This window comes from Cryptosporangium japonicum, from assembly GCF_039524755.1.
Classification (GTDB): Bacteria; Actinomycetota; Actinomycetes; order Mycobacteriales; family Cryptosporangiaceae; genus Cryptosporangium; species Cryptosporangium japonicum.
Genome location: NZ_BAAAGX010000008.1, coordinates 109782 through 163383, shown reverse-complemented (window position 1 = coordinate 163383; position 53602 = coordinate 109782). Strand labels below are relative to the sequence as shown.

Annotated in this window: 44 protein-coding genes and 3 pseudogenes; 27 read left to right on the top strand and 20 right to left on the bottom strand. The window is 71.7% G+C overall.

From position 1 onward, the window contains the following. Window positions 1–305: pseudogene (locus ABD437_RS11070) on the top strand (hypothetical protein); the annotation flags it as partial. On the opposite strand, the gene ABD437_RS11065 reads toward ABD437_RS11070, so the two are convergent. Together ABD437_RS11065 and ABD437_RS11060 are read right to left on the bottom strand one after the other, a co-directional pair. Next, the gene (locus tag ABD437_RS11065; RefSeq protein ID WP_344648699.1) at window positions 302–3097 is read right to left on the bottom strand and encodes a toll/interleukin-1 receptor domain-containing protein; all 2796 of its coding nucleotides are present in this window, start codon (window positions 3095–3097) and stop codon (window positions 302–304) included. The pseudogene ABD437_RS11070 and the gene ABD437_RS11065 overlap by 4 nt on opposite strands. Window positions 3098–3101: 4 nt before the next feature. Further along, window positions 3102–4073 (bottom strand): right-handed parallel beta-helix repeat-containing protein, encoded by a 972-nt coding sequence (locus ABD437_RS11060; RefSeq protein WP_344648698.1) that lies wholly within the window; start codon window positions 4071–4073, stop codon window positions 3102–3104. 103 nt (window positions 4074–4176) lie between these two features. On the opposite strand from ABD437_RS11060, the gene ABD437_RS11055 reads away from it, so the two are divergent. The 6 genes from ABD437_RS11055 to ABD437_RS11030 all read left to right on the top strand — a co-directional run bounded on the left by ABD437_RS11055 (window position 4177) and on the right by ABD437_RS11030 (window position 12718). Next, window positions 4177–4494, top strand: a complete 318-nt coding sequence (locus tag ABD437_RS11055) for a hypothetical protein (RefSeq protein WP_344648697.1) — start codon at window positions 4177–4179, stop codon at window positions 4492–4494. 218 nt (window positions 4495–4712) lie between these two features. Continuing rightward, window positions 4713–5351, top strand: coding sequence for a hypothetical protein (locus ABD437_RS11050; RefSeq protein WP_344648696.1), 639 nt, complete (start codon window positions 4713–4715; stop codon window positions 5349–5351). Between the two features lie 332 nt (window positions 5352–5683). Further along, window positions 5684–6673, top strand: coding sequence for an AAA family ATPase (locus ABD437_RS11045; protein ID WP_344648704.1), 990 nt, complete (start codon window positions 5684–5686; stop codon window positions 6671–6673). A 26-nt stretch (window positions 6674–6699) separates the two neighbouring features. Further along, the gene (locus tag ABD437_RS11040; RefSeq protein ID WP_344648695.1) at window positions 6700–7863 is read left to right on the top strand and encodes a DUF58 domain-containing protein; all 1164 of its coding nucleotides are present in this window, start codon (window positions 6700–6702) and stop codon (window positions 7861–7863) included. Further along, a complete protein-coding gene (locus ABD437_RS11035) occupies window positions 7860–9986 on the top strand; it encodes a transglutaminaseTgpA domain-containing protein (protein WP_344648694.1) in 2127 nt (708 codons plus the stop codon). Before ABD437_RS11040 ends, ABD437_RS11035 begins: the two co-directional genes overlap by 4 nt. After that, entirely contained in the window at window positions 9983–12718 is a 2736-nt protein-coding gene (locus ABD437_RS11030) for a WD40 domain-containing protein (protein ID WP_344648693.1), read from the top strand. Before ABD437_RS11035 ends, ABD437_RS11030 begins: the two co-directional genes overlap by 4 nt. Before the next feature lie 47 nt (window positions 12719–12765). Here the strand turns inward: ABD437_RS11030 and ABD437_RS11025 are convergent, their stop codons facing one another. The 4 genes from ABD437_RS11025 to ABD437_RS11010 form a co-directional block, all read right to left on the bottom strand. Then, the gene (locus tag ABD437_RS11025; protein WP_344648692.1) at window positions 12766–13077 is read right to left on the bottom strand and encodes a DUF3349 domain-containing protein; all 312 of its coding nucleotides are present in this window, start codon (window positions 13075–13077) and stop codon (window positions 12766–12768) included. A gap of 2 nt (window positions 13078–13079) precedes the next feature. After that, window positions 13080–13382, bottom strand: a complete 303-nt coding sequence (locus ABD437_RS11020) for a hypothetical protein (RefSeq protein ID WP_344648691.1) — start codon at window positions 13380–13382, stop codon at window positions 13080–13082. A gap of 8 nt (window positions 13383–13390) precedes the next feature. Then, a complete protein-coding gene (locus ABD437_RS11015; RefSeq protein ID WP_344648690.1) occupies window positions 13391–14611 on the bottom strand; it encodes an inorganic phosphate transporter in 1221 nt (406 codons plus the stop codon). Between the two features lie 129 nt (window positions 14612–14740). Further along, window positions 14741–16378 carry an MDR family MFS transporter gene (locus ABD437_RS11010; protein WP_344648689.1) on the bottom strand — a complete coding sequence of 546 codons (1638 nt, stop codon included), beginning with the start codon at window positions 16376–16378 and terminating at the stop codon, window positions 14741–14743. 103 nt (window positions 16379–16481) lie between these two features. Here ABD437_RS11010 and ABD437_RS11005 point away from each other — a divergent pair, with 103 nt between their 5' ends. Beyond that, the gene (locus ABD437_RS11005; protein ID WP_344648688.1) at window positions 16482–17069 is read left to right on the top strand and encodes a TetR/AcrR family transcriptional regulator; all 588 of its coding nucleotides are present in this window, start codon (window positions 16482–16484) and stop codon (window positions 17067–17069) included. Between the two features lie 120 nt (window positions 17070–17189). Here the strand turns inward: ABD437_RS11005 and ABD437_RS11000 are convergent, their stop codons facing one another. The 8 genes from ABD437_RS11000 to ABD437_RS10960 are packed head-to-tail and all read right to left on the bottom strand — an operon-like array spanning window position 17190 to window position 25715. Beyond that, on the bottom strand, window positions 17190–19058 hold the full coding sequence (locus tag ABD437_RS11000) for an RNA polymerase sigma factor (protein ID WP_425558133.1): 1869 nt from the start codon (window positions 19056–19058) through the stop codon (window positions 17190–17192). Window positions 19059–19095: 37 nt separating this feature from the next. Further along, window positions 19096–19944, bottom strand: coding sequence for a hypothetical protein (locus ABD437_RS10990; RefSeq protein WP_344648686.1), 849 nt, complete (start codon window positions 19942–19944; stop codon window positions 19096–19098). After that, a complete protein-coding gene (locus ABD437_RS10985; RefSeq protein ID WP_344648685.1) occupies window positions 19941–20495 on the bottom strand; it encodes an RNA polymerase sigma factor in 555 nt (184 codons plus the stop codon). Before ABD437_RS10985 ends, ABD437_RS10990 begins: the two co-directional genes overlap by 4 nt. Window positions 20496–20536: 41 nt before the next feature. Beyond that, window positions 20537–22051, bottom strand: a complete 1515-nt coding sequence (locus tag ABD437_RS10980; RefSeq protein ID WP_344648684.1) for a hypothetical protein — start codon at window positions 22049–22051, stop codon at window positions 20537–20539. Window positions 22052–22089: 38 nt separating this feature from the next. Next, window positions 22090–23253, bottom strand: a complete 1164-nt coding sequence (locus ABD437_RS10975) for a sulfotransferase family protein (RefSeq protein ID WP_344648703.1) — start codon at window positions 23251–23253, stop codon at window positions 22090–22092. Continuing rightward, complete coding sequence (locus ABD437_RS10970; protein ID WP_344648683.1) at window positions 23250–24032, bottom strand: SDR family oxidoreductase; 783 nt, start codon at window positions 24030–24032, stop codon at window positions 23250–23252. Before ABD437_RS10970 ends, ABD437_RS10975 begins: the two co-directional genes overlap by 4 nt. Then, the gene (locus tag ABD437_RS10965; RefSeq protein WP_344648682.1) at window positions 24029–25192 is read right to left on the bottom strand and encodes a hypothetical protein; all 1164 of its coding nucleotides are present in this window, start codon (window positions 25190–25192) and stop codon (window positions 24029–24031) included. Before ABD437_RS10965 ends, ABD437_RS10970 begins: the two co-directional genes overlap by 4 nt. Window positions 25193–25217: 25 nt before the next feature. Further along, complete coding sequence (locus ABD437_RS10960) at window positions 25218–25715, bottom strand: nuclear transport factor 2 family protein (protein ID WP_344648681.1); 498 nt, start codon at window positions 25713–25715, stop codon at window positions 25218–25220. 57 nt (window positions 25716–25772) lie between these two features. Between ABD437_RS10960 and cysD the strand changes: the two genes are divergently transcribed. The 13 genes from cysD to ABD437_RS10895 all read left to right on the top strand — a co-directional run bounded on the left by cysD (window position 25773) and on the right by ABD437_RS10895 (window position 42714). Then, window positions 25773–26684: a sulfate adenylyltransferase subunit CysD gene (gene cysD / locus ABD437_RS10955; protein WP_344648680.1), complete on the top strand. Its 912-nt coding sequence runs from the start codon at window positions 25773–25775 to the stop codon at window positions 26682–26684. Continuing rightward, window positions 26685–28487 (top strand): adenylyl-sulfate kinase, encoded by a 1803-nt coding sequence (gene cysC, locus ABD437_RS10950; RefSeq protein ID WP_344648679.1) that lies wholly within the window; start codon window positions 26685–26687, stop codon window positions 28485–28487. A 326-nt stretch (window positions 28488–28813) separates the two neighbouring features. Next, window positions 28814–29149, top strand: coding sequence for a hypothetical protein (locus ABD437_RS10945; protein ID WP_344648678.1), 336 nt, complete (start codon window positions 28814–28816; stop codon window positions 29147–29149). 380 nt (window positions 29150–29529) lie between these two features. Further along, window positions 29530–30807, top strand: a complete 1278-nt coding sequence (locus ABD437_RS10940; RefSeq protein WP_344648677.1) for an MFS transporter — start codon at window positions 29530–29532, stop codon at window positions 30805–30807. 126 nt (window positions 30808–30933) lie between these two features. Beyond that, entirely contained in the window at window positions 30934–32160 is a 1227-nt protein-coding gene (frc, locus tag ABD437_RS10935; protein ID WP_344648676.1) for a formyl-CoA transferase, read from the top strand. Between the two features lie 11 nt (window positions 32161–32171). Continuing rightward, window positions 32172–34295, top strand: a complete 2124-nt coding sequence (locus ABD437_RS10930; RefSeq protein ID WP_344648675.1) for an acetate--CoA ligase family protein — start codon at window positions 32172–32174, stop codon at window positions 34293–34295. A gap of 73 nt (window positions 34296–34368) precedes the next feature. Then, complete coding sequence (locus ABD437_RS10925; protein WP_344648702.1) at window positions 34369–35745, top strand: OFA family MFS transporter; 1377 nt, start codon at window positions 34369–34371, stop codon at window positions 35743–35745. 64 nt (window positions 35746–35809) lie between these two features. Beyond that, window positions 35810–36799 carry a 2-dehydropantoate 2-reductase gene (locus ABD437_RS10920; protein ID WP_344648674.1) on the top strand — a complete coding sequence of 330 codons (990 nt, stop codon included), beginning with the start codon at window positions 35810–35812 and terminating at the stop codon, window positions 36797–36799. Window positions 36800–36828: 29 nt separating this feature from the next. Then, a complete protein-coding gene (locus ABD437_RS10915; RefSeq protein ID WP_344648673.1) occupies window positions 36829–37326 on the top strand; it encodes an NAD(P)H-dependent oxidoreductase subunit E in 498 nt (165 codons plus the stop codon). Continuing rightward, complete coding sequence (locus ABD437_RS10910; RefSeq protein WP_344648672.1) at window positions 37323–38894, top strand: formate dehydrogenase beta subunit; 1572 nt, start codon at window positions 37323–37325, stop codon at window positions 38892–38894. The genes ABD437_RS10915 and ABD437_RS10910 overlap by 4 nt, the downstream gene beginning before the upstream one ends. Further along, window positions 38891–41668, top strand: a complete 2778-nt coding sequence (fdhF, locus tag ABD437_RS10905) for a formate dehydrogenase subunit alpha (RefSeq protein ID WP_344648671.1) — start codon at window positions 38891–38893, stop codon at window positions 41666–41668. The genes ABD437_RS10910 and fdhF overlap by 4 nt, the downstream gene beginning before the upstream one ends. After that, complete coding sequence (locus tag ABD437_RS10900) at window positions 41668–41862, top strand: formate dehydrogenase subunit delta (RefSeq protein WP_344648670.1); 195 nt, start codon at window positions 41668–41670, stop codon at window positions 41860–41862. The genes fdhF and ABD437_RS10900 overlap by 1 nt, the downstream gene beginning before the upstream one ends. A gap of 105 nt (window positions 41863–41967) precedes the next feature. Then, window positions 41968–42714, top strand: coding sequence for a GntR family transcriptional regulator (locus ABD437_RS10895; RefSeq protein WP_344648669.1), 747 nt, complete (start codon window positions 41968–41970; stop codon window positions 42712–42714). A 108-nt stretch (window positions 42715–42822) separates the two neighbouring features. Here ABD437_RS10895 and ABD437_RS10890 read toward each other — a convergent pair whose 3' ends face one another. Then, window positions 42823–44556 (bottom strand): thiamine pyrophosphate-binding protein, encoded by a 1734-nt coding sequence (locus ABD437_RS10890; protein ID WP_344648668.1) that lies wholly within the window; start codon window positions 44554–44556, stop codon window positions 42823–42825. 171 nt (window positions 44557–44727) lie between these two features. On the opposite strand from ABD437_RS10890, the gene sucC reads away from it, so the two are divergent. From sucC to gcl, 6 genes and pseudogenes are all read left to right on the top strand, one after another. Beyond that, complete coding sequence (sucC, locus tag ABD437_RS10885; RefSeq protein ID WP_344648701.1) at window positions 44728–45879, top strand: ADP-forming succinate--CoA ligase subunit beta; 1152 nt, start codon at window positions 44728–44730, stop codon at window positions 45877–45879. Between the two features lies 1 nt (window position 45880). Then, entirely contained in the window at window positions 45881–46759 is an 879-nt protein-coding gene (gene sucD / locus ABD437_RS10880; protein WP_344648667.1) for a succinate--CoA ligase subunit alpha, read from the top strand. Between the two features lie 42 nt (window positions 46760–46801). Next, a pseudogene (locus ABD437_RS10875) lies at window positions 46802–47014 on the top strand (helix-turn-helix domain-containing protein); the annotation flags it as partial. A 62-nt stretch (window positions 47015–47076) separates the two neighbouring features. Next, on the top strand, window positions 47077–47874 hold the full coding sequence (locus ABD437_RS10870; RefSeq protein WP_344648666.1) for a hydroxypyruvate isomerase family protein: 798 nt from the start codon (window positions 47077–47079) through the stop codon (window positions 47872–47874). After that, window positions 47871–48740 carry an NAD(P)-dependent oxidoreductase gene (locus ABD437_RS10865; protein WP_344648665.1) on the top strand — a complete coding sequence of 290 codons (870 nt, stop codon included), beginning with the start codon at window positions 47871–47873 and terminating at the stop codon, window positions 48738–48740. Before ABD437_RS10870 ends, ABD437_RS10865 begins: the two co-directional genes overlap by 4 nt. Continuing rightward, on the top strand, window positions 48740–50434 hold the full coding sequence (gene gcl / locus ABD437_RS10860; protein ID WP_344648664.1) for a glyoxylate carboligase: 1695 nt from the start codon (window positions 48740–48742) through the stop codon (window positions 50432–50434). Before ABD437_RS10865 ends, gcl begins: the two co-directional genes overlap by 1 nt. Here the strand turns inward: gcl and ABD437_RS10855 are convergent. The 5 genes and pseudogenes from ABD437_RS10855 to ABD437_RS10835 form a co-directional block, all read right to left on the bottom strand. After that, the gene (locus ABD437_RS10855; RefSeq protein ID WP_344648663.1) at window positions 50431–50859 is read right to left on the bottom strand and encodes a hypothetical protein; all 429 of its coding nucleotides are present in this window, start codon (window positions 50857–50859) and stop codon (window positions 50431–50433) included. The two genes, gcl and ABD437_RS10855, sit on opposite strands and share 4 nt — an antisense overlap. Then, window positions 50856–52115 carry a molybdopterin-dependent oxidoreductase gene (locus tag ABD437_RS10850; protein ID WP_344648662.1) on the bottom strand — a complete coding sequence of 420 codons (1260 nt, stop codon included), beginning with the start codon at window positions 52113–52115 and terminating at the stop codon, window positions 50856–50858. The genes ABD437_RS10855 and ABD437_RS10850 overlap by 4 nt, the downstream gene beginning before the upstream one ends. Beyond that, window positions 52112–52753, bottom strand: coding sequence for a methyltransferase domain-containing protein (locus tag ABD437_RS10845; RefSeq protein WP_344648661.1), 642 nt, complete (start codon window positions 52751–52753; stop codon window positions 52112–52114). Before ABD437_RS10845 ends, ABD437_RS10850 begins: the two co-directional genes overlap by 4 nt. After that, a complete protein-coding gene (locus ABD437_RS10840; protein WP_344648660.1) occupies window positions 52750–53406 on the bottom strand; it encodes a TIGR04282 family arsenosugar biosynthesis glycosyltransferase in 657 nt (218 codons plus the stop codon). The genes ABD437_RS10845 and ABD437_RS10840 overlap by 4 nt, the downstream gene beginning before the upstream one ends. Continuing rightward, window positions 53403–53602: pseudogene (locus ABD437_RS10835) on the bottom strand (glycosyltransferase); the annotation flags it as partial. The pseudogene ABD437_RS10835 and the gene ABD437_RS10840, both read right to left, overlap by 4 nt.

Genomic DNA, 53602 nt, shown 5'->3' with positions numbered 1-53602 from the left:
CGCGGGCCGCCGCCCGGCTGGTGCGCCGCCCGGTCGCCGAGATCAGCGCGCCGCCGCGCCGGGCCGCGCTGCCGGCCCCGCGTCAGCCCGAGGACGGTCTGCCCGGCCTGGCCGCGCTGCCGGCCCTGCGCCCGTCCCCGGCGGTGCCCGACCAGCGCCGCGCGCCGGCGCACGCGGCCGCCCACCGGGACCCGTCCCAGCCCTACGAGCGCGCAGCCCTGGCCTGGACCCGCTTCGGCTGGTTCCTGGTCCTACTGGCGATCCTGGCCGTCCTGGCCGTCGCTGGTTTCGTTCTGGTGCTCTAGCGGTTCGGGTCGCATCGTCGGTCCGGTGGTGGTGCCGCCTCCAACGTGGTGGGCCAATCCCCGTCGGACAGATCCCGGGACGCCATGTCGCACAGCGCGCTGACCCGGTGCTTCTCGTCGAGGTCGAGGCTCAGCAGGTGGTTGCCGAAAGGAACCAGCAACAGCCGGGCGGAGTGGGGGACGAATCGTCCCCGGATCGCCGTCGACGTCGGATCGAATGAACGCGGGAACGGCAGCGGTAGCGTCCCGACGGACACGCCCGTCCGGGTGTCGGTCACCTCCAGCGCCGCGCCGCTCTCGGCTTCCCGCACCCGGACGTAGACCGATTCGTCGGTCGTCACGGCCTGACCGCCGGACGGGTACCGCCGTGCGTCACCGGGCGCGACGAGCTGCTGTCTTCCGTCGCCGAACCGTCGGAGCGACCCGTCCTCGAACGCGGCGAGCAGCACGCGGTCCGGGTAAGCGAGTGTTCGGGGAGTACCGACCGCCGGACTCGTCGTCACGCCGGTGCGGGTGTCCACCACCAGCACCCTCCCGAGCAGCGTGAACGCCACCGCACCGCCGTCCGGCCGGAACGCGACGGCGCGGGCCTCGGCCGAGCTGCTCCGCTCCGGTCCGCGGAGCTGCCGTACCAGCGTCCAGTCGGACGTGCGTCGAAGAGTTACCGCACCGCTGGCGGCGACCACGACGACCTCCCCGGGCGCCGGCCCGGTGCCGACCCCGGCAACGTCCTCCGCGAGGTCGGAGCTGATGTCCTCGAGCCGTGCGTCGGCACGCCAGCGAACCCAGCGGCGGCCGGCGGTACCGATCACCTCCCGCCCGTCGGCGCTGATCCAGAGGGGAGCGAAGACGTCGCTCGAGGCTCGGAGGGACGACTCCGGGAGCTCTCCCACGGTGGCCATCGTCGCCGTGTCCACCAGGTACGCGCGGGTAGGTCCCTCGCTTTCGACGACGGCCCGCCTGCCGTCGGCCGAGATCAGCAGCCGAGGCGGCGACCGCACGGGTACCCGGTGGGGAAAACCGTCGTCGAACGCCATCGCGGCGGCCCAGCGGGCGGTGCGGCCCGCCCGCGTCAGATCCCACAGCACGACCGCGGGGCCGTTGGCTGAGATCACGTGATCGCCGCCACCGAGGAACTCGATGCTCGCGGTGGCCGGCACACCGGTCAACACAGCGCTCACCGAGTTGCCCGGCAGCGCGGATCCGGAGCCGTTCTGGGTGCTCACCTCCGCGATCTGGATTGCGCCAGCGGTCGCGACCGCGGCCCGTTTCCCGTCCGTGCTCACGGTCATCACATCGGCGGCGTCGATCGCGACTTTGCCCCCGGCCTCCTCCGCCTCCCGACCGGGCACGCTCGGGGTGACGGTCAGCGACCCACGGATGTTGAGCATGCTGAAGGCGCAGTTCGTCGGGAAAGCCACTTTGCCCACCGTGGGCCAGTAGTTGGCCAACCGTGGGTAGGTGCGCTCACCTCTCTGAGCCAGCGGGTGTCCGCTGAAGGTCGTCACCTGGCCGCGCCAGGCGCACAGCCGGACGGTGTCGTCGTCCGACATTGTCAACCGCTGAACCGACAGGGTGTCGCTGGTGATCCGGTTCACCACGGCGCCGTCGCTGCTTCGGTGCACGGTGATCTCGTGGTCGTCGTAATCCCTGCTGCGGACGACCCCGACGCGTTGCCCGGACGGTGAGAGGGTGACAGCTGCCAACGGCACGGCACCGCGGAGCGCGACCGCCCGGTCGGCCGGTGCACCGCTACGCCACACCACCGCGGTCGTGCCGATCCCGGCCACCACGGTGGAGCCGTCCCGGCTGAGCGCCAGACGAGTGACCGGGGCCTCGCCCAGTCGTGCGGTGGCCACGCGATCTCCGCGCGAGCTCCACAGCGTCACGTGGCCGTCCGCGGTACCCGCCGCGAACACGCGCCCGTCCGCGCTCGGAAAGAGCGAGGTCACCCGGGCCTCGGCGCGGAGAAATCGCGTCAGCTGCGGGCTGCTCGCGCTGATCGTGAGCAGCGCGCTCCGAACGCGGTCGTCCGCGGGACGACGACGGTAAGCCTCGGCGATGAGCACCGCGGCTCGGTCCAGCGACGTCGGCGCCGCGGCCAGCGCGGCCGAGGCCAGGGCACGGGCTACGGCTGTCTCCCGCGCTTCGGCTTCGCGTTCGCCGCGCTGGTCGGCGAGGAACCCGGCATAGGCCGTACTCGCGGTCAGCACCACGGCCAGGACGGCGGCGAGGAGAAGAGTGAGCCGAGTGCGGCGCCGCTGCCGTCGGTGCTCGGCCAGCACCGTGTCTTTTCCGACGCCTAGTACCGGCGCGGCGAAGTTGGCGATGCCATCCGGATCGGCGACGTAGGTATCGCCGCGCAGGTCGATCCAGAGTGGTTCCTCGGAGAACCGGCCGGCGCAGCGGGGATGCAGGGCCGTCGTCCGGTGCCAGTCGAAATCGTCACCGTTCCACTGGATGTCGCCGTCGGTCAGTGCGAGGAGGAGCCGGTGGGTCGCGTCGGACTTGTGCCGGAGCCACCAGTCGAGTTCCCTGGCGACGCCGGTCGAGGCCGCTGAACTCGGCGACGCGACGAGGATCAGCCAGTCCGAGTGCTCGAGTGCGTGTTCGATCGTCGACCACAGCGGGCCGGCGGCGAGGTCGGTGTGGTCGCGGAACACCCGGAGAGCCCGGACCCGGTACCAGGGCCGGGCGAAGCGCTGGAGCCCGTGCTGGAGTTGCCGCGCCACCTCGATGTCTCGGTCGGTGTCGCGCGCGTAGGAGATGAACGCGTGGTAGCCGGTGGTCACGGGGTCAGCCGCACGCGATGTTCAGGCAAGGGGTGGCGTCGTTCTGCGAAACGTTTCCGCCGCCGTCCTGAGCTCCGCCGGGACTGATCCAGATCCCGTAGCCTCGGCTCCCGCTCGTGTGATTACCGGAGAGGACGATCGGGCTTCCCGCGGGAGCCTCGACATGTATCCCGTCCGACTCGGATCCGACGACAGTATTGTTCCTGAACTCGAACTGAACCGGAACTCGGCGTTCGGTACGGAAGTCGATTCTCGTGCCGTCCGTGAAACGGTTTCCGGATATCGCCGAGGCGACGGTCGCCTTCTCGTAGTAATTCTCCAGGACGATGCCGAGCCCGACGATCGTCGAGTCGAGAACGGTGGGCGGCTCGTATCCGGTGATCAGATAATCAATGGTGGACTTCTCGATGCGAAGGTGGGAACCCACGGAGGTGTTGCAGCCCGAACAGTAAATCGTGCCGCCGCTGAACGTCACGGTGCCATCGATGGGAAAGATCATGAACGAGAACTCAGTATCGGTGAACGAGCAGGTGCTGCCGCGCAGACAGCTGCTGTTCCAGCCGCTGAGCTCAGAGCCGGTGACGGCGACCTCCGATGCTCGGGCCCGGATGGGTTCGCGTCCTTTGTTGCCCGCGCCGCCCCGGGTGATCGTCGACTGCCGGACCGTCGTGCCCGTGGCCTGTTCGGCTTCCACTCCGCTTCGCTGGAACCGTTCGAGCACCATGCGGTCCAATTCGACGTCCCGCGTGTCGGTGAGGCTCACCGCCAGCCGGAAGCCGTGGACCGTGCCGTTACGGATCCGCACTCCGCGGTGGTTCTCGACGCGGATGCCGGTCTCCGCGTAGCCACTGCTCACGGTGTCGTCGACGATCCGGTGGCCGGCGAGGTCGATCACCACGTCGTCGGCTCCCACCGTCAGGGCCACGCCGCTCGAACAATGCAGGTCCGCGGTCAGCGTCACGCTGCGGGTCAGCACGGCCCCACAGGCGACGAGGCTGCCGGAGTCCGCCGGCTCCGGCGACTCCGAAGTGACGGAACCCGGGCCGGTGGCCGGAACCGTGGGGCCTACCGTGGGCCCGGTGTCACCCGGCCGCGGGGTTCCGCTGGGTGATCCTTCCGGTGTCCCCGAGGGAGACGGCGAGCGGCTTCCGTCGCCGCTGGTGCTCGGTGACGGCGATGGCGAGGCGGACGGCGACCGCGAGTTCTCGGTGGTCGGCGTCGGCTGCGGACGTGGCCCGTACTTACGGACGTGGTGCACGGAACCCGGCGCCACCGCGACCGCGTCCGGGCCGTCCGCGTCGTTGGCCCAGACCACCGAACCGCGGGTGAACACGTCCAGCGGGCCCGCCGGGCCCACGGTGACGGGTTCGAGTACACGCCGGTCGGACCAGTCGTAGCCCAGTAAGCGTCCGGTCCCCTCGTCGGCCACGTAGACGCGGTCGCCGGCGATGACGGGACGCCCCAGCCGACTCGCGGAGGTCAATGCGAGGTCGACCGGCGTGATCTCGGCGGCGTCCAAGTCGGCCAGGTAGAGCCGGTTGGTGGCCACGGCGACCCGGTCGCCACCCGGATCGCCGGCGACCAGTGGCGCGGCGTCGCTTCCTGGGATTCCGAGGTGCGTGACCTCGCCGTTATCGACGGTTCCGGCCCCGGAGCCGACGACCTGGACCACGACGTCGCGGCTCGAGGTCGCCGCGACCGCCACGTGGTCCGCCGAAGCAGGCACGGAGACCCGGCGCGTCACGCGGCCACCGTGGATCCGCGCGATGGTCGCGGAGCCGGTGGCGACCAGCAGATCACCGTCCGGGGTCGGCGCCGCGTCGTCGATCCGGTCACCGAGGTCCGTCGCCGGACCCGCGTCGCGGAGCGAATCCGGGTGGAGCGGCTGGACCGTTCCCATCCGCGCGTCGACGACATAGACGGTGTCGGCCGCCGATACCACCGACGTTCCCCGTGGGAATTTCCGCTGGGTCTGCTCGGTCGGCCGCGCGGGGTCGATCGACCGGACGGTCCCGGTATCCGAATCATGCAGGAGCAGCGCATCGAGCTGATCGACGACCTGCAGGCGATGCCCTCGGGAGCCGCCGAGAGGCACCGTCGCGCCGGCGCCGTCGCGCAAAGCGTTGACCTCGCCCAGGAAGCCGGGCGCGGTGCTCACCAACCAGGCGCGCATCGAGGCGAGCGTGATCGACGGGGCCCGGTCCGGGCTGGCGATGACGATCGGGGTGACCGCGAGAAGAGCCACCACGGGTAGTGCGAGCGCGCCGCGTCGCAGGCGGCGGAGCCCGCGCCGTCGTCCGGTAGAAGTCATGTCCCGCTCTGTGATCGACGAGAAAGGCGGAGGTCGGTGAAGACACCGATTGAAACCTAGTCCGATAACCTTCCGGAACCGTTCCTCGGACCGTCGGCATAAGAGTCAGCCGTTCGGCTGTCCGTGGTGGACCGACGTGTTCGGGCAGTAGACCTTTCGGCCGCTTGCTGCGACCAACGCGCCCATCGAGACTTTCGCCAGCCGTCGGATCGGAAGGCGGGGGGGGAATTGATGTGGCCACCGAAGAGGGGTCACCGCTGACATGGTCGGAGAAATTGAGCGGACACTGGGTCGACTATCCCGCCAGATCGGGTCCCGATCGATTTGCGGCACCGTTCCAGCGATTGGCCAACAATCTGGAGAAGGTGATCAAAGGCAAGCCGGACGAGGTGCGTCTCGCGCTCTGCTGCCTCTTCGCCGGTGGCCATCTTCTGCTCGACGACGTTCCGGGCGTCGGGAAAACGACCCTGGCACGCGCCATTGCGGAGTCCATCGCGGGCTCGTGGCACCGGATCCAGTTCACCCCGGACCTCCTGCCGTCCGACATCACCGGCACGATGATCTACCGCCAGCACACCGGCGACCTGGCGTTCCGGGCCGGGCCGGTCTTCGGCCACATCGTTCTGTGTGACGAGATCAACCGGGCGTCGCCGAAAACCCAGTCGGCCCTCCTGGAGGTGATGGAGGAACACCAGGTCTCGATCGACGGCGAGCGTCACGAGCTTCCGGAGCCGTTCTTCGTGGTGGCCACGCAGAACCCGGTCGATCTGGCCGGAACCTATCCGCTCCCCGAGGCGCAACTCGACCGGTTCCTGATGAGCCTGAGCCTCGGATACCCGGCACACGCGGCCGAGGTCGACGTCCTTCGCGCACAGACCGGTCAGGAGCGGCCGCCCGCCCTCGAGCCGGTACTCACGCCCGACGACGTCGCCACGATGACCCGTGACGCCCGCAGCACTCACGTCGCGGAGAATCTGTTCGACTACGTGGTCCGGATCGCCGCGGAGACCCGGGCGACACCCGAGGTCCGTCTCGGGGTGAGCCCTCGCGGCAGTCTGGCGTTGGTGCGCGCCGCACAGGTGTGGGCGGCGGCCGACGGCCGGGATGCGGTGACATCCGACGACGTCACGGCGCTGACGGGGCCGGTGTTGGCCCACCGGCTGATACTGACGCCCGAGGCGGAGTTGAACGGCGTATCGGCGGCGGAGCTGCTCCGGACGATCCTCCGCCGGGTGGACGCTCCTCGCTTCGTCAGCGGTCGATGAGACCGACGATCGCGGGTCGGCAGCTCATGGCCGGCGCCGCCGTCGCGTCGGTGCTTGCCGTGGTGTTGCGCTTTCCGGAACTTCTCTTGCTGGCGGCCGCGTTGGGTGTGCCGCTCGTCGTCGGTGTGGGCTCGATGTGCCGTCGGCCGCGGATCGACCTCACGCTCGACGTGACGCCGGCCGAAGTGAGCCGGCGCGACGAAGCACGCCTGACGGTGGAGGTGCGGAACGCGGGTCGGCTCACGACGCCCGCGCTGACGATCGGACTGCCCTCCCGGCCGCAGGCGGGGTTCGGGGCGCCGGTCCGGTTGGCCGCTGGCGAGAGCGCGCAGCGCACTACGGACGTTCATCCCGACCGGCGGGGCTACGTGTCGTTCGGGCCGGTCGAGGTGGCGCAGGTCGACGCGTTGAACCTCGTACGGCGAAGCCATCGGCCGACCTTCCGCGAAGACCCCGTGCTCGTGCGCCCGAGGCGGAAGCCGGTGGTCGTGCCGACGTCGGGCCGGGCCGGGCCGGAGGATCGGATCGAGGGGCGGGTGCGGATCGACGGCGGTGTCACGTCGGCGAGTTTGCGTCCGTACGTGCCGGGAGACGACATCCGGCGCATTCATTGGCTGGCCAGTGCCCGACGCCCGGACGGAAGCCTCCTCATGCGCGAGCAGGTCGTCCCGCTCGAGCCGTCCGTCGACGTTCTGCTGGACACCCGCTGCCCGGTGGGGTCGGGGGAGGAGCCGTTCGAGGTCGCGGTCGACGCCGCTGCCTCGATCGTGGACAGCGCCGTTCGCGCGAGGCTCGCCCACTCGCTCAGGACCACCGGTGATGCGGAGAGCCGCGTCCGTCACTACGTGGATTTCCTGACGTTCGTCGAGCGGGAGCCGGAAGGCTCCGGACCGGACGGCCGGCTGGCCTCGTGCATCCACCGGTTCGCGCGCGATCGACGTGGGACGGCGGCCGGCGGTGTGCTCGCGGTGCTCACACCTCATCCGACGGGCAGTGCGGACGAGACTGCGATGCGTCACGCTGCCCGCTCGTTCGAAACGGTGTTGCTGATCCGCTTTCACGAGGACCCGGCGCTACCACCTGGACTTCGGCGTGTCGGTCCGTGCTGGGCCTTGGACGCCGGAAGCCTGGACGCGGCGGTGCGCGGCTGGAACCGGATCATCACCGCGACGGCGGGGCCACGTCGGTGACGACGAACCTCCGCTCGCAATGGCCACCGACCGCCGTGGTCGCGCTCGCGTGTGCTGCGGGAGGCTTCGGCTTCCAGCGCGCGTTCGAAGGCTCCGTGCTCGTGGTTCCGGTGCTGGTGGCCGCGTCGGGCGGCGCGCTCGTCGTCCGAGCCGCCGCTCGGATGTTCCGGCGGTGGTGGGCGATCCAGATTCTCGCCGTGGTCAGTGGCGTGCTGGCCGCCGCGGTGCTGATGAGCATGGATCAGCGATCCGGCGGGCCGGCGCGGACGCCGGCGGCGCTCCGGGACGGGTGGCTGGACCTGCTGTCGATGACGCTGCCGGTGCCGGATCGTCCGGAGCTCGTCCTGGTCCCGGCCGCTCTGACCTGGCTCAGCGCCGCCGCCGGAATTCACCTGCTGGTACGCGGCCGGAGCCCGCTCGCGCCACTCGCTCCGGCCGGCGTCGTCCTGGTACTCGGATTGGCCGCGACGGTGCCCGCGACCGGGTACGTGGCCGTGCCGGTCGTCGCGCTCGCGATGTCCGGCGTCACGTTGCTCGCGCTGCGCGGACCGGGTCGGCCAGGGCTGAGCGCGGGGCTGGCGCTGGCGCTGGTGGCGCTGCTGGCTCTCGTTCCCGCCGGCTCCCTCGTGATCTCTGGTTCACCGCCGTACGACGCGCGGGAGGAGCTGCCACTCGCCGCCGTCGCGGAAACCGAGGTCAGCCCACTCGATCGGGTCGCGGGATGGTGGGCCGAGCCGGCGGAGACCCTGTTCCGTACCCGGGACACCGGTACGGACGCTCTGCGGCTGGCGGTCCTGGATACCTACGACGGTCGGGAGTGGGGGAGCACGGGGAAGTTCACGATCGCGGGCCTCGGCGTGCCGCCCGACGCTCCGGCCGAGCTGGGCCCGACGCGGAAGCAGGACATCTGGATCGAGCGGCTGACCGGGCGGTACCTACCGGCGCCGGCGCGTCCCTGGCGTCTTCCGGACGACATCCGCGCGGTGGATACGGCCTCCGGCACGCTGCTCACCCGCGAGCCGTTACGCCCGGCGCAGCACTACCGGCTGGTCACCCGCGCTCACGCCGACGTCCCAGCCGCCGGTCAGAGCCGCCTGGTCGCTGCTGGGGGCCCCGCTTCGGCGCTCGTGCTGCCGGTGGCGCTGCCCGAACCCCTCCTGGGATTGACGCGTGCAGTTCCGACCGGCCAGCCGGACTTCGCCCAGGCTCAATCACTGGTCACCTACCTTCGGACCTACTACCACCACGACCCCCACGCGACGCCGGGCGCGACGCTGGGCGAGCTGGAGACGTTTCTGACCGAGCGCACCGGCACCGCCGTGCAGTTCGCCGGTGTGTTCGTACTCGCCGCCCGTCTCCTCGGCCTGCCGAGCCGTCTCGTCGTCGGATTCCGGGCGGGCGTACCGGCGGCCGACGCGACGAGAGTCGTCCGTGGTGCCGACGCCACGGTCTGGGCCGAGATCAACTTCGCCGACCAGGGCTGGCTCGCGTTCGACCCGACCCCCTCGCCGGGAACGGCGGCCGAGCGTCCGAAGCCTGTCGGTGGAACCGGCACGGATCAGGGTGATCCGGAGGCGAGCCCGCCACCCCCCGTACCAGAACAAGCACCGTCACCGGACCCGGCGGAACCGCCCCCGGCGCGGGCGGTCGACCGACCGGACCCCCGGACCGTCTCGATCGCCCTGGCCGTCGGGGTTCCGGTCGTACTCCTGCTAGCCATTTACCTCACGGCCGCGTCGGCGGCGCCGGCTTGGCGTCGACGGGTCCGGCGGTCGATTCCGGGGCGGCGCGGCCGGGCGCTGGGCGCCTGGCACGACGTGTTGGACAACTTGCGGATCCTCGACGTGCCGGACCTGCGGAGCGCGACGCCGGAATATCTCGCTGCCTGGCTGTCGGCGACGGATCGCCCGCTGGGTGAACGCATGGCGAAGCTGGCCCCGCTGGCGAACCGGGCGTTGTTCTCCCGGGAAACCCCTACCGCCGCCGAGGCCGACGAGAGCTGGGCGCAGGCCGACGCGGTGCGGGCACGCCTGCGGAGCATCGTGAGCCGTCGACGGCGCATCGCGCGACGGCTGGGCTCCGTCGCTCGTCCACGGTGGAACGCGGAGGATCCCTTCCGGTGACGTACGACGCTTTCATCTCCTATAGCCACCGCGCGGACGCCCTACTGGCCAAGCGGGCCCGGCGCGCGCTGGCGCGGCTCACCGGACAACGCCGGCTCGCTGGGCGTCACCTGCGGATCTATCTCGACCACACCGCCACCACGGTGAGCGGTAGCCACGACTTGTGGACGACGGTTCGGACCGCGCTCGCCGACTCGGAGTACCTGCTCGTTTTCGCCTCGCCGGAGTCGGCGCGCTCCACCTGGGTGGGGCGCGAGATCGAGTACTGGCTCGAACGTCACGCGCGGGCCGGCTACGTCGACCGGCTCATCATCGTGCACACCGGCGGCACCCTGAGGTGGGACAAGGACCGGTCGGACTTCTCGCCCGACAGCAACGCGCTTCCCCCGGCGCTGCGCGGCCGTTACCGGAGCGAGCCGCTCTGGGTCGACCTGACGTGGTTCGCGGGAGCGCGATTCCGTCGGCGGCGTCTGCGTCAGGATCTCGCGACGATCGCGGCTGAACTCGTCGGCCGCCCCAAAGAAGAAATCCTTCGTATCGACGCGTCGCGCACACGTCAGATCGTGGCGGCGTCGGTGGCTCCGGTCGTACTTCTCACCGGCTTCACCGGGTATCAGGTCAAGCAGAGCTGGGACCAGGCGGAGCGCTCGGCGGCCAAGGAGTTCATCCGGCAGAGCAAAGAGGTGCGCGCCCGGGACCCGGAGTTGGGCGAGCTCCTCAGCCTGGCCGCCGTGCGGATCGAGCGCACCAAGGACACCCGTTCTGCCGTGCTCGACAGCTATACCTATCCGGGCCGGTCGAGCACCCCCACCGGAATGTCTGACGCCGTGCTCTCGGCAAGCGCGGATGGGAAGACGATCGCACTGGGAGACTCCGCCGGACGGATCGAGCTCCGAACCGACGCCGGTCGGGTGCCGTCAGGTCCGCCACTCGCCGCGTCGGCGTCGGCAGTGCTGGCGCTTGCTTTTACCCCGGACGGCCGGACCCTCGCGGTGTCGACCAAAGACGGCACGATCGCTTTGTGGAACGTGGCCGGCCGCACCCGTGGCCGGGTGATCCACCTGCCCGCGACCGACCAGGCCTACCGGATCGCGTTCGCTGAAGGCGGGCGCCTCCTGATCGCCGGAACCGTGAACGACGCATGGCGGTGGGATCTGACCGACGGCTCGTCCGCCGGCGCCCGCTACCCACGGTGCGGGAGCCGGAGCACGAGGTTCGCCCTCGACCGGCTCACCCATCAGATCGTGATCGGCTCCGCGGATGGGTCGATCTGCCGGCGGGACGTCCGCGACGGCGGCACACGTGGGAGGGATCTGACCGGCTCCAAAGCGAGCATCACCGCGCTCGCGGTGTCACCCGACGGGGCATACGCCGTCAGCTACGCAGCCGGGCCGCGGCGTGCTGAGAAGCTGATCCGATTCTGGAACCTGCGGACGGGCAACCCGTCCGGTAGCCCGGTCACCGCGTCGGCCGGAGCCGACAACTTCACGTTCAGCGCCGACAGCCGGACGTTCGCGAGCAGCGACGCCAACGGCCTGATCCAGCTGCGGGACACCGAGACGCGTGAGGCGATCGGTTCGCCGCTTCCCGGCGGGGAACCCGAGTCGGTGAGCGAGGTGGTGTTTCTGCCGAGTTCGACCGAGTTCGTCTCCATCAATCGCGTCGGGCGGATCAGTCGGTGGGACGTCGCTGTCCAGCGGCCCACCCGGCCGGTGCTGCCCGGATCCGGTCGCGGAACCCAGGAAGCGGTCTTCAGCCCGGACGGTGGCCTGCTGGCCACCGCACAGGGCGATCAGACCGTTCGCCTCTGGCACGTCCCGTCCGGAACACCGGATGGTGAGCCCTTCACCGGGCACGAATCCCCTCCGCGGTCGGTCGCTTTCAGCCCGGACGGTGCGTTGGTCGCGAGCGGGAGCGGTCGACCGATGATCGGTTGCGAGTGCGCGATCCGCGTCTGGAGTGTGGCCGACGGGCGTCAGATCGGCGCACCCATGACCGGGCACACCGATCGCATCGAGAAGGTCGCTTTCAGCCCCGACGGAACCGTGATCGCGAGCGCCGGTTCCGATGGCACCGTTCGGCTGTGGGACGTCCGGAGCCACCGGCCGGTGGCCGTCCTGCGTCCGGGGACGAGTCGTGTTTACACGCTGGCTTTCAGCCCGGACGGCCGGCTGCTGGTCGCGGGGGGCGACGACGGCGTGCTGCGGGTGTGGGCCATGCCGGAACGGACGCTGCTGCGCACCATCTCGCTGACGAACGCGGTCAGCGGCGCGCGGACGATCGCTTTCAGCGCCGACGGGACGTTGCTCGCCGTGGGCGGAGCGAACGGCGCGGTGCGGTTCTTCGATCCGAGCACGGGCGAACAGCAGGGCGACCCGATCACGGTCCAGGAAGCGGAGGGCGATATCCATCGGCTCGCGTTCAGTCCGGACGGCCGCGTGCTCGCCGTGGTTGCCGCGGGGAAGTCCGTCCGGCTCATCGATCTCGCGACTCGGACGCAGATCGGCAGGCCGATGATCGCGCACCGGGACACCGTCAGCGCAGTGGCGTTCGCGCCGTCCGGCCGGTGGCTGATGAGTGCGAGCCTCGACAACCGGACCCAGCTGTGGGACGTCGGGTACCTCTCCGACCCCGTCGCGGCGCTCTGCGCCGTCGTGCGCCGACCGCTCAGCGAAGTCGAGTGGGATCGCTATGGTGGCAAGGGCGTCGACTTCCGGGCCGTGTGCCCCTGAACCACCGGAGAGCCGGGCGCTCGGAATGCCCGGCTCTCCGGTGTTGGCTACGCGGGTGCGTCCGCCAAGGGCCAGCCGCCGGCGGCGAGGTGGGCGGAGACGCGGGCCACGTCCTCCTCCGACGCCTCGTCCAGCGTCGCCTCGTTGATCAGCTTCTCCACGTCGGCCGTGGTGATCTCCTCACCCTGTAACGCGAGCAGCGCGAGGTCGTCGGAGATCGAACGGACCTCGTGCTCGGTCAGTTTCCGGCGGAGCAGCCCCAGCAGAACCACGTAGTCCTGGCGGGGCACACCGGACGGGTACCCGGCGCGGAGCCACTCCAGGGCGCGGGCGACGAAGTTGGAGCGCGGTTCGCTCATCCTCAGTCCTTGTTCTGGATGGTGGGGTAGACGTGTTCGAAGCTGAGTTCCTTGCCGAATCCGTACGCGACGATGTACGTGATCCCCAGAAACACGGCGAGTAGTACGAGCGCGAAGCACAGGATCCCGATGACCCGGCCGACCGGGTGCGGGGCGGACGCGGTGTCCACCTCCGCCGACCCGCCCTGGCCCCAGGCCATCGTCCGGATGCCGAACGCGAACAGCGTCGGCAGGCCGGCCCCGAGCACGAGACCGATGAGCAGGACTTTCCAGGCCGCCTCGAAGGCGAACGTCACGTTGTTCACGATGTGCCTCAGACCGTCTCGGGGGTGCGATCGGCGGAGGGGGCGGAGCCCTCCCACTCGTCGTTGACGTTGCCCGCGTGCACCGGCTTCTGCCGCGACCGGAAGTACATGTAGCCGGCCGCCGCGACGAGCAGCGCGAAGACCACGATCGCGCCGATCAGCCCACCGCCCAGGACGTCGCCGATGTACCAGAGCAGCGCCCCGACGATCGCGGCGCTCGGCAGCGTGATGATCCACGCCGTGACCATGCGGCCGGCGACCTTCCAGCGGACCTCCGCACCACGCTTGCCGATGCCGGTGCCGAGGATCGAACCGGTGGCGACGTGCGTGGTGGAGAGCGCGAAGCCCAGGTGCGAGGAAGTCAGGATGACCGCGGCCGACGCGCTCTCGGCCGCCATGCCCTGCGGGGGAGCGATCTCGACCAGGCCCTTGCCGAGCGTCCGGATGATGCGCCAGCCACCGAGGTAGGTGCCGAGCGCGATCGCGAGCGCACAGCAGGCCTTGACCCAGAACGGGATGTTCTCGGTGTCGGTCCAGTGGCCGCTGGCGATGAGCGCGAGCGTGATGACGCCCATCGTCTTCTGGGCGTCGTTGGTGCCGTGCGCGAGCGAGACGAGCGACGCGGAGCCGATCTGGCCCCAGCGGAAGCCGGTGTTCGTGTAGCGCTCGGCGACACCGCGGACGACCGCGTAGATCAGCCACGTTCCCGCCGCGGCGATCAGACAGGCGATCACCGGGGACAACAACGCGGGCAGGATCACTTTCCCGACGACGCCGTCGAGTTTGCTGCCGTCGCCGTTCCAGTTGACGCCGCTGAAGCCCAGACCGGCGATCGTGGCGCCGATCAGGCCGCCGAACAGCGCGTGCGACGAGCTGGACGGCAGGCCGAGCAGCCACGTCAGCAGGTTCCAGATGATGCCGCCGGCCAGGCCGGCCAGCACGATGAACAGGAGCGCCTGGCCACCGTCGGCGGTGAGCGCGTCCTTGGGGGTGCCGTCCTTGTTCTGGATCTTCACCACGGCGTTGGTGACCGTGAGGGCGACCTCGACGGACAGGAACGCGCCGATCAGGTTGAGGATCCCGGATAAGGCGACTGCGGTCTTCGGCTGCAGCGCCTTGGTGGCGATGGACGTGGCCATGGCGTTCGCGGTGTCGTGGAACCCGTTGGTGAAGTCGAACGCCAACGCGGTGACCACGACGAGCACAAGAATGACGGTTGCGGCTGTCACACCCTCAGGGTGCGTCGGACAACCATGTCCGTAAAAGTGCCGGGAGCGGAGTTCGCCGGAAATTCACCTTCGCCGGGGAACTAACGGTCACGGGCCCCGCGCCTCCCGCGCGGGGCCCGTGACCGGGTCTCAGCCGCGTACGCCCTCGGTGCGGGTGCCGTCCTCCACGCCGACGCCGCCGGCGACCTCGGTGAGCGGGGTCGCCTCGTCCGGGTCCTGGTCGGCCTTCGCGAGGTCGACGGTGGTGCGCAGCTCGACCTGGGGCAGCGCCACCGCGGCCAGCACGCCCACGACGGCGATCGCGGCGGCGATCAGGAAGATGTGGCCGGTGGCGTCGCCGTAGGCCGCGCGCACGATCTCCTGGAAGGCCGGCGGCAGCGCCTCGAGGTCCAGCGTGCTGGTGTCGGCCCCGGCGTTCGCCGGCACCCCGGCCGCCCGCAGCTGGGCCGTGATGTCGGTGGTGACCTTGCTCGCGAGTACCGCGCCGAGCACCGAGACGCCGATCGTGCCGCCGAGCGAGCGGAAGAACGTGATCGCGCCGCTGGCCGCGCCGAGGTCGGAGAGCGCCACGGTGTTCTGCACGACGAGCACCAGGTTCTGCATCGACATGCCGACGCCGGTGCCGACCAGGAACATGCCGACGCCGACCAGCCACAGGCTGGTGAGGTGGTCGATCGTCCCGAGAATGCCGAAGCCGGCGACGAGCACGACCGTGCCGCCGACGATGTAGGGCTTGATCTTCCCGGTCGCGGTGATCAGGCGCCCGGAGATCGTCGAGGAGAGCAGGACGCCGGCCATCAGCGGGATCGTCAGCAGCCCGGCCTCGGTCGGGCTGTAGCCCCGGCCGATCTGGAAGTACTGGCCGAGGAAGACCGCGCCGCCGAACATCGCCATGCCCACCGAGAGGCTGGCGACGATCGCCAGCGCCGGGGTGCGCTGGGCGATGACGCGCAGCGGCACCACGGGCTCCTTGACCCGGCTCTCCACCCAGGTGGCGAACGCCAGCACGAGCACGCCCGCGCCGACCATGGCCGCGGTCGGCCAGGACACCCAGTCGAACGTGTCGCCGACGAACGTCACCCAGATCAGCAGGATGCTCACGCCGCCGGCGATCAGGAACGCGCCCGGGTAGTCGATCGAGACGCCTTCGCGCTTCACGACGGCCAGGTGCAGCGTGCGCTGCAGGACGACGAGCGCGACGATCGCGATCGGCACCCCGATGAAGAAGCACCAGCGCCAGCCGAGCCACGACGTGTCGACGATCAGGCCGCCGAGCAGCGGGCCGCCGACCGTGGCCAGCGCCATCACGCCACCGAGGTAACCGTTGTACCGGCCGCGCTCGCGGGGCGGGATCATCGCGGCCATCACGACCTGCACCAGCGCCTGCAGACCACCCATGCCGAGGCCCTGGAAGGCGCGCGCGGCGATCAGCTCGCCGGCGTTCTGGGCGAAACCGCAGATGACCGAGCCGACGAGGAAGATGCCGATCGCGATCTGCACCAGCAGTTTCTTGCTGAACAGGTCGGCGAGCTTGCCCCAGATCGGCGTCGTGGCGGTGGCCGCGAGCAGCGAGGCGGTCACCACCCAGGTGTACTGCGACTGGCTGCCCTCCAGCGCGCCGATGATCGTCGGCAGCGCGGTGGAGACCACGGTGGCGCTGGTCATCGCGACGAAGAGGACCAGCAGGAGGCCGGAGAGCGCTTCCAGCGTCTGGCGGTGCGTCATGGCGCCGCCGGCGGCGGGCGGTGGTGCGGTCGGCGCGGTCATCGGCGCGCGTCCTCCGAAGACTCGATTGCTTGACTGATGCAACCACACAATACTGCCCAGTGGGCAAGTTTGCACATCGGGAAACGACGATAGGCTGACCAGCGTGGACGGACTGCGCGAGCGGAAAAAGGTGGCGGCGCGGCAGGCGCTGCACGAGGCGGCGGTCCGGCTCGCGCTCGAGCAGGGCCTGGACCGGGTCACGACCGAGGCCATCGCGGACGCGGCCGAGCTGTCACGCCGCACGTTCTCCAACTACTTCGCCGGCAAAGAGGACGCGATCCTGCACGGCGACGTCGAGCGGCTCCGGTCGTGGCTCGAGGCGCTGCGCGAGCGGCCGCGGGCCGAGCCGCCCTGGCTCGCACTGCGCGAGAGCCTGCGTGCGTTGTACGGGCAGTGGGCCGACCCGAACCTGGCCCGCGCGACCGCGATGCGCGCGCTGCGTCAGCACCCGTCGTTGCTGGCCCGCCAGTCGGCGATCTACGGGGCGTTCGAGCGTGACGTCGCCCGGGTGCTGCAGGAGCGCTCCGGAACCGACACGCCGGACGCGCGCCGGGCCGCCCGGGTGCTGGCCGCCGCGTTCCTCGCCGGCCTGCGCGTCGCGACCGCGCTGTGGATCGAGGAGCCCGAGGTCCGCGCGCTGATCCCGACGATCGACGAGGTGCTCGACCAGGTGGGCGCGCCGTTCCGGTGAGTACCCCCGGTCACCACACGCGGACGAAGCCCCGGTCGGTGCCGTTGACGACGGCGCGGGTGAAGCGCTGGGGCTCCCGGCCGGACGGCGTCCTGATCGAGACGACGTCCCGGTCGGTGGTCACCTCGGGCGGCCCGGCGGGGTCCTGGAGTACAGCACCAGCTCCGCGGGGCCGGGGAAGCCCGGGGCCGGCTGACCCGTGAACCCGTACACCGCGTAGGTGGCTCCCCGCGCGCTCCGGATCTCGACCACGACGATCGCCACCTCCGGCACCGGGCCGTCGGCCGCACCGACCTGCTTCGGCGTCGGCTGCAGGTAGCGGACCGGGAAGCGCTGCGGATCGATGACCAGCGTGACCGCTCCCACCACGGCCTTCCCGTCGACGAAGTACGCGACGAGCTGCTCGGCCACCAGCGGAGTGGCCGAGAGGCCGTCCCCGTTCACCCGTAGCGGCAGCCGCCAGTCGCCGTTGCGGAAATCCACGTCCCGGACGGTCGCCGGTACGACCGCCGACTTCGCCGGGTCGGGCAGCGCCGACAGCGGCACGACGTCGGGCCGGAGCAGCACGGCCGGTAGCTCGCCCGCGGTGGCGGTGGCCCCGTACTCGAGGACCGTGTAGTCGACCTTCCCGGGCACGGTGTTGAGCGTTCCGCCGCCCAGGAACGCCCCGGAGTGCGGGTTGATCAGGATGCGGTAGTCCCGGTCGCCGTCGGTGAGCGCGAGCGCCGGGGCGTGGCGCCCCAGGTCGTCGGCGGCGTCGGCGACGAAGCGCAGGCCGGGGATCAGCAGCGCGGTGTCGTACAGCCAGGTGCGCACCCGCGGATCGGCCTGGCCACCCGTGCGCAGCGCGTCCACGAGGGTCGCGAAGACCTCTCCGGGCGATCGGCCGCGCTCCCGCAGCGACGCGACGAACCGCTCCGGGCTGATCTCCGCCGCGGCCCGGCGCAGCCGTTCGACGGTCGGGTGCTTCTCCACCAGCGCGAGCAGGTCCGCACCGGACGCGGGAGGCGCCTCCGAGCGACCCGGCACCAGCTGGTTGCCCGCGGAGGTGCGCTCCGCGCCGGGACGCGACCCGTCGGCCGAGTACCAGGTCTCGCGCTGGGCCCCCTCGGGGGTGCGTTCCCGCACGTAGACGAATCCGGTGGGGGAGTAGCCGGGCAGCGCGGTCCGCGGCGCCGCGGACCAGCGCGCGCGCAGCTCGGCCAGGCTCGTCGGGCCACCCTGGGCGGCGTGCCGCGGTTCGGGTCGCAGGACCAGCCCGAGCACCGCGGTCAGCGCGACGACGAGTACCAGCGCGGCCGCGGCGAGGGCCGGTGCCGTCCAGCCCGACCACCGGGGCGCCGGGCGCGCCGGTGTCAGCTCGCGGAGGAGCGCGGCGCGCCGGGCGGCGGGCACGTCCCGTTCCGCGGGCGCCGGCGGCAGCAGAGCGGCGAGTTCGTCACTCATCGGGTCACCTTCCTCGTCTCGGGGTCGATCGCCTGACGCAGCCGGGCCCGGGCCCGCGACAACCGGGACCGCACGGTTCCGATCGGGATGCCGAGCGCCTCGGCGGTGGCGGCGTAGTCCAGCCCGGCGTAGACGCAGAGCGCGACGACCTCCCGCTCCCCCCCGGCGCAGGGTCTCGAGCGCGGCCCGCACCGCCAGCCACTGCTCCTGTTCGGCGAGCTCGTCGACGAAGTCCGGCTCCGGTGGCGTCCGCGGTAACCGGGCCAGCGCCGCGGCGTGACGACGCCGGGCCCGTGCGGTGTTGCGCACGACGTTCGTCGCGATGCCGAGCAACCAGGGCAGGAGCGTGTCGCCGGTCGCGTCGATCCGCTCGCGGCCGCGCCAGGCCTCGAGGAACGTCAGCGACACCGTGTCCTCGGCCGCCGACCAGTCACCGAGCAGACGGTAGGCGTGGTTGTAGATCCGGCGGGCGGCCGAGTCGTACAGCTCGCCGAAGGCGGCGGGATCCCCGGCGCGCACACGCTCCCGCAGAGTTGTCGTCACGCCCCTGTTCTGTCCACAGCGGGAACATAGTTCCCGGCTACTTCGCCGGTCGGACCCCGGCCCAGCGGACGATCGCGCTCGACAGGACGGCCGGCCCGGGGGTTCCGGACGACGACTCGGCGAGCAGGGCACCGTCGCCGGGGTCGAACAGGATGACCTGACGGTCCAGCGTCAGCGCCCAGCCGGAGCGGCCGGCCGTGTCGGTGACGCCCGACCGAACGGTCACGCCCGGCACGGCGGCGGCGGCCCGGTACAGCCACGTCCGGGTCCGCTCCGGCACCAGGCCGCCGACCCGCAGCATCGCGCGGACCGCGGCGAACACCTCACCCGGGGAACCGTGGCGAGCCAGCTCACCGGGCGACCGGCGGGGGTGGCCGTCCTGCAGGCCGACGACGCCGCTCAGGGACGGATGGGCGAGCACGTACTCGACCGGCGCCGATTGCCGGGGGTCCCCGGCCGGTACGTCCGCGGCCGGGATCAGGGGCTCGGTGGTGCGTAGCCCGTCGGCGTCGAGGACCGCGCCGCGCCGGGTGCCGCCCTCGGAGAACCAGCGCTCCGCCGACGACGTCCGGACGTAGACGAAGTGGTCCGGGGAGAACGAGCGCACGGTCGACGTCACGGTCGCGTCGAGGTGGTCGAGCCGGGCCCGCACCTCCGCCGCCGGGACGACCGGCCCGGCCGGGACGCTCGGCGCCGGCCGGTCGCGCACGATCGTTCCGGCCAGTGTCGCGACCACCACGGTCAGGGCCAGCGCACCGGCGGCCAGCAGCGGGGCCGCCGGTCGCAGGCGGAACGCCCGCGGGCGGGTCGCCGGTTCGCGCCGGAACTCACGCAGCAGCGCGGCCCGGCGCCCGTCGGCGTCCGGCAGGTCGAGCTCGGCGGTCACCGGGCCACCCGCTCGGTCGGCACCGTGACGTTACGCAGGCGGGCGCGCGCCCGGGAGAGCCGGGACCGCACGGTCCCCACCGGGATCCCGAGGGCCTCGGCCGCCGCCGCGTAGTCCAGCGAGGCGTAGACGCACAGCGCGAACACCTCCCGCTCTCCCCGGCGTAACCGCGCCAGCGCCTCCTGGGCGGCGTGGGCGGCGGCCAGGACGTCGACCCGGTCGGCGACGTCGTCGGCGAAGTCGGGTTCGTGGTGCGGCATCGGCAACCGGCCCATCGCGGCCGCGTGCCGGCGCCGGGCCCGTGCGGTGTTGCGGGCGACGTTCGTGGCGATGCCCAGCAGCCACGGCACCAGCGACTCCCCGCCGGGCCGCACCCGCGAGCGGTTCCGCCAGGCCTCGAGGAACGTCAGCGAGACCACGTCCTCGGCCGCCGACCAGTCGCCGAGCAACCGGTACGCGTGGTTGTAGACGCGCCGGGCGGCCTCGTCGAACAGTTCGCCGAACGCGGCGGAATCACCCGCGCGGACGCGGCTCCGCAGTGAAGTCGTCACACTGATGTCCTGTCCACAGCGGTCACTCAGGTTCCCCGGCTTCACTTCTTGGGCTCGAAACCGACGCCGTTGCGGACCAATCGTTCGACCGGGGCGCCCGGCCGCTCGGCGAACGACAGCGTGTCCCCGGACGCGCTGACGACCGGGCCGGGCCCGCCGGTCACGATCCGCACGAGCGACTGGGGGCCGGGGTACAACGGGCCGGGCTGCCCGCTGAACGCGATGACCGCGTACTGCTTCGGCGCGCCGGCGCGGGTCATCTCGAGCACGACGATCGCGGTCTCGGCCGCGTCGCCGCCGGCCGCCTCCGGCCCCACCTGGGCCGCGGTCGCCCGGAGGTAGACGATCGTCGGGTCCAGTCGCAGCCGCAGCGGGTTCTTTCCGTCCGGCGGCACGAGCGCGACGCCGTCCCGGAACGTCCCGACCGGCCCACCCGACCCCGAGTCGACGCCCGCGACGACCTGTTTCGGATCGTCGACGACGATCGGGAGCTCGTACTCCAGGTTGGCGAAGTCGAGGGTCCGCACCGAGGCGTCCGGATCCCAGCTCTTCTTCGGCAACGAGACGTCCGGCACGCTGCGCTCCGGCGGTTCACGGTAGACGACCAGCGGGCCGCCCACCTCGTGCGTGAGCCCCGAGCGCAGGATCGCCGGGGACGCTTCGTCATCGGAACCGGCCTGGGTGAGCAGCGCGCCGGTGGTCGGGTCGAGCACGATGCGCTGACGCACGCCGTCGGTCGTCAGCGTGAGCGCGACCCCGGTACGGCCGATGACGTCGGTCTCGTCGCGGTCGTAACGCACGCCGGGAACCAGCGCGGCGGCGTGGTAGAGCCAGGTCCGTACCTGGCCGTGCTGGTGCCCGCCCACGCGCAGCATCCGGCGCAGCCGCGCGAACACCGCGGCATCGGAGTCGTCGCCCTGTTCGGCGAGCGCTTTCCGGATCTCCTCGAGGAGCGCCAGCGGCCCGTTCTCGGCGGTGCCGACGCCACCACCCAGCCGGTAGTACGTCGGGTCGGCCGCGATCACGGGCAGCGTGAAGATCGGGCCCGACTGCTTCGTCGCGCCGCTGGACGACTCGGTTGTCGTTCCGCCGACCTCGGTGACCACCGGGCCGTCGCCGTCGGCCGGGAACCATTCCTCCTGGGTCGCGAGCGCACCGCTCGCCGTCCGGACGCGGGACTGCGTGTAGATGTAGTCCGTGGGCCCGAACCCCGGGTTCCGGTACTGCAGGCCGACCTCGTCGGCGCGCGCCAGCACCGCGTCCAGTTCGGGGTCGGACAGCACCGGCGCGGCCGGGCGCACCGCCGGTTGCCCGGCGGTCGGTCCGGCGGTCGGCCCGGTGTCGTTCCGGTCGACGACCTGGGTGACGACGCCGACGACCGCCACCGTGGCGGCCAGCGCGCCGGCCGCCAACGCCGGCACGAGTACCCGCACGCGGCGGCCGGCCGGGCGGGCGGGCGCCCGGTCGAGCTCGCGGAGCAGCGCCGCGCGCCGCGCGTCGGACGCGGGCAGCGGAGCGTCGGGAAGGGGCGACGGGTCCTGTGGGGGAGTGCTCACATCCCTGTCCTGTCCGCCGCGCCCGGACAGGTTCCCGGCTACCCGCCCCGGTGGGAGGAAAGGTAGTCGGTGAAGCGCTCGTCGACCTGCTCGGGGGCGAGGCCGAAGTCGTCGAGCGTGTAGCGGTGCGCGGGTTTCCGGTCGCCGGTGCGGCTCTCCTCGTGCAGCGCGGCCATGGCGGTGCGCGCGGCGTCGGTGAGCTCGAGACCGAAGTGGTCGTAGACGCGTTCCGCGGTGCCGACCGGGTCGGCGACGAACTCCGCGTACTCGACGTCGCAGAACTGCGCCGGGTCGTACTTCGCCCGGTCGGCGCGGAACCGGTCGAGCCCGCGTGACCACAGGTCGAGCTGGTCGCGCCCGACGACGTCGCCGGTGAAACGCGTCGACCACCCGGCGGAGGCCGCCTGCGCGAGGCTGCACACCGACGCCATCGCGGTCCTGGGCGCGCGGTGCGTCTGGATCACCAGCGCGTCGGGGTACGCGGCGAACAGCGCGTCGAGCGCGAACAGGTGGCTGGGGTTCTTGAGCACCCAGCGTTTCCCGGCATCCGGCAGGCCGATCAGCTGCAGGCTGCGCCGGTGCCGGGCGTACGGCGACACCCAGTCGCGCCCGGCCAGCCAGGCCGAGTAACGGGGCAGGTGCGCGAGGCACTCGAACGAGATCGACTCCATCGACTGGCGGAGCAGCTGCCAGCACTCCTCGACCTGGTCGGCCGACATGTAGTGCAGGCCCATGAACTCCGGGTGCTCGACGTGGTGCTGCGCGAACGCGCCCTGGATGCGCTGGTAGAGCGGGTCGGCGTCCCAGGTCTCGCGCGGCGGCCGGGGCTGCGGCGCCTCGGTGAGCCACATCTCCAGCCCCTGGTGCGCCGGGTCGGCGGTGAGGAGCCGGTGCAGCGCGGTGGTGCCGGTGCGGGGGAGCCCGGTGACGAAGATCGGCCGTTCGATGCTCACCTCCGCGTACCCCGGATGCTGCTTCCACGCGGCCTCCGAGAGCAGCCGCGCCACCAACGCGCCCCGCAGGAACGCGCGTTTCACCGCGTTGCCGAGCGGGGTGAGCTCGGCGTCGGCGGCGTAGGACTCCAGCAGGACGGCGAGGCCCTCGCGGTAGTCGTCGTCGCCGAAGTCGTCCAGCCCGGTGATCTTGGTGGCCGAGGCGTGCAGATCCTCGACCGTGCCCACCCTGTCGCGCCCGGCCATCAGTGGTGCCACTCCCCGCAGTTGACGTCGAGGCACTGACCGGTGATGCCGCTGGCCATCGACGAGGCCAGGAACACCACCGCGTCGGCGATCTCGTCGGGTTCGGGCAGCCGGCGCAGGTCCAGGTCGGCCGCGGTCTCGTCGTACACGTCCTTCGACGTCACCCCACGCTCGCCGGCGAGGTAGTCGAAGTACCACTTCAGGTTGTCGGCCCAGATGTAGCCGGGCGCGACCGAGTTGACCCGTACCCCCGACGGCCCGACCTCGGTGGCGAGGTTCTGGGCCAGCGCGAGCAGCGCGGCCTTGGCCATCTTGTAGGGGCCGAACGTCAGCCGGGAGTGGCGGAGCACCGCCGAGTTGATGAAGACGACCGCGCCCGCGCGCTCCTGCAGCGCTGGGAGGAACCGCCGGGTCAGCGCGAGCGCGGCCAGCACGTTGGTCTCGAAGCCGCGCCGGATGCCGTCCGGGTCGACGTCGGACAGTTTCTCCAGTGGCGGGATCGCGAACGCGTTGTTGATCAGCGCGTCGACCCGCCCGAACGCCGTCAGCGCACCCTCGGCGAGTGCCTCGACGTCGGTGTCCTTCCGGATGTCGGTGGGGAACGTGACCGCGCGCCGCCCGAGCGCGGTGACCTCCTTGGCCACCTCGGCCAGTCGCGCTTCGGTGCGCGCGGCCAGCACCACGTCGGCGCCGGCGGCGGCGCTGCGCACGGCGATCGAGCGCCCCAGCCCCGGGCCGACACCCGAGACGACGACCACCTTGTCCTGCAACAGGCCGCTCATCCGAGCATCCGGCGGTTCACGGCCGCCTGCCTGCCGGCGATGCGCTCGGCCCACGCCGGCGGGGTGATCCGCTGGTCCTCGTGGTACGGCAGCCGGTCGGGCAGCTCGCTCACCGGCACCAGCTCGACCGTCGGACCGTCCGCCGCCGTCATCTCGCGGGCCACCCGCTGCCAGCGCAGCTGCACGAAGCCGCGGTCGTGCCCGGTGCGTTCGATCCAGTTCGTCAGCCCCGGGTTCTGCTCGCTGATCACGAACCGGATCAGCCCGTCCGGGTCGGCCTTCGCCTGGTCGGTGGTGAGGCTCGTCTGGTGGTTCTGGTAGTCGAGCGAGATGTACCAGCGGCTGCCGAGCTGCAGGCCCTGGTACGGCGCGTCCGACTTCGGCACGGTGAGCACCATCGCGACGTCGTCGGGCAGGTCGTAGTGGCCGGCCGACGAGTACTGGGTGGAGAGCCCACCGGGCGTGAGGCGGGGTTCGGTCAGCGTGTTCACCGGCAGCTGCAGGTAGAACCACTCGGGGAACTGCAGCCAGGTGCGTAAGCGCGAGAGCAGCATCTTCCCGGCCACCTCGTAGCGCTTGCGCAGCTGCGCGGCGGTGGGCGGCGTCGGCGCCGCACCGGCGGTGTCGACCCGGTGGATGCGGATCTCCCCGCGCGTCTCGGTGGCCCAGTCGCTGAAGACCTCACGCACCGCCAGCGTCGTCGCCTCGGGCGCCAGCGTGACGTAGTTCTTCCTGGCCGGCCCGGGCCCGAACCGCAGCTCGTAGGTGCCGTCCGCGGCCACGTCGATCGACCGGTCGTCGAACGCGGACGGGCTGTCGGGCACCTCGGCGGCCGAGTAGTCCCCGGAGAGCACCTGGAAGCTCAGGTCGCGCGTGGTGCCGCGGCGGCCGGTGACCACGTACTCCGCGTCGGGGCGGAGGTTCGCGCTGAAGTAGAGCGTGTCCGGGTTGTCCAGCGCCATCTTCGTGTACGGGCCGGTGGACTGCACGAAGAACGGGAACTCGCGGTCGTAGGCCCACGCCATGTGCAGCGAGGCCTTGATGCTGCCGGCGAGGTAGTCGTAGCCCTCGAGCAGATCCTGTTCGGTCTTCACGTGGGGGGCGTCGGCGATGATCTTCTCGGCTTCGACGACGGCGTCGGCGAACGGCTGCGTGAACACCGTTGCACCGTAGAACCGGTTCTCGTTATCGGTCAACGGTGGCCCACCGGTTCGCGGTGATGCGGAACTTCGGGAGATCGTCGAGCGAGAGCGTGGACTCGTACGTGCGGTCGTACCCGGTGCGGCTGATGCGCCACGTGCCGTCGGTGTCGCGCGCGTACTCGTCCTGGTAGAACGCCGCGCCCTGGATCACGATCTTGTACTCCGGCGCGATGATCAGGTCGGTGAAGGCCCACCGGCCGGTCGCGGTATCGCCGTTCACCTCGATCTCCGGCTGACCGGCGGCGTGAACGCTGATCAACCCCGGGCCGAGGTTCTCTTTCATGAACGTGATGATCGCGGCGCGGCCGGTGAGCAGTAACCGGTCGCCCATCGCCGGCGTGCCGTAGTCGGCCACCGCGTCGACGGTCAGCGTGTCGGCTAGCTCGTCCCACGCTTTCTGGTCGACGCTGCGCAGGTAGCGGTACTTCAGCTGGCGGATGTCCTCCAGCGTGAGCAGGTGTTCCAGCGTGCGGCTCTCCATCCACACAGCCTCCCGCTTCCTGGCCTCCGGCACAAGAACCTGTTCTAATTCTGAGCCATGACGGTGTCCTACGAGATGACCCACCTGCAGGCGCTGGAAGCCGAAGCGGTCCACATCGTGCGCGAGGTCGCGGCGACGTTCGAGCGGCCGGTGCTGCTGTTCTCCGGCGGTAAGGACTCCGTCGTGATGCTGCACCTGGCGGTGAAGGCGTTCTGGCCCGCGCCGCTGCCGTTCGGTGTCCTGCACGTCGACACCGGCCACAACTTCGACGAGGTACTGGCCTACCGCGACGAGTCCGTCCGCCGGCTCGGCGTCCGCCTGATCGTCGGAAACGTGCAGGACGACATCGACGCCGGCCGCGTCGTCGAGGAGACCGGCCCCGGCGCCAGCCGCAACCGCCTCCAGACCACGACGTTGCTGCGGACGATCGGCGAGCACCGTTTCGACGCGGTGTTCGGTGGGGCCCGGCGCGACGAGGAGAAGGCCAGGGCCAAGGAGCGGGTGTTCAGCTTCCGCGACAAGCACGGCCAGTGGGATCCGCGCGGCCAGCGGCCCGAGCTCTGGAACCTCTACAACGGCCGGCACCGGCCGGGCGAGCACATCCGAGTGTTCCCGCTGTCGAACTGGACCGAGCTCGACATCTGGCGCTACATCCGCGACGAGCACATCGAGTTGCCCTCGCTCTACTACGCGCACCGCCGCCCGGTCGTCGCGCGCGACGGGATGCTGCTCGCGCACACCCGGCACCTGGCGCTGCTGCCCGGCGAGGAGCCGGTGGAGGCGCTCGTGCGGTTCCGCACGGTCGGCGACGCCACCTGCACCGGCTGCGTGGAGTCGTCCGCGGCCACCCCGGACGACGTCGTGACCGAGATCGCGGCCACCCGCGTCACCGAGCGCGGTGCCACCCGCGCCGACGACCGGATCTCCGCCGCCGGCATGGAAGACCGCAAGCGGGAGGGGTACTTCTAAATGAAGTCGCTACGTGTCGCCACCGCCGGTTCCGTCGACGACGGCAAATCCACGCTGGTCGGGCGGCTGCTCTACGACTCCAAGGCGACGTTCACCGACCAGCTCGCCGCGGTCGAGCAGGCCAGCCGCGACCGGGGCGAGGAACTCAACCTCGCGCTGCTCACCGACGGGCTGCGGGCCGAACGCGAACAGGGCATCACGATCGACGTCGCCTACCGGTACTTCGCGACGCCGAAGCGCTCGTTCGTCATCGCCGACACCCCCGGGCACATCCAGTACACCCGCAACATGGTGACCGGCGCGTCCACCGCCGATCTCGCGTTGATCCTGGTCGACGCGGTGAACGGGCTCACCGAGCAGTCCCGGCGGCACGCGTTCCTGGCCAGCCTCCTCGGCGTGCCGCACGTGGTGCTGTGCGTGAACAAGATGGACCTCGTCGGCTGGTCGGCGGAGCGGTTCGAGGAGATCAGCACCGACTTCACGAACTTCGCCGCCCGGCTGGAGGTGCCCGATCTCTCGGTCGTGCCGGTGTCCGCGCTGCTCGGCGACAACGTGGTGCACCGCGGCGCGAACATGCCCTGGTACGAGGGGTTGCCGTTGCTGCACCACCTGGAGCAGGTGCACGTGGCGTCCGACCGCAACCTCATCGACGCCCGGTTCCCGGTGCAGTACGTGGTGCGTTCACCCGGCTTCCGCGGGTACGCCGGCACGCTCGGCGGCGGTGTGCTGCGCCCCGGCGACGAGGTCGTGGCGCTGCCCGGCGGCTTCACCACCACGGTGCGCGCGCTGTGGGGGCCCGGTGGCGTCCGCCTCGACGAGGCGTTCGCGCCGCAGGCGGTCACCGTGCAGCTCGCCGACGAGATCGACGTCGGCCGCGGCGACCTGCTCTGCCGTCCGGGCAACCGGCCGCACGTCGGCACCGACCTCGACGCGCTGGTCTGCTGGTTCTCCGACCGCAGCGCGCTCGACGTCGGCGGCCGCTACGTGCTGCGCCACACCACCCGGGAGACGCGGGCGAAGGTCGGGGCGCTGGAGTACCGGCTGGACGTCACCACGCTGCACCGCGATCCGGACGCCACCGAGCTGCGGCTCAACCAGATCGGCCGGGTGCGGCTGCACACGCAGGCACCGCTGACCTACGACCCGTACCGGCGCAACCGCGCCACCGGCGGGTTCATCCTGGTCGACGAGGTGACGAACGAGACGGTCGCGGCCGGGATGATCACCGGGCCCGCGGTCGCGTCGTCCTCGGTGCGCTGGCACTCGTCCGGCGTCACCCGCGACGACCGGGCGACACACGGCGGCACGGTGTGGCTGACCGGGCTGCCGGCGTCGGGCAAGTCGTCGGTGGCGGTGGAGCTGGAGCGGCGCCTGGTCGCGGCCGGGCGCCCGGCGTACCTGCTCGACGGCGACAACCTGCGTCACGGGCTCTGCGCGGACCTGGGCTTCTCCCGCGAGGACCGGGCCGAGAACGTCCGGCGGGTCGGCGAGGTCGCCAAGCTGTTCGCCGACGCCGGAGCGGTCGCGGTGGTGTCGCTGGTCAGCCCGTACCGCGCCGACCGGGACGCGGTCCGTGCCGCCCACCGCGAGGCCGGCCTGCCGTTCTACGAGGTCTTCGTGGACACCCCGGTCGAGGTGTGCGCGTCCCGCGACCCGAAGGGCCTCTACGCCCGCGGCGAGCCGGGCCTGACCGGCGTGGACGCCCCCTACGAGGCCCCACCCGCCCCCGAGGCCGTCCTCCGCCCCGACGACGGCGACCCGGCCACGATGGCGGCCACACTGGCCGACCTGCTCGACGGCTGACGCGGTGTGGCCTGCGGATCGGTGGCCGGTATGAATCGGAGTCCGGAGCGGAGAGGTCGCCGAGAGCGCTAGGCGACCGATGCCGAAGGAAGGACGCCGGCGTCAGCCGCAGCGGGGAGTCGCCGATCCGGCGTATTGAGGACGTCGACAGCCCGGCTGTGCCGTGGCCGGATAGCGCCGCGGGCGCCGCCCGGACTGATGTCCATCTCCGTGAAGGCGGGGTACCGCCGACCTCACGGGTGCCCTCCAACCACCCTGGCTCGGGCTCTGGATGGACACTGGTGCTCAGCCTCGTTGTCGTCCCTCGTGTCGCTAGCGCGACGGACGTGGTCAGAGTCTGTTCGCACAATCGACTCGGCGGTCAGTTCTACTGCGGTGGTCCCTACGGGGAAACCGGTGAGGCCTGGCATACCTACCCGAACGGCGCGCAGCAGATTTTTGTCGTCGGCCTCGATCACTCGGTCTGGACGCGGGACAGCGGCTCCGGTCGGTGGAGCGACTGGGGCTCCTACAGCGGTCAGCTCTACAGCGGCGTCCGGACCAGCAACAGCAACGAGTGGATTTACTCGATCGCGGCGATCGGTTCCCACAACCGGTGGTGGTACCGCGACCGGCAGAACGACGGATGGACCAACTGGCACATGTCCGGGTGGCTCGACTAGGTACTGCCGAAGCCCGGCGTGAGCCCGGGCCGCTACAGCACGCAGCGCGGGGTTGATACCCAGCCGTTCCACGCCGCCGCGCGCAGGGATCCCGGCGACCCGGAGCACCTGGAGGGCGGGCGAGGCTCGGTGGACGCACCCGGTGTTCGTCGAGGTCACGACCCGTCGCTCGCGGCCTGACCGGCTTCCCCGGCTCGGCCGCGAGCGGCGGCGGCCGGTCGGTCACCCGGACCGTGCCCGGTGGCGGAGCGCGAGGCGCGTGCGGGCGGCAAGTACCCAACGAGTGGACGCGATCACAGTCGGCTCTGGACACGGCGACGTGGGATGCGTCATAGTCGGTCGCGGCATACTGCATACAGTATGGCTAGGAGGTTCCCGCGATGAGCTTCACCCTCGTTTCCGACTTCCACGGCCGGCAGTACCGGGTGGGGGAGAACGCCACCGAGCTGATCGGCCGGTCCCGGGCCTGGATGCTCCGCGCTCCGCTGGTCGCGATGGCGGCGGCCGGGCTGCTGCAGTACGGGCTGGCGGCCACGCTGCCCGCGCTGGCCGGCGCCAACGGCTGGCGCAGCACCGACGTGCTGTGCGTGCTCGGGCTGTGGGTCGCGTGCCAGGCCGGCGTCGCGGCCCCGGCCACCGCCCTGTACCGCCGGGCCGGTGCGCGCCTGCTGTTCCCGGCCGCGGTGCTGTGCGCGGTCGGGCTCGCGACGCCGGCCCACACCGGCAGCCTTCCGCTCGTGCTGCTGGGGTACTCGGTGCTCGGCGGGCTCGGGGCCGGGCTGGTCTACGTGGTGTGCATCGGGGTGGCCACCGAGTGGTTCCCGGAGCGGATCGCGAGCGTCACCGGCGCGGTCAGCGGCGCGTTCGCCTACGGTGCGGTGCCGTTCATGGCGGTCGCGTACGTCGTCGACGCCCGGCCGGTCCTGTTCGACGTCGCGGCCGTGCTGGTGGCGGTCGCGGTCACCGGCGCCGCGCTGGTGGTGCGCCGGCCGCCGGAGCACTGGTGGCCGGCCGAGATCGACCCCCGGCTCTGGGCGCTGGACCGCCGCCTGAACCGGAGCATCCCGAACAACGCGCCCGCGATCCGGTCGTACCGTCCGGCGGACGCCTGGCGCAGCGGGATGTTGCCGCTGATGTGGGCGCTGGTCGGGGTGATCGCCGCGATGGCGCTGTTCGATCTCGGGTATCTCGCCCTGGCCGGGAGCGAACTCGGCATCGGCGTGCTCGCGCTGGCCACCGGGCTGGCCCGGGTGGTCACCGGGCGGCTGTCCGACCGTCTCGGGCGTCGCCGGATGCTGATGGCCGCGCTGCTGCTCGGTGGGCTGGCCCAGTTCGGGCTGCTGGCCGGGAGCGCGCCGGGGCCGGTCGTGGTGTCGGCGGCGATCGCCGGTGCCGGTACCGGCGCCGGGTACTCGCTGCTCGTCGGCCTGGTGCGTGACTGGTTCGGCGACGAGGCGACGCTCTCCAACTACGGCCTCGTCTACACCGGCAAGGCGGTCGGCGGGGCGGTGGGCCTGCTGCTGGTGGCGGCCGGCTCTCCGGCGCGCGGTGACCTCGCCGCGATCGTCGTGGTCGGTGCGCTCGGGGTGGCCGGGGCCTGCGCCGCGAGCCTGCTCCGCCGGCCGGGACGCCCGGCCCTGCGCCTCCCCGGCCGCTAGGCCCCCGACCAGCCACTTCGGATCGATTCCCGCAATCGGTGGACACCGCGGTGTGAACTGCGCCACCATACTGATCACGTCATACGGTATGCAATATGCAAGAGCCGACGACGCAGGAGGACGACGATGGGCAAGGCACTCGACGGAATCCGAATCCTCGACATGACGCACGTCCAATCCGGACCTTCCGCCACCCAGCTGCTCGCCTGGCTGGGAGCGGACGTCATCAAGCTCGAAGCCCCCGGCAAGGGCGACATCACCCGGGGCCAGTTACGCGACGTGCCCGACGTCGACAGCCTGTATTTCACGATGCTGAACTGCAACAAGCGCAGCATCACCGTGAACATGAAGTCCGACGAGGGCAAGGAGATCTTCACCCGGCTGGTCGGTGAGGCCGACGTGCTGGTGGAGAACTTCGGACCGGGTGTCGTCGACCGTTTCGGGTTCTCCTGGGAGCGGCTGCAGGAACTCAACTCCGGCCTGATCTACGCCTCGATCAAGGGCTTCGGCCCGGGCCGGTACGCCGGGTTCAAGGCCTACGAGGTCGTGGCCCAGGCCATGGGCGGCTCGATGAGCACGACCGGCTACGAGGACGGGCCGCCGACCGCCACCGGCGCGCAGATCGGCGACTCCGGCACCGGCGTGCACCTGGTCGCCGGCATCCTCGCCGCGCTCTACCAGCGCACGCGGACCGGCCGCGGGCAGCGCGTGCAGGTCGCGATGCAGGACGCGGTGCTCAACCTCTGCCGGGTGAAGCTGCGTGACCAGCAGCGGCTGGCCCACGGCCCGCTCGGCGAGTACCCCAACGACCACTTCGGCGACGAGGTGCCGCGCTCGGGCAACGCGTCCGGCGGCGGCCAGCCCGGCTGGGCGGTGAAGTGCGCGCCCGGCGGCCCCAACGACTACATCTACGTGATCGTCCAGCCCACCGGCTGGGCGCCGATCGCCAAGCTCATCGGCCGGCCCGAGCTCGCCGACGACCCGGCCTGGAGCACCCCGAAGGCGCGGCTGAACAAGCTCGACAAGATGTTCGCGCTGATCGAGGAGTGGACCGAGAAGCACACCAAGTGGGCCGTGATGGAGGACCTGAACGCCCACGACATCCCCTGCGGCCCGATCCTCTCCACCCGCGAACTCATCGAGGACGACACGCTCGCGCAGCTCGGCTCGGTCGTCGAGGTCGACCACCCGGAGCGCGGCGCGTTCAAGACCGTCGGCATGCCGATCAAGCTGTCCGATTCACCCGTCGACGTCGAGCGGTCACCCCTGCTCGGCGAACACACCGACCAGGTGCTGGCCGAGCTCGGGCTGGCCGACCGCGCCGACGCGTTCCGCGCCGCCGGCGCGATCTGAGGAGGCTGGAGATGGCTTACGACACCGACGCGGTCCGGCGGGTGCTCGACGCGGCGAAGGGGCGGGACGCGCTGACCGCGCCCGAGGGCCGGGCGATCGTCGAGGCGTACGGCATCCGCACGCCCGGCGAGGGCCTCGCCACCAACCCCGAGGACGCGGTCGCCGTCGCCACGACGATCGGCTTCCCGGTCGTGATGAAGATCGTCTCGCCGGACATCCTGCACAAGACCGAGGCCGGCGGAGTGATCGTCGGCGTGGCCGACGGCGCGGCGGCCGCGGAGGCCTACCGCACGATCGTGCGCAACGCCCGCGAGTACGACGCCGGCGCCCCCATCGTCGGCGTCCAGGTGCAGGAGCAGCTCACCCGCGGCCACGAGGTGATCGTCGGCGCGGTCACCGACCCGACGTTCGGCAAGATCGTCGCGTTCGGCCTCGGCGGCGTGCTGGTCGAGGTGCTCAAGGACGTGACGTTCCGGCTGGCCCCGACGTCGCCGGACACCGCCCGCTCGATGGTCGAGGGCATCAAGGCCGCCGAGATCCTCCGCGGTGTGCGCGGGGCCGAGCCGGCCGACACCGAGGCGCTCGCGGACCTCATCACGAAGGTGTCCGACCTGGTCACCGACTTCCCGGAGATCTCCGAGGTCGACCTCAACCCGGTGCTGGCCACCAGCGACGGCGCCACCGCGGTGGACGTCCGGATCCTGGTCGACCCGGAGGCGGCGAAGACCCCGGTGCGCTTCGAGCGCGAGGAGATCCTCGCGTCGATGAACCGGATCATGCGCCCGGCCGCGGTCGCGGTGATCGGGGCCTCCGGCGAGGACGGCAAGATCGGCAACTCGGTGATGAAGAACCTGGTCAACGGCGGCTACCAGGGGCGCATCCACCCGGTGAACCCGAAGGCGTCCGAGATCCTCGGGCGCCCCGCCGTCAAGAGCATCACCGACATCGACGGTGACGTCGACGTGGCGATCTTCGCGATCCCGGCGAAGTTCGTGCCGCAGGCCCTGGAGGAAGCCGGGGCCAAGGGGGTGGCCGGCGCGATCCTGATCCCGTCCGGCTTCGGCGAGACCGGCAACCACGATCTCCAGGACGAGGTCGTCGAGATCGCCCGCAAGCACGGGGTACGCATCCTCGGGCCGAACATCTACGGCTACTACTACACCCCCGAGCACCTCTCGGCGACGTTCTGCACGCCCTACGACGTGCCGGGCGGCGTCGCGCTCTCCTCGCAGAGCGGCGGCATCGGGATGGCGATCCTCGGCTTCAGCCGCTCGGCCCGGATGGGCGTGTCGGCGATCGTCGGCGTCGGCAACAAGGCCGACATCGACGAGGACGACCTGCTGACGTTCTTCGAGGACGACCCGAACACGCACCTGATCGCGATGCACCTCGAGGACCTGAAGGACGGGCGGGCGTTCGCGGAGACCGCGCAGCGCGTGTCGAAACAGAAGCCGGTGATCGTGCTGAAGGCCGGCCGCACGTCGGCGGGCGCTCGGGCGGCCGGTTCGCACACCGGCGCGCTGGCCGGTGACGACGCGGTCTACGACGACATCCTGCGGGAGAGCGGCGTGATCCGGGCGCCCGGGCTCAACGACATGCTCGAGTACGCCCGGGGCGTGCCGCTGCTGCCCACGCCGAAGGGCGAGAACGTCGTGATCATCACCGGGGCCGGCGGCTCCGGGGTGCTCCTCTCCGACGCCTGCGTCGACAACGGGTTGTCGTTGATGACGATCCCGGGCGACCTCGACGAGGCGTTCCGCGCGTTCATCCCGCCGTTCGGCGCGGCCGGCAACCCGGTCGACATCACCGGCGGGGAACCTCCCTCCACCTACCGCAACACCGTGGCCCTGGGCCTGGCGGATCCCCGGATCCACTCCTTGATCCTGGGCTACTGGCACACGATCGTGACGCCACCGATGACGTTCGCCGAACTCGTCGTCGACGTGGTGGAGGAGTTCCGGGCCAAGGGGATCCACAAGCCGGTCGTGGCCTCGCTCTCCGGTGACGTCGAGGTCGAGGAAGCCAGCGAGTTCCTGTACCGGCACGGGATCGTGGCCTACCCCTACACGACCGAGAAGCCGGTTGCGGTTCTCGGCGCCAAGTACCGATGGGCCCGCGCCGCGGGCCTGCTCTAACGAACCACGGCGGTGAACAGCGGCACCCGTTCCGAACCCCTGCTCCTGGAGGTCCAGCGTGAGTACTTCCGAAATGTCCAAACCCGACGGACAGACTGATGGGTATCGAGAAGTAAAGGACGTGAACGGCCGCGTCTACCGGGTCGGGGAAACGGATCGGCAGATCATGGGCCGGTCCCGCCGGTGGATGGTGTTCCTGCCGTGGTTCGCGATGATGGCGATCTCGTCCTCGGAGTACGCCTTCAGTTCCGCCGAGGAGACGCTGTCGTCCGCACACGGGTGGCACGGCGCGCACATCTTCTGGCTGCTCGGTGTCTGGATCTTCTTCCAGGCGGCGGTCGCGTTCCCGGTGGGTCAGGCCCGCGAGCGCGGCACCCTGCCCGCGCGCAACGCGATGATGCTCGGCGCGCTCGGCACGATCCTCGGTTACGTCGCGCTGGCCTACGCGCCGAACGTGTTCTTCGCCTATCTCGGGTTCGGGTTCTTCGGCGGCACCGGGGCCGGCATCGTGTACGCGACCTGCGTCAACATGGTCGGTAAGTGGTACCCGGAGCGCAAGGGCGGCAAGACCGGGTTCGTCAACGGCGGCTTCGCCTACGGTTCGGTGCCGTTCATCTTCCTGTTCAAGAACTACATGGACGTCGGCAACCTCGGCGGCATCCTGATCGGCGTCGGCTTCTTCCTGGCCCTGGTGGTCGCGGTCAGCGGGTTCTTCTTCAAGGACCCGCCGAAGAACTGGTGGCCGCCGCACGTCGACCCGCTGCGTGCCTCGGCCGACGACCCGAAGATCCGGCGCGCGCTGATCAAGAACCCGCCCGCGGTCAAGCAGTACACCCCGCGGGAGGCCATCCGGACGCCCGTCCTGCCGCTGATGTGGTTCTGCCTGCTCTGCACGGCCGGCATCAACATCTTCGGGATCGCGTTCCAGGTGCCGTTCGGCGACGAGGCCGGGTTCGCCGGCGGCATCGTCGCGCTGGCGATGAGCCTCAAGGCGATCATCAACGGCACCGGGCGCGGGGTCATCGGCTGGATCTCCGACCGCTACGGCCGGCGCCAGACGCTGATCATCGTCTGCATCGTGCTCGGCCTGTCGCAGTACGCCGTGTTCTTCTCCGGGAACATGGGGAACATGCCGCTGTTCCTGCTGGCCTCGATGGTCTCCGGGTTCGGTGGCGGCGCGATCTTCCCGCTGTTCGCCGCGATGACCGCGGACTTCTTCGGGGAGAACAACAACGCGTCGAACTACGGCATGGTCTACAGCTCGAAGCTCGTCTCCGGCCTCGTCGGCTCCGGTCTCGGTGCCGTCGTCGTCGGGGCCTGGGGCTACGGCGGCGCGTTCATCCTGGCCGGCTCGATCGGCATCTTCACCGCCGGCCTCGCGATGCTGCTCCGGCAGCCGGGCCGCGACCTGCGCTCCACCAGCAAGGAATCACTGGCGCTCTCGGCCTGACCGCCGCCCGGCCCGGACACCCGCGGGTGTCCGGGCCGGGCGCTCAGCGAAGGGGAACACCACCATGAGGATCGCCGTGCTCGGCGCCGGAGCGATCGGTGCCTACGTCGGCGCGGCCCTGCACCGCGGGGGCGCCGACGTCCACCTGATCGCCCGGGGAGCGCACCTGGAGGCGTTGCGACGCGACGGCGTCCGCGTGCTCAGCCCCCGGGGAAACTTCACCGCCGCCGCCCGTGCCACCGACGACCCCCACGAGATCGGCCCGGTCGACTACGTCTTCCTGGGCCTCAAAGCCCACCAGTACGCCGGGAGCGGCGCGCTGATCGAACCGCTGCTCGGCCCGGACACCGCGGTGATCGCGGCGCAGAACGGGATCCCGTGGTGGTACTTCCACGGGCTGTCCGGGCCGCTGCGTGACCACCGCATCGAAGCGGTCGACCCCGGCGGTGCCGTCTCCGAGGTGCTCCCGGTGCGCCGGGCGATCGGCTGCGTCGTCTACTGCTCGACCGAGATCGAGTCGCCGGGCGTCATCCGGCACCTCGAGGGCACCCGGTTCTCGATCGGCGAGCCGTCCGGCGCGGTCTCCGACCGGTGCCGCGCGTTCAGTGACGCGATGGTGGCCGGCGGTCTCAAGTGTCCGGTCGAGCCGAATCTGCGCGACGACATCTGGGTCAAGCTGATGGGCAACGTCGCATTCAATCCGTTGTCCGCCCTGACCAGGGCTACCATGATCGAGATGTGCGGACACCCCGGTGTCCGTGGCCTGATCGCCGAGATGATGCGTGAGACGGTCGCGATCGCGGGCGCGACCGGGTGCCATCCGTCGATCTCGATCGACCGCCGCATCGCCGGTGCCGCCCGCGTTGGCCACCACAAGACGTCCACTCTCCAGGATCTGGAAGCGGGCAAAGTACTCGAACTCGAGGCGATCATCGGCGCGGTCGTGGAGATCGCGACGCTGACCGGAGTTCCCGCTCCCACGCTGCGCAACGTCTACGCCGCGGTCGATCTGCTGGCGCGCACGGTGACCGGGACACCCGTCCCGGTCGCCTGACTCGTCGCCGACCGCAACAGGAGGCACGGATGACACGGACCGACGAGTCGCGCGCCGCGCTGGAGCCCCCAGCGCTCCGGCGGAGGCGGCGAACCGAACCGGCGAACCCGCTCGCCGGCCTCGACCCGCAGCTGGTGCTCACCGTGCGCAGAGTCGTGGAGGCTCATCGCGACTGGCGCGGACCGCTGCTGCCGGTGCTGCACGCGTTGCAGGACGAGCTCGGGTACGTGCCGGCCGACGCGACGCCGATCCTCGCGCACGAGCTGAACCTGTCGCGGGCCGAGGTGCACGGCGTGATCACGTTCTACACCGACTTCCGGGCCGCGCCGCGGGAGACACGAACCGTGCGGATCTGCCGGGCCGAGGCCTGCCAGGCGGTCGGCGCGCAGGAGCTGGTCGAGGCGGCCGGTGAGCGCGCCGAGCACGTGTTCTGCCTGGGTAACTGCGCGCTCGGTCCGTCGGTCGAGGTCGACGGCCGGGTGCGCGGCCGGGTCACCCCGGACCAGCTCCGGGAGGTGCTGTCGTGAGCGTCTACGTGCCGCGTGACTCCTCGGCCCGGTCGGTGGGCGCCGACGAGGTGGCCGACGCCCTGCTGGGGCTCGGCGTCGAGGTGGTGCGCACCGGGTCGCGGGGGATGTTCTGGCTCGAGCCGTTCGTCGAGGTCGACACGCCGTCGGGCCGGGTGGGCTACGGCCCGGTCACCGAGGCCGACGTCCCGGGGCTGCTGGCCGCCGGGATGCCCGACGGCGGAGCCCATCCGCTGCGCGTCGGCGTCGTGGACGACATCCCGTGGCTGGCCCGGCAGAACCGGATCACGTTCGCCCGGATGGGCGTGATCGATCCGCTCTCCCCGGACGACTATCTCGCGCACGGTGGGCTCGCCGGCCTGCGTCGCGCGCTGTCGCTGCGTCCCGAGGAGGTCGTCGAGGAGGTCACCGAGTCGGGGCTGCGTGGCCGCGGCGGTGCCGGCTTCCCGGCCGGGATCAAGTGGAGAACCGTGCTCGGCTGCGACGGTCCGCTGAAGTTCGTCTGCGCCAACGCCGACGAGGGCGACAGCGGCACGTTCGCCGACCGGATGATGCTCGAGGGCGACCCGTTCGCGCTGATCGAGGGCATGACGATCGCCGCGCACGCGGTGGGAGCCACCGAGGGGTACGTCTACATCCGCTCGGAGTACCCGGACGCGGTGGCGACGTTCCGGACGGCGATCGACCTGGCCGCGTCGCGGGGCTGGCTCGGGCCCGGGATCCTCGGGTCCGACCTGAACTTCGCGCTGCACGTCCGGGTCGGCGCCGGCGCCTACATCTGCGGCGAGGAAACCTCGATGCTGGAATCGCTCGAGGGCAAGCGGGGCATGGTGCGCGCCAAGCCGCCGATCCCGGCGATCGAGGGCCTGTTCGGCAAGCCGACGGTCGTCAACAACGTGCTGACGCTGGCCACCGTGCCGGCGATCCTGTCGTCCGGGGCCGCGGCGTACCGGAAGCTCGGCCTGGAGCGCTCGCGCGGAACCCAGGTGTTCCAGCTCGGCGGCAACGTCTCCCGCGGCGGCATCGTCGAGACCGCGTTCGGGCTCACGCTCGGCGAACTCGTGCACGACTACGGCGGCGGCACCCGTTCCGGCCGCCCGGTGCGTGCCGTCCAGGTGGGTGGCCCGCTCGGCGCCTACGTGCCGACGTCGCAGTTCGGGTTGCCGCTGGAGTACGAGTCGTTCGCGGCGGCCGGCGCGATGCTGGGCCACGGCGGGGTCGTCGTGTTCGACGACACCGTCGACATGGCCGCGCAGGCCCGGTTCGCGTTCGAGTTCTGCGCCGAGGAGTCGTGCGGCAAGTGCACGCCCTGCCGGGTCGGCGCGGTCCGCGGTGTCGAGGTGATCGACCGCATCCGCACCGGCGAGGACCGGGAGAAGAACCTGGTCCTGCTGGAGGACCTGTGCGTGCTGATGACCGACGGCTCGCTGTGCGCGATGGGCGGCCTGACGCCCATGCCGGTACGCAGCGCCCTCACCCATTTCCCCACCGACTTCGATCCACGCCCGGTGCAGCCGGTGCCCGAAAACGCCGCCAAGGAAGCATCCCGCACGGAGGCCCCCTCATGACGCTTCTCAAAGAGCCCGACTTCGGCACGCCTGCGCGGCCCGGGGAAGCCACCGTCACCGTCGAGGTGGACGGGTTACCGGTCGCGGTGCCACCGGGTACCTCGGTGATGCGGGCGTCCGCCCAGGCGGGCGTGAACATCCCGAAACTCTGTGCCACCGACTCGCTGGAGGCGTTCGGCTCCTGCCGGCTGTGCGTCGTCGAGATCGACGGACGCAAGGGCACACCGGCCTCCTGCACCACGCCGGTGGCGGACGGCATGAAGATCCGCACCCAGTCGCCGCACCTCGAGCGGCTGCGCCGGGGCGTGATGGAGCTCTACATCTCCGACCACCCGCTGGACTGCCTGACCTGCCCGGCCAACGGCGACTGCGAGCTGCAGGACATGGCCGGCACGGTCGGCCTGCGCGAGGTGCGTTACGGGTACGAGGGCGCGAACCACCTCGACGCGCCCACGGACACCAGCAACCCCTACTTCGACTTCGACGAGTCCAAGTGCATCGCCTGTTCGCGCTGCGTACGTGCCTGTGACGAGGTCCAGGGCACGCTCGCGCTGACGATCGCGAACCGCGGCTTCGAGTCCAAGGTCGCGCCCGGCCCGACGTCGTTCCTGGACTCCGAGTGCGTGTCCTGCGGGGCCTGCGTCCAGGCCTGCCCCACCGCGACGTTGCAGGAGAAGTCCGTCGTCGAGCTGGGCATGCCCTCGCGCACGGTGATCACCACGTGCGCGTACTGCGGCGTCGGCTGTTCGTTCAAGGCCGAGCTGCGCGGCACCGAGCTGGTGCGGATGGTGCCGCACAAGGACGGCGGCGCGAACGAGGGCCACTCGTGCGTGAAGGGCCGGTTCGCGTTCGGGTACGCCACCCACCCCGACCGGGTGCTCAACCCGATGGTGCGCGAGTCGATCACCGACCCGTGGCGCGAGGTGTCCTGGGAGGAGGCGATCAGCACCGTCGCGTCCGGCTTCCGGGGCATCCAGGACCGCTACGGCGCCGGCGCGATCGGCGCGATCTCCTCGTCGCGCTGCACGAACGAGGAGGTCTGGGTCGTCCAGAAGATGGTGCGCGCGGCGTTCGGCAACAACAACGTCGACACCTGCGCGCGGGTCTGCCACTCACCGACCGGCTACGGCCTGAAGCAGACGTTCGGCGAGTCGGCCGGCACGCAGGACTTCAAGTCGGTCGCGCTCGCCGACGTCATCATGGTGATCGGGGCGAACCCCACCGACGGGCACCCGGTGTTCGCATCCCGGATGAAGCGCCGCCTGCGTGAGGGTGCGCAGCTGATCGTGGTCGACCCGCGGCGGATCGACCTGGTGCGGTCCCCGCACGTCGAGGCCGCCCACCACCTGCAGCTCACGCCGGGCACGAACGTCGCGATCGTCAACGCTCTGGCGCACGTCGTGGTGACCGAAGGCCTGGTGTCCGAGGACTTCGTGGCTGAACGCTGCGAAGGGTACGAGGAGTGGGCCGCGTTCATCGCGGGGCCGGAGAACAGCCCGGAGGCGGTGGAGCGCATCACCGGCGTGCCGGCGGCCTCGGTGCGCGCGGCGGCCCGGCTCTACGCGTCCGCCCCCAACGGGGCCATCTACTACGGCCTCGGCGTCACCGAGCACAGCCAGGGCTCGACGATGGTGATGGGCCTGGCCAACCTCGCGATGGCCACCGGCAACGTCGGCCGCGACGGGGTGGGCGTGAACCCGCTGCGCGGGCAGAACAACGTCCAGGGCTCCTGCGACATGGGTTCGTTCCCGCACGAACTGCCGGGCTACCGCCACGTCTCCGACGACGTCGTGCGCGGGCAGTTCGAGTCGCGCTGGGACGTGTCGATCCTTCCCGAACCCGGGCTGCGCATCCCGAACATGTTCGACGCCGCGATCGACGGGTCGTTCCGCGGGCTGTTCGTCCACGGTGAGGACATCGCGCAGTCCGACCCGAACCTTCAGCACGTGACCGCGGCGCTCTCGGCGATGGAGCTGGTCGTCGTGCAGGACCTGTTCCTGAACGAGACCGCGAAGTTCGCGCACGTGTTCCTGCCCGGTGCGTCGTTCCTGGAGAAGGACGGCACGTTCACCAACGCCGAGCGGCGCATCAACCGGGTCCGTGCGGTGATGCCGGCGAAGACCGGCAAGGCCGAGTGGGAGATCGTCTCGGAGATCGCGACCGCCATGGGGTATCCGATGGCGTACTCGCACCCGTCGGAGATCATGGACGAGATCGCGGCCATGACGCCGACGTTCGCCGGGGTGTCGTTCGAGGCGCTGGACAAGCTCGGCAGCATCCAGTGGCCGTGCAACGCGTCGGCGCCGGAAGGCACCCCGATCATGCACGTCGACGAGTTCACGCGCGGCCGCGGGAAGTTCGTGCGCACGGCGTTCGTGGCCACCGAGGAGCGCACCACGCGGCGGTTCCCGCTGGTGCTCACCACCGGGCGGATCCTGAGCCAGTACAACGTCGGCGCGCAGACCCGGCGCACCGGCAACGTGGCCTGGCACCCGGAGGACCTGCTCGAACTGCATCCGCACGACGCGTCGGAGCGCGGGATCGAGGACGGCGCACTGGTCACGCTGGCCAGCCGGGTGGGGGAGACGACCCTGCGGGCGACGATTTCCGACCGGATGCCGGTCGGCGTCGTCTACACCACGTTCCACCATCCGATCACCGGAGCGAACGTCGTGACGACCGAGCACTCCGACTGGGCCACGAACTGCCCGGAGTACAAGGTGACCGCCGTCCAGGTGTCGCTCTCCGCCCCCGTTCCGGCGGGTGTCGATTGATGGTCCCGGAGCTGCGGTTGGTGAACGACATCGCGCGCCAGTTCGGGCATCTGCCGGACGAGGCGGCGGCGGACGCGGTCGCGGATCACGTGCGCCGGTTCTGGGACCCGCGGATGCGTGCGCACCTCCTGGCGCTCGCCGACGCGGGTGACCTCGACCCGCTGCCCGCCGCCGCGGCCGCGCGCCTGCGCTAGCCGAGTCAGTGGTCCGCGCCGTGGCGCGGACCACTGACCTGCGCATGCGGTATCCCAGCGACTGTATGCTAGAAACCGAGGACTTACTTCACCGCCGGAGGATCGATGAGCGAGATGAGCCCGGTGGGCCGGCGGGCTTCCCGGCGCAAGCCGCTCGAGCGGCCGGCGCCGCTGCGTCAGGTGGTCACCGACGAGATCGCCGACATGATCATCACCGGCGAGCTCCAGCCGGGTGAGCACCTCGTCGAGCAGGAGCTCGCCGCGCAACTCGGTGTCTCCCGCCAGCCGGTGCGCGAGGCGTTGCAGCGGCTGCACTCCGAGGGCTGGGTCGATCTGCGCCCCGGTCTCGGCGCGTTCGTGCACACCCCGACGGCCGACGAGGCCGACCAGCTGCTCGCCACCCGCACGCTGCTCGAGGCGGAGTCGGCCCGGCTCGCGGCCGCGAACGCCACCCCGGCGCTCGTCGAGCAGCTGTGGGAGCTCCAGGCGGTCGGCGAACAGGCCGTCGCGGCGGACGACGACGCGGGCATGGTCGCCGCGAACGCCGCGCTGCACCGGCAGATCATGGAGATGTCGGGCAACAAGGTGCTGGGTGAGCTGATCGCGCTCGTCGACAGCCGGGTGCGCTGGTACTACCGCCCGATCGCCCGCTCACGCGGCCGCGAGGCGTGGGACGAGCACCGCGAACTCATCGAGACGATCGCCGGCGGCAACACCCGCAAGGCCGGCGACCTGATGCGCAAACACACCGAGCGCACGAGGAAGACGTACCACGTGCGCGCGGCGGAGGCCGGTGCGCGGCCCGCTCAGAACGACGCTGACGGCCGCGCGCAAGGACTTGAGACCGCGTAAAGGTCGAGGCGTCCTTGCGCGCGGCCGTCAGCGCCGCCCTGAGCGGGCTCCAGGTCCGTAGGACAAACACCGGCGCCCGCGGCCATGCCGCGGGCGCCGTTCGATGTCTTACTTGTACATCGTCTGGTTCATCGTTCCCGGGGCGTACGCGTCGGGGTCGACCCAGACGTTGATCAGCGACGGCAGGCCCGACTCGCGGGCCCGCCGGAGCGCCGGCCCGATGTCCGCCGGGTCGCGCACCTCCTCGCCGTAACCGCCGAGCATCCGGGCGAACTCGTCGTAGCGCACGTCGCCGAGCGTGTTGCCGACCCGCTGGCGGGCCTCGCCGTACTTGCGCATCTGCCCGTAGCGGATCTGGTTCATCGACGAGTTGTTGCCCACCACGCCGACGAACGGCAGGTTGAACCGCACCAGCGTCTCGAAGTCCCAGCCGGTCAGCGAGAACGCCCCGTCGCCGAAGAGCGCCACGATCTCCTTGTCGGGCCGGGCGTACTTCGCCGCCAGCACGAACGGCACGCCGACGCCGAGCGTGCCGAGCGGCCCCGGGTCCATCCAGTGCCCGGGGGACTTCGGCTGCACGACCCCGCCGGAGAACGTGACGATGTCGCCGCCGTCGCCGATGTAGATCGAGTCCGGCGTGAGGAACTCGTTGATCTCGTGCGCGAGGCGCAGCGGGTGGATCGGGGAGGCGTCGGAGAGCTGCCGGGGCAGCCGCTTCTGATACGCCGCGTTCTCCTCGGCGCGCAGCTCCTCGAACCACGCCTTCCGGCTGGTCACCGGACCGGTCACGGCCCTGGTCACGGCGGCCAGCACCGCGCCGGGGTCGCCCACGATGCCCAGGTCGATGTCCCGGTTCTTCCCGACCGTGCGGTAGTCCATGTCGATCTGGACGACGGTCGCGCCCCGGGGGAGGCGGCGCCCGTAGCCCATCCGGAAGTCGAACGGCGTGCCGACGATGAGGATCACGTCGGCCTGGTTGAACGCGTACCGGCGGGAGAGGTGGAAGTGGTGCGGGTCGCCGGGCGGCAGCGAGCCGCGCGCGGACCCGTTCATGAACACCGGGATGTCGAGCGTCCGCGCGAACTCGATCGCCGCGTCGGTGCCGCGGCCGGTCCACACCTGGGAACCCAGCAGCACCGCGGGCTTCTCCGCGCGCTGCAGGATGTCGGCCAGCCGCTGCACCGCCGCCGGGTCGCCGGCGCTCCTGGTGGAGGCCCGGTACCCGCCGGGCTCGGGGATCGTGCAGTCCTTCAGGTCCACCTCGGCGTCCAGCACGTCCCGGGGGATCTCCAGGAACGACGGGCCGGGCGCCCCGGCGTAGCACTCGCGGAACGCCATCGAGACCATGTCGGCGCTGCGCGTGGTGTGCGGCACGGTCGCGGCGAACTTCGTGATCGGCGTCATCATGTCGACGTGCGGCAGGTCCTGCAGTGAGCCCATCTTGTGCTGGCTCAGCGCGCCCTGGCCGCCGATCAGCAACATCGGGCTCTCGGCGCGGAACGCGTTCGCCACGCCGGTGACCGCGTCGGTGGTGCCGGGCCCGGCGGTGACGACCGCGACGCCGGGCTTGCCGGTGACCCGGGCGTACCCGTCGGCCGCGTGCGCCGCGACCTGCTCGTGCCGGACGTCGACCACCGCGATGCCCTCGTCGACACACCCGTCGTAGATGTCGATGATGTGCCCGCCGCAGAGGGTGAAGATCACGTCGACGCCTTCGGCCTTGAGCGCTTTGGCGACCAGGTGCCCCCCGGAGATGCGATCCGGGTCGCCGCTACGCGCCTGCAGGATCGCCGCGGTGTCGGCGGCCTCGGCCGTCACGGGCTCCGTAGTGGTCTGACTCATGGTTCCTCAACTCCTCGATCGTGCCGCGGATTGAAGACTGCATACCGTATGCGGCGTCCCCATGGTCCCCCGGTGACGAGGGGCTGTCCAGAGGAGATTGTCGACGGGAATATTGCATACAGTATGGCAACGCCGTTACGCTGGGGTTCCCTCAACCGGAGGACGATGGCTGTGGACCTGTACGAGTACCAGGCACGCGATCTGTTCGAGGCCCACGACGTCCCGGTGCTGCCGGGTGTCGTGGTCACCACCCCGGAGGCGGCCCGGGAGGCGGCGACCGAACTCGGCCGCCCGGTCGTCGTCAAGGCCCAGGTGAAGACCGGCGGCCGCGGCAAGGCCGGCGGGGTCAAGCTCGCGCGGAACGCCGACGAGGCCGGGGCGAAGGCCCAGGACATCCTGGGTATGGACATCAAAGGTCACCGGGTGAACCGGGTGCTGGTCACCACCGCGACCGACATCGCCGACGAGTACTACTTCTCCTACCTCCTCGACCGGACGAACCGCACGTTCCTCGCCCTGGCGTCGCTGGCGGGCGGGGTCGAGATCGAAGAGACAGCGGCCACGAACCCCGAGGCGCTGGTGCGGGTGCCGATCGATCCGCTGACCGGCGTCGACACCGCCAAGGCGCGGGAGATCGTCGCGGCGGTCGGGCTGCCCGAGCAGGCGGTGGAGGCCGTCGAGAAACTCTGGTCGACGTTCGTCGCCGAGGACGCCCTGCTGGTGGAGGTCAACCCGCTGGTGCGTGACGCCGACGGGGCGATCGTCGCGCTCGACGGCAAGGTGACGCTCGACGACAACGCGGGGATCCGGCACGCCACCCACGCCGGCCTGCAGGACCACGACACGGCCGACCCGCTGGAGGCCCGCGCGCACGCCAAGGACCTGAACTACGTCCGGCTCGACGGCGCGGTGGGCGTGATCGGCAACGGCGCCGGCCTGGTCATGTCCACGCTGGACGTGGTCGCGCTGGCCGGGGCCCGGCCCGCGAACTTCCTCGACATCGGCGGCGGCGCCTCGGCCGAGGTGATGGCCAACGCCCTGGAGGTCGTCCTGGCCGACCCGGGCGTCCGCAGCGTGCTGGTCAACGTCTTCGGCGGCATCACCGCCTGCGACCTGGTCGCCGACGGCATCGTGCGTGCGTTCGCCCTGCTCGAGAGCCGCGGCGAGCCCGTGGACCGGCCGGTCGTCGTCCGGCTCGACGGCAACCGCGCGGACGAGGGGCGCCGCATCCTGCGCGCCGCCGGGCTACCGGGGCTCGAACTCGTGGACACGATGGACTCGGCGGCCGCACGCGCGGCCGAACTCGCGGGCCGGGAGGCGTGAGATGGCGATCTTTCTGACCGAGAACAGCCGGGTGATCGTCCAGGGGATGACCGGCGCCGAAGGCACGAAACACACCCGCCGGATGCTCACCGCGGGCACCACCGTCGTCGGCGGCGTCAACCCGCGGAAAGCCGGGACCACCGCGGACTTCGACGGGGTGAAGCTGCCGGTGTTCGCCGGCGTGGCCGACGCGATGCGCGAGACCGGCGCCGACACCACGGTGATCTTCGTGCCACCCGCGTTCACGCTGGCCGCGGGGCTGGAGGCGGTCGACGCCGGGATCGGCCTCGCGGTCGTGATCACCGAGGGCGTCCCGGTGCACGACACCGCGGCGCTGTGGGCGCACGCGGTGGCGGCCGGGAACACCACCCGCATCATCGGGCCGAACTGTCCCGGCCTGATCAGCCCGGGGAAGTCGAACGCCGGCATCATCCCGGCCGACATCACCGGCCCGGGCCGGGTCGGGCTGGTGTCGAAGTCCGGCACGCTGACCTACCAGCTCATGTACGAGCTGCGTGACCTCGGGTTCTCCACCTGCGTCGGGATCGGCGGCGACCCGATCGTGGGCACCCCCCACGTCGACTGCCTGCAGGCCTTCCAGGACGACCCGGAGACCGACGCGATCGTGATGATCGGCGAGATCGGCGGCGACGCCGAGGAGCGGGCCGCCGACTACATCGCCGCCCACGTGACGAAGCCGGTCGTCGGGTACGTGGCCGGGTTCACCGCCCCGGAGGGCAAGACGATGGGGCACGCCGGGGCGATCGTGAGCGGATCGTCGGGCACGGCCGAGGCGAAACAGAAGGCGCTGGAAGCCGCCGGGGTCCGAGTTGGACGAACTCCTACGGAGACGGCGAAATTGCTTCGAGCGTTGCTATAACGTTCGTTTCCGGCGATCTCTCGACGGCGAGGGGAGCGTGCGGTGCGGTGGAATCTGCGGTGGGTAGCCGCGAACGCTGACATCTGGCGTCCGGCGGATCTGCTGCAGGCGTGCCGCGCCGCCGGGTACTCGCCGTCGCTGAGCAAGGTCGCCTCCTGGTGGAACGGGACGCCGAGCACGGTGCGGCTCGACGAGCTCGACATGATCTGTACGGCGCTGAACTGCAAGATCGCTGATCTTCTCGAGGCCGAGCCGCCGACGTCCTGACCGGCGCGTTCCCGGCTCTCCGTGTCCGCTGACTGCATACAGGATTCAATATGCGCTATGACGTGAACCTCTCCATCCTCTTCACCGAGTTGCCGCTGCTGGAACGGCCGGCGGCCGCGCGCGCCGCCGGGTTCGACGCGGTCGAGTTCTGGTGGCCGTTCGCCGACGCGGTGCCCTCCGACGGCGAGATCGACCGGTTCGTCACGGCCGTGCGCGACGCCGGTGTCCAGCTCGTCGGGCTGAACTTCTTCGCCGGCGACCTGCCCGGCGGTGACCGGGGCGTGCTCTCCTGGCCCGGCCGGACCGGTGAGTTCCTCGACAGCGTGAACGTCGCCGTCGGGATCGGCGCGCAGCTCGGGTGCCGGGCGTTCAACGCGCTCTACGGCAACCGCCTCGGCGGCGTCGATCCCGGTGAGCAGGACGACGTGGCGGTGGAGGCGCTGGTGCTCGCCGCGCACGCGGTCTCCCGGATCGAGGGCACCGTGCTGATCGAACCGCTGTCGGGCACCCCCCGGTACCCGCTGCGGACGGCGGCGGACGCGTTCGCGGTGATCGACCGGCTGCCCGGCCGGACGAACCTCCGCCTGCTCGCCGACCTGTACCACCTCGCGGTGAACGGCGACGACCTCGACGCGCTGATCACCGACCACACCGCCCGGATCGGCCACGTCCAGATCGCCGACGCCCCCGGACGCCATCAACCGGGCACCGGCTCCCTGCCACTGTTCGACCACCTCGACCACCTCACCGCGAACGGCTACCCGGGCTGGGTGGGTCTCGAGTACACCCCCGACGGTCCCAGCGCCGACAGCTTCGGGTGGCTCGCGCGTGCGGAGGTGGCGTCGTGAGCGCGATCGGGTTCATCGGGCTCGGGGTCATGGGTGCCCCGATGGCCCGGCACCTGCTCAAGGCCGGGCACGACGTCACCGGGTTCGACGTCTCCACCCCGGCGGTGGAGGCGTTCGCGGCGGACGGCGGCCGCCCGGCGGCGTCGGTGGCCGACGCGGTGCGCAGCGCGGACGTCGTGATCACGATGCTGCCGAACCACCCGCAGGTCGAGGAGGTCGCCGCGCAGGTGCTCCCCGCGCTGCCCCCGGACACCCTGTTCGTCGACATGAGCTCGATCCGGCCCGAGACGTCGGTGCGCCTGGCGGCCGAGGGCGCGGCGACCGGCGTCCGGGTGCTCGACGCGCCGGTCTCCGGCGGCCAGACCGGCGCCCAGCAGGCCACGCTCTCGATCATGGTCGGCGGCGACGAGGCCACGTTCGCGGCCGCCCGCCCGCTGCTCGAGGTGCTGGGTACGCCCCGCCACGTCGGCGGGGCCGGCGCGGGCCAGGTCGTGAAGGCCGCGAACCAGCTCGTCGTGGCCGGGATCTACGCGCTGGTCAGCGAAGCGATCGTGCTGCTCGAAGGCTCGAACGTCGGCGCGAAGGCGGGGCTGGACGTGCTCGCCGGCGGGCTCGCGGCCAGCCGCATCCTCGACCTCAAACGCGAGTCGATGCTCGCCCGCGAGTTCACGCCCGGCTTCCGCATCGACCTGCACCACAAGGACATGGCGATCGCGCTCGACGCCGCACGTAACGCCGACGTCGCGCTGCCGGTCACCGGCCTGGTCGCCCAGCTGGTCGCGGCCGCCCGCGCGCTGGGCCACGGCTCGCTCGACCACTCCGCGCTCCTCAAGGTCACCGAAACCCTCTCCGGCCGGGAGGCCTGATGCCCACCGTTCCCGTGATGCAGGCCGTCGTCGAGATCCTCGAGTCCGAGGGCGTCGACACCGTCTTCGGCTGCCCCGGCGCGGCCATCCTGCCCCTCTACGCGGCGCTGCAGAACCACGGCGGCATCGAGCACCTCGTCGTCCGCCACGAGGAGGGCGCCACCCACATGGCCGACGGGTGGGCCCGCACCACCGGCAACGTCGGCGTCGCGATCGGCACGTCCGGCCCGGCCGGCACGAACATGATCACCGGCCTCTACACCGCGCAGGCCGACTCGATCCCGATCCTCTGCTTCACCGGCCAGGCCGTCTCCAGCAAGCTGCACCAGGAGGCGTTCCAGGCCGTCGACATCGTGGAGATCGCCAAGCCGGTCACGAAGTGGGCCGTGCAGGCCAAGGAAGCCGCGCAGGTGCCGTGGATCGTGCGGAAAGCGTTCCAGGTCGCGCGCGAGGGGCGTCCCGGCCCGGTGCTCGTCGACCTCCCGCTCGACGTCCAGAAACAGCTCATCGAATGGGACGCGACGATCGACGCGCCGCTGCCGGTCACGCCGGTCGCCCCGCACGGGCCGCGGGTGGAGCGCGCGCTGGACCTCCTGCTCTCGGCGCAGCGCCCGCTGATCCTCGCCGGTGGCGGCGTCATCCTCGCCGACGCCTCCGACGAGCTGCGCGAGCTGGCCGAGTACCTGCAGATCCCGGTGCAGGTGACGCTGATGGGCAAGGGCGCGCTCGACGACGACCACGGCCTGCACGCCGGGATGACCGGGATCCAGACCTCGCAGCGCTACGGCAACGCGTCGTTCCTGGAGTCCGACCTGGTGCTCGCGGTCGGCGCGCGGTTCGGCGACCGGCACACCGGCGCGCTGGACGTGTACCGCGGCGACCGGGTGTTCATCCACGTGGACGTCGAGCCGACCCAGCTCGGGAAGGTCTTCGGGCCGGACCTGGGCGTGGTGTCGGACGCGAAGCTGTTCCTGCGTGCCCTGCTGGAGGCGGCCCGGGCCCGGCGCGCGAAACGCCAGCCGAACGGCTGGGTGACGCGGGTGCAGCACCTCCGCCGGTCCCTGACCCGCCGGGAGGACTTCGACGACGTCCCGGTGAAGGCTCCGCGGGTGTACCGGGAGATCAACGAGGCGTTCGGGCCGGACACGTACTTCGTGACCGCGATCGGGCTCTACCAGATCTGGAGCGGGCAGCACCAGAAGGTGCACGAGCCGCGGCGCTACCAGGTGTGCGGGCAGGCCGGGCCGCTCGGCTGGGAGATCCCGGCCGCGATCGGCGTCAAGAAGGCCGCGCCGGACGCCGAGGTCGTCGGCGTGGTGGGCGACTACTCGTTCCAGTTCCTGGTGGAGGAACTGGCGGTGGCGGCGCAGTACCACGTGCCGTTCGTGCTGATCATGCTGAACAACGAGTACCTCGGGCTGATCCGGCAGGCCGAGATCCCGTACGGCATGAACTACGAGGTGGACATCCACTACGACACCGTCGGCACCGACAACGTCAAGATCATGGAGGCCTACGGGTGCTCCGGGCGCCGGGTCAGCGAGCCCGGCGAGATCCGCGACGCGATCGAGTGGGCCCGCAAGGAAGCCGTGCGCACCAGCCGGCCGGCGCTCGTCGAGATCCTGATCGAGCGCGAGGCGAACACCCCGCACGGCCCCGCGATCGACGCCGTGCAGGAGTTCGAACCCAACTAGGAGCGCCGGCGCAGCAGCACGGCCACGGCCGCGCCGACGCCGAGCCACCCGGCCGCGAGCAGCAGGACCAGGTTGCGGCCGTAGTCCAGCGGCAGCGCGGACGGGACCGACGGGTCCCGTCCGCCGCCGTCGACGAACGGCAGCGCCACCAGCACGAGCACCCCGCTGACCGCGGCCGCGGCGCCCACCAGGATCCGCGCGGCCCGGCGCCGGCCCGGCCGCCCCCGGCCGTCGGGCGGATCCGGGATCAGGCGACGCAGCAACCGTCCGGTTGCGATCACGGCCGGGGTGAGCAGCGTGTCGACCGCGAGCCACCCGACCACGACGAGGAGCAGCCAGCGGCCGAGCGGCGACGGACCGGACGACCCGAGCAGGCCGACCACGCCGTAGAGCAGGATCGCGGTGCCGAGCAGGGTGAGCCTCATCGGTGCGCCCCGATCCACGCCACCCACTTGGTCTGCAGCACCCCGGGCCGGTTGGGGGCGATGAGACGACACGGGTAACCGTGGTCGAGGTGGAGCGTCCCGCCGTTCAGGCGCAGGGCGAGCAGCGTCAGCGGGTCCTGGGCGAACGCCGCCGGGAGCGTGGCCGCGCGGTAGGCGCCGGACCGCTGCAACGACTCGATCCGGACGTCCGCGCCGGGCGCCACCCCGGCCTCGGCCAGCAGGTCACGCAGCCGCACGCCGGTCCAGCGCGCGGACGCGCTCCAGCCCTCGACGCACGCGATCGGCAGGTCGGCGGTGTGCTGGGGGAGCGCGGCGAGCGCGTCGAGACCGAGCCGGAGCGTCCGGGTGCCGGCCACGACCAGCCGGTAGTCGTCGCGGGTCGCGGTCGCGAGCACCCCGGCACCGGCCGCGGACCGGTTGACGGGCAGGCCCTGGGGGCCGAGGCCGGGCCGGCGCGGGGCCAGCACCGAGAGTCCGCTGAGCGGGCGCACGGTCTGGCCGACGGTCGCCAGCGTCACGGCACCGGCCGCCGCCGCCACCGTGGCGAGCACCGCCCGACGGGTCGTCACCGGATCGGCCGGGGCGTCGTTTCCGGCCCGGCCGGGGTTCTCCGCGGTCCGGTCGGCCGCGCTGTCGTCCGGAGGGCCGGACGTGCGGCGGCGGCTCTCCCGCAGGACGCGGCGGACCACGGCGGCCTGGGCTCCGATGTGGATCACCAGCGCGCCGGTCGTGATCCAGGCGGTCCAGTAGTGCGCGGCCGGGAACCCGAACCCCATCACCGCGTACTGGCGCGCGGTGTTCAGCACGCCGCTGACCAGCTCGAACACCGCCCCGGCGACGAGCACCAGCAGCGCGCACCGGGCGAGCAGGTCGGCGGCGTCGCGTGCCGGCGGCCACCGGAACAGCGTCGGGTACACCGCCCAGAGCTTCGCCAGCAGCAGCGGCACGGTGGCCAGCCCGGTCGCCACGTGCAGCCCCTGGGTGACCCGGTAGAGCGACACCGGCCGGGTGGGCCAGAGGAACCAGGACGGCGGATGCTGGATCCCGTGACTGATCAGCCCGGTGACCAGGCAGATCCCGAACGCGGCCCCGAGCCAGAGGCCGAGCCGGGCCGAGAGCGCCGCCGAGCGCCCGGCCGGCCGGATCGCCCCGGGCGCGAACGGTCCGCGGCGCAGCCCGGCCGGCGGCTCCGGGAACGGCCGGCGCCAGAGCGGTGCCCGCCGCTGCGTGCTCACGGGCGCACCAGGGTGGCGAACCACCGTCCGTCGGTGTCCCACTCCTCGTCGACGACGAGCCCGGCGGCGGCCGCGGCCCGGTGGATCTCGTCGGCGCCCAGGTCCGCCCACGGCACCCACTCGCTGTAGCGGCGACCGTGTTCGAGGCGGAACCGGTAGCGGCGACCGGCCCCGGGCGGGACCAGCTCGACGACGACGCGCCCGGCCGCGCCCAGCAGCCCGGCGACCTGGCGCAGCAACCGCACCGGGTCGCCACCGATCCCGATGTTGCCGTCCGCGAGCAGCACCGACGTCCACCGGCCCGCCCCGGGCACCCGCCCGAACACCGACCGGCGGAGCGCGGCGGCACCCCGGCGGCCGGCCGCGGCGACGGCGGCCGGGACGACGTCGACGGCCAGCACCGGCCGACCGGCGAGCGCGAGCGCGGCGGCCAGCCGGCCCGGGCCGCAGCCGGCGTCCAGCGTCGCGCCGACGCACCGCGCGAGCAGACTGCGGTCACCGGGCCGGGCGGGGCGGTGCCAGTCGTCGAGCGCGAGCGGCGCGAGGTCGCCCCGCTCGTTCCGGACCAGCAGCCGGTGCGGCCGGCCCGCCTCCAGCGCGGTGATCCCCTCGCCGTACAACCGCGCGGCCGACGTCACGCGACACCGGCCTTCGCCCGCGCCGCGGTCCGCCGCCAGGTCGCCGCGAACCGGGACCCGGGCGCGCGTGCGGCCACGGCGGCGGCGTCGGCCGCGGTGTCGACGTCGCGCTCGGTGGGCGCGTCGGCGATCCGCAGACCGGCGGCGCTCAGCGCGGCCCGGGTGGCGCGGCCGGTGTCCGGCCGGGACATCGGGACGGTCCGCAGGAGCGCGGCGTAACGCGGATCGTGCAGGCCCAGCGTCCACCAGCCGCCGTCGAGGGCCGGACCCAGCACGGCGTCGACGCCGTCGAGCCGCGCGCCGACCGCCGCGAGCCGGTCCGGCCCCACCTGCGGGGTGTCCATGCCGACCAGCACGGTGGCCAGGCCGGGCACGGCGGCGTCGGCGAACGCGGCGGCGATCCGGTCGGCCAGGCCCTGGCCGCGCTGCGGGATCACCGCGAAGCCGTGGAGCGGCAGGTCACCGACCTCGCCGGGGGAGTCGATCGCCAGCACCCGGCGCCGCGCCGGGGTGGCCCGCACCGCGTCCAGGGTGTCCTGGAGCGCGGCGCGCGCGAGCTCGGCCGCCTCCGCCGGTGTGCACGGTGGACACAGGCGGGTCTTCACCCGGCCCGCCACCGGGGCTTTCGCGAGCACGAGCAGCTGGACGTTCACCGGGTCAGCACCCGCCCCATGTCGACGACCGTGCGGAGCGTGCCGCCGACCGTGCCGGTGACCTTGGACGTGCTCCCGGCGGTGCGCGGCGCGTAGGCGACGTCCACCTCGGACACCCGCAGCCCGGCCCCGGCGGCCGCGACGACCGTCTCCAGCGGGTAGCCGAACCGCCGGTCGGTCAGGTCCAGCGCGCGCA

Bases quoted from the DNA above. Each gene is read 5' to 3' on its own strand.
- ABD437_RS11040 (WP_344648695.1), top strand. From the start codon at position 6,700: ATGGCCGGCGCCGCCGTCGCGTCGGTGCTTGCCGTGGTGTTGCGCTTT.
- ABD437_RS11025 (WP_344648692.1), bottom strand. From the start codon at position 13,077: ATGAGCGAACCGCGCTCCAACTTCGTCGCCCGCGCCCTGGAGTGGCTC.
- ABD437_RS11010 (WP_344648689.1), bottom strand. From the start codon at position 16,378: ATGACCGCGCCGACCGCACCACCGCCCGCCGCCGGCGGCGCCATGACG.
- ABD437_RS10970 (WP_344648683.1), bottom strand. From the start codon at position 24,032: ATGAGCGGCCTGTTGCAGGACAAGGTGGTCGTCGTCTCGGGTGTCGGC.
- ABD437_RS10960 (WP_344648681.1), bottom strand. From the start codon at position 25,715: ATGGAGAGCCGCACGCTGGAACACCTGCTCACGCTGGAGGACATCCGC.
- cysD (WP_344648680.1), top strand. From the start codon at position 25,773: ATGACGGTGTCCTACGAGATGACCCACCTGCAGGCGCTGGAAGCCGAA.
- cysC (WP_344648679.1), top strand. From the start codon at position 26,685: ATGAAGTCGCTACGTGTCGCCACCGCCGGTTCCGTCGACGACGGCAAA.
- ABD437_RS10940 (WP_344648677.1), top strand. From the start codon at position 29,530: ATGAGCTTCACCCTCGTTTCCGACTTCCACGGCCGGCAGTACCGGGTG.
- frc (WP_344648676.1), top strand. From the start codon at position 30,934: ATGGGCAAGGCACTCGACGGAATCCGAATCCTCGACATGACGCACGTC.
- ABD437_RS10930 (WP_344648675.1), top strand. From the start codon at position 32,172: ATGGCTTACGACACCGACGCGGTCCGGCGGGTGCTCGACGCGGCGAAG.
- ABD437_RS10925 (WP_344648702.1), top strand. From the start codon at position 34,369: ATGTCCAAACCCGACGGACAGACTGATGGGTATCGAGAAGTAAAGGAC.
- ABD437_RS10920 (WP_344648674.1), top strand. From the start codon at position 35,810: ATGAGGATCGCCGTGCTCGGCGCCGGAGCGATCGGTGCCTACGTCGGC.
- ABD437_RS10915 (WP_344648673.1), top strand. From the start codon at position 36,829: ATGACACGGACCGACGAGTCGCGCGCCGCGCTGGAGCCCCCAGCGCTC.
- fdhF (WP_344648671.1), top strand. From the start codon at position 38,891: ATGACGCTTCTCAAAGAGCCCGACTTCGGCACGCCTGCGCGGCCCGGG.
- ABD437_RS10900 (WP_344648670.1), top strand. From the start codon at position 41,668: ATGGTCCCGGAGCTGCGGTTGGTGAACGACATCGCGCGCCAGTTCGGG.
- ABD437_RS10895 (WP_344648669.1), top strand. From the start codon at position 41,968: ATGAGCGAGATGAGCCCGGTGGGCCGGCGGGCTTCCCGGCGCAAGCCG.
- ABD437_RS10890 (WP_344648668.1), bottom strand. From the start codon at position 44,556: ATGAGTCAGACCACTACGGAGCCCGTGACGGCCGAGGCCGCCGACACC.
- sucD (WP_344648667.1), top strand. From the start codon at position 45,881: ATGGCGATCTTTCTGACCGAGAACAGCCGGGTGATCGTCCAGGGGATG.
- ABD437_RS10870 (WP_344648666.1), top strand. From the start codon at position 47,077: ATGCGCTATGACGTGAACCTCTCCATCCTCTTCACCGAGTTGCCGCTG.
- gcl (WP_344648664.1), top strand. From the start codon at position 48,740: ATGCCCACCGTTCCCGTGATGCAGGCCGTCGTCGAGATCCTCGAGTCC.
- ABD437_RS10855 (WP_344648663.1), bottom strand. From the start codon at position 50,859: ATGAGGCTCACCCTGCTCGGCACCGCGATCCTGCTCTACGGCGTGGTC.